General features: G+C 69.6%; 47 protein-coding genes, 2 tRNA genes, 1 rRNA gene and 1 pseudogene (1 of these 51 running past the window's edge). 32 read left to right on the forward strand and 19 right to left on the reverse strand.

The window, feature by feature from the left end:
* Window position 1 precedes the first annotated feature (1 nt).
* Together rrf and glsA are read left to right on the forward strand one after the other, a co-directional pair.
* Window positions 2-118 (forward strand): 5S ribosomal RNA (gene rrf, locus TU34_RS07745).
* A gap of 67 nt (window positions 119-185) precedes the next feature.
* Window positions 186-1598: a glutaminase A gene (gene glsA / locus TU34_RS07750; RefSeq protein WP_045822308.1), complete on the forward strand. Its 1413-nt coding sequence runs from the start codon at window positions 186-188 to the stop codon at window positions 1596-1598.
* 12 nt (window positions 1599-1610) lie between these two features.
* On the opposite strand, the gene TU34_RS07755 is transcribed toward glsA, so the two are convergent.
* Entirely contained in the window at window positions 1611-2186 is a 576-nt protein-coding gene (locus TU34_RS07755; protein ID WP_045822360.1) for an NUDIX domain-containing protein, read from the reverse strand.
* An 86-nt stretch (window positions 2187-2272) separates the two neighbouring features.
* Here TU34_RS07755 and nucS point away from each other — a divergent pair, with 86 nt between their 5' ends.
* Window positions 2273-2956 (forward strand): endonuclease NucS, encoded by a 684-nt coding sequence (nucS, locus tag TU34_RS07760; protein ID WP_045822361.1) that lies wholly within the window; start codon window positions 2273-2275, stop codon window positions 2954-2956.
* 3 nt (window positions 2957-2959) lie between these two features.
* Complete coding sequence (locus tag TU34_RS07765; protein WP_045822309.1) at window positions 2960-3247, forward strand: hypothetical protein; 288 nt, start codon at window positions 2960-2962, stop codon at window positions 3245-3247.
* A 49-nt stretch (window positions 3248-3296) separates the two neighbouring features.
* Here TU34_RS07765 and TU34_RS07770 read toward each other — a convergent pair whose 3' ends face one another.
* Window positions 3297-4376 carry a coiled-coil domain-containing protein gene (locus TU34_RS07770; RefSeq protein WP_052688816.1) on the reverse strand — a complete coding sequence of 360 codons (1080 nt, stop codon included), beginning with the start codon at window positions 4374-4376 and terminating at the stop codon, window positions 3297-3299.
* Between the two features lie 141 nt (window positions 4377-4517).
* Window positions 4518-4997 carry a methylmalonyl-CoA epimerase gene (gene mce, locus TU34_RS07775; protein ID WP_045822310.1) on the reverse strand — a complete coding sequence of 160 codons (480 nt, stop codon included), beginning with the start codon at window positions 4995-4997 and terminating at the stop codon, window positions 4518-4520.
* Window positions 4998-5099: 102 nt separating this feature from the next.
* Here mce and TU34_RS07780 point away from each other — a divergent pair, with 102 nt between their 5' ends.
* The 5 genes from TU34_RS07780 (at window position 5100) to TU34_RS07800 (ending at window position 9290) form a co-directional block, all read left to right on the forward strand.
* Entirely contained in the window at window positions 5100-6287 is a 1188-nt protein-coding gene (locus TU34_RS07780; protein ID WP_045822311.1) for an acetyl-CoA C-acetyltransferase, read from the forward strand.
* A 71-nt stretch (window positions 6288-6358) separates the two neighbouring features.
* On the forward strand, window positions 6359-6718 hold the full coding sequence (locus tag TU34_RS07785) for a DUF3817 domain-containing protein (protein WP_045822312.1): 360 nt from the start codon (window positions 6359-6361) through the stop codon (window positions 6716-6718).
* 48 nt (window positions 6719-6766) lie between these two features.
* The gene (locus TU34_RS07790) at window positions 6767-7072 is read left to right on the forward strand and encodes a thiamine-binding protein (RefSeq protein WP_045822313.1); all 306 of its coding nucleotides are present in this window, start codon (window positions 6767-6769) and stop codon (window positions 7070-7072) included.
* Window positions 7069-8322, forward strand: coding sequence for an MFS transporter (locus TU34_RS07795; protein ID WP_045822314.1), 1254 nt, complete (start codon window positions 7069-7071; stop codon window positions 8320-8322). The genes TU34_RS07790 and TU34_RS07795 overlap by 4 nt, the downstream gene beginning before the upstream one ends.
* 50 nt (window positions 8323-8372) lie before the next feature.
* On the forward strand, window positions 8373-9290 hold the full coding sequence (locus TU34_RS07800) for a tetratricopeptide repeat protein (protein ID WP_045822363.1): 918 nt from the start codon (window positions 8373-8375) through the stop codon (window positions 9288-9290).
* Between the two features lie 14 nt (window positions 9291-9304).
* Here TU34_RS07800 and glgB read toward each other — a convergent pair whose 3' ends face one another.
* From glgB to TU34_RS07820, 4 genes are all read right to left on the reverse strand, one after another.
* Window positions 9305-11482, reverse strand: coding sequence for a 1,4-alpha-glucan branching protein GlgB (gene glgB, locus TU34_RS07805; protein WP_045822364.1), 2178 nt, complete (start codon window positions 11480-11482; stop codon window positions 9305-9307).
* 62 nt (window positions 11483-11544) lie between these two features.
* Window positions 11545-13563, reverse strand: a complete 2019-nt coding sequence (locus tag TU34_RS07810) for a maltotransferase domain-containing protein (protein WP_045822315.1) — start codon at window positions 13561-13563, stop codon at window positions 11545-11547.
* A 152-nt stretch (window positions 13564-13715) separates the two neighbouring features.
* Complete coding sequence (locus TU34_RS07815; RefSeq protein WP_045822316.1) at window positions 13716-15776, reverse strand: ATP-dependent DNA helicase; 2061 nt, start codon at window positions 15774-15776, stop codon at window positions 13716-13718.
* Window positions 15773-17086, reverse strand: a complete 1314-nt coding sequence (locus tag TU34_RS07820; protein WP_045822317.1) for a nicotinate phosphoribosyltransferase — start codon at window positions 17084-17086, stop codon at window positions 15773-15775. The genes TU34_RS07815 and TU34_RS07820 overlap by 4 nt, the downstream gene beginning before the upstream one ends.
* Before the next feature lie 89 nt (window positions 17087-17175).
* Here TU34_RS07820 and clpS point away from each other — a divergent pair, with 89 nt between their 5' ends.
* From clpS to TU34_RS07860, 8 genes are all read left to right on the forward strand, one after another.
* Entirely contained in the window at window positions 17176-17493 is a 318-nt protein-coding gene (gene clpS / locus TU34_RS07825; protein WP_045822318.1) for an ATP-dependent Clp protease adapter ClpS, read from the forward strand.
* Window positions 17494-17497: 4 nt separating this feature from the next.
* The gene (aosR, locus tag TU34_RS07830) at window positions 17498-18079 is read left to right on the forward strand and encodes an oxidative stress transcriptional regulator AosR (RefSeq protein WP_045822319.1); all 582 of its coding nucleotides are present in this window, start codon (window positions 17498-17500) and stop codon (window positions 18077-18079) included.
* A gap of 11 nt (window positions 18080-18090) precedes the next feature.
* Entirely contained in the window at window positions 18091-19200 is a 1110-nt protein-coding gene (locus tag TU34_RS07835; protein WP_045822365.1) for a P1 family peptidase, read from the forward strand.
* An 80-nt stretch (window positions 19201-19280) separates the two neighbouring features.
* Window positions 19281-19952, forward strand: a complete 672-nt coding sequence (locus tag TU34_RS07840; RefSeq protein WP_045822320.1) for a rhomboid family intramembrane serine protease — start codon at window positions 19281-19283, stop codon at window positions 19950-19952.
* A complete protein-coding gene (gene murI / locus TU34_RS07845; protein WP_045822321.1) occupies window positions 19949-20773 on the forward strand; it encodes a glutamate racemase in 825 nt (274 codons plus the stop codon). The genes TU34_RS07840 and murI overlap by 4 nt, the downstream gene beginning before the upstream one ends.
* A 49-nt stretch (window positions 20774-20822) precedes the next feature.
* On the forward strand, window positions 20823-21587 hold the full coding sequence (locus TU34_RS07850) for a cyclic nucleotide-degrading phosphodiesterase (protein WP_045822366.1): 765 nt from the start codon (window positions 20823-20825) through the stop codon (window positions 21585-21587).
* Between the two features lie 88 nt (window positions 21588-21675).
* A complete protein-coding gene (gene rph, locus TU34_RS07855) occupies window positions 21676-22419 on the forward strand; it encodes a ribonuclease PH (protein ID WP_045822322.1) in 744 nt (247 codons plus the stop codon).
* Between the two features lie 11 nt (window positions 22420-22430).
* On the forward strand, window positions 22431-23066 hold the full coding sequence (locus TU34_RS07860) for a non-canonical purine NTP pyrophosphatase (protein ID WP_045822323.1): 636 nt from the start codon (window positions 22431-22433) through the stop codon (window positions 23064-23066).
* 6 nt (window positions 23067-23072) lie between these two features.
* Here the strand turns inward: TU34_RS07860 and TU34_RS07865 are convergent, their stop codons facing one another.
* Complete coding sequence (locus TU34_RS07865; RefSeq protein ID WP_045822324.1) at window positions 23073-23426, reverse strand: DUF3817 domain-containing protein; 354 nt, start codon at window positions 23424-23426, stop codon at window positions 23073-23075.
* Window positions 23423-23818: a glucitol operon activator gene (locus TU34_RS07870; protein ID WP_045822367.1), complete on the reverse strand. Its 396-nt coding sequence runs from the start codon at window positions 23816-23818 to the stop codon at window positions 23423-23425. Before TU34_RS07870 ends, TU34_RS07865 begins: the two co-directional genes overlap by 4 nt.
* A 78-nt stretch (window positions 23819-23896) precedes the next feature.
* On the opposite strand from TU34_RS07870, the gene TU34_RS07875 reads away from it, so the two are divergent.
* Window positions 23897-23978: transfer RNA gene (locus TU34_RS07875), tRNA-Leu, on the forward strand.
* 26 nt (window positions 23979-24004) lie between these two features.
* Window positions 24005-25390, forward strand: a complete 1386-nt coding sequence (locus tag TU34_RS07880) for an NAD(P)/FAD-dependent oxidoreductase (RefSeq protein WP_045822325.1) — start codon at window positions 24005-24007, stop codon at window positions 25388-25390.
* Between the two features lie 21 nt (window positions 25391-25411).
* Here TU34_RS07880 and TU34_RS07885 read toward each other — a convergent pair whose 3' ends face one another.
* Window positions 25412-26233 carry a helix-turn-helix transcriptional regulator gene (locus TU34_RS07885; protein ID WP_045822326.1) on the reverse strand — a complete coding sequence of 274 codons (822 nt, stop codon included), beginning with the start codon at window positions 26231-26233 and terminating at the stop codon, window positions 25412-25414.
* Window positions 26234-26334: 101 nt separating this feature from the next.
* Here TU34_RS07885 and TU34_RS24480 point away from each other — a divergent pair.
* Window positions 26335-26559 (forward strand): annotated as a pseudogene (locus TU34_RS24480) (SDR family NAD(P)-dependent oxidoreductase); the annotation flags it as partial.
* A gap of 94 nt (window positions 26560-26653) precedes the next feature.
* Window positions 26654-27130, forward strand: a complete 477-nt coding sequence (locus TU34_RS24485; protein WP_275041740.1) for an SDR family oxidoreductase — start codon at window positions 26654-26656, stop codon at window positions 27128-27130.
* A 21-nt stretch (window positions 27131-27151) separates the two neighbouring features.
* On the opposite strand, the gene TU34_RS07895 is transcribed toward TU34_RS24485, so the two are convergent.
* The 4 genes from TU34_RS07895 to TU34_RS07910 form a co-directional block, all read right to left on the reverse strand.
* On the reverse strand, window positions 27152-27472 hold the full coding sequence (locus TU34_RS07895) for a putative quinol monooxygenase (protein ID WP_045822327.1): 321 nt from the start codon (window positions 27470-27472) through the stop codon (window positions 27152-27154).
* A 73-nt stretch (window positions 27473-27545) separates the two neighbouring features.
* Window positions 27546-28571: an NAD(P)-dependent alcohol dehydrogenase gene (locus TU34_RS07900; protein WP_045822368.1), complete on the reverse strand. Its 1026-nt coding sequence runs from the start codon at window positions 28569-28571 to the stop codon at window positions 27546-27548.
* A 34-nt stretch (window positions 28572-28605) separates the two neighbouring features.
* The gene (locus TU34_RS07905) at window positions 28606-29361 is read right to left on the reverse strand and encodes an iron-sulfur cluster assembly protein (RefSeq protein WP_238981217.1); all 756 of its coding nucleotides are present in this window, start codon (window positions 29359-29361) and stop codon (window positions 28606-28608) included.
* Complete coding sequence (locus tag TU34_RS07910; protein ID WP_045822328.1) at window positions 29358-30395, reverse strand: amidohydrolase family protein; 1038 nt, start codon at window positions 30393-30395, stop codon at window positions 29358-29360. The genes TU34_RS07905 and TU34_RS07910 overlap by 4 nt, the downstream gene beginning before the upstream one ends.
* 278 nt (window positions 30396-30673) lie before the next feature.
* Between TU34_RS07910 and TU34_RS07915 the strand changes: the two genes are divergently transcribed.
* The 3 genes from TU34_RS07915 to TU34_RS07925 all read left to right on the forward strand — a co-directional run bounded on the left by TU34_RS07915 (window position 30674) and on the right by TU34_RS07925 (window position 34694).
* A complete protein-coding gene (locus TU34_RS07915; RefSeq protein ID WP_238981218.1) occupies window positions 30674-32074 on the forward strand; it encodes an AAA-type ATPase lid domain-containing protein in 1401 nt (466 codons plus the stop codon).
* A gap of 144 nt (window positions 32075-32218) precedes the next feature.
* The gene (locus TU34_RS07920; RefSeq protein WP_045822330.1) at window positions 32219-33730 is read left to right on the forward strand and encodes a flavin-containing monooxygenase; all 1512 of its coding nucleotides are present in this window, start codon (window positions 32219-32221) and stop codon (window positions 33728-33730) included.
* 67 nt (window positions 33731-33797) lie between these two features.
* A complete protein-coding gene (locus TU34_RS07925; protein ID WP_045822370.1) occupies window positions 33798-34694 on the forward strand; it encodes an alpha/beta hydrolase in 897 nt (298 codons plus the stop codon).
* 46 nt (window positions 34695-34740) lie between these two features.
* On the opposite strand, the gene TU34_RS07930 is transcribed toward TU34_RS07925, so the two are convergent.
* Window positions 34741-36534: an AMP-dependent synthetase/ligase gene (locus TU34_RS07930; protein ID WP_045822371.1), complete on the reverse strand. Its 1794-nt coding sequence runs from the start codon at window positions 36532-36534 to the stop codon at window positions 34741-34743.
* A gap of 239 nt (window positions 36535-36773) precedes the next feature.
* Between TU34_RS07930 and TU34_RS07935 the strand changes: the two genes are divergently transcribed.
* The 3 genes from TU34_RS07935 (at window position 36774) to TU34_RS07945 (ending at window position 43446) form a co-directional block, all read left to right on the forward strand.
* Window positions 36774-38531 (forward strand): DEAD/DEAH box helicase, encoded by a 1758-nt coding sequence (locus TU34_RS07935; RefSeq protein WP_420835166.1) that lies wholly within the window; start codon window positions 36774-36776, stop codon window positions 38529-38531.
* 171 nt (window positions 38532-38702) lie between these two features.
* On the forward strand, window positions 38703-39038 hold the full coding sequence (locus TU34_RS07940) for a rhodanese-like domain-containing protein (protein ID WP_045822332.1): 336 nt from the start codon (window positions 38703-38705) through the stop codon (window positions 39036-39038).
* A gap of 205 nt (window positions 39039-39243) precedes the next feature.
* Window positions 39244-43446: an AAA domain-containing protein gene (locus tag TU34_RS07945; RefSeq protein WP_045822333.1), complete on the forward strand. Its 4203-nt coding sequence runs from the start codon at window positions 39244-39246 to the stop codon at window positions 43444-43446.
* Window positions 43447-43466: 20 nt separating this feature from the next.
* On the opposite strand, the gene TU34_RS07950 is transcribed toward TU34_RS07945, so the two are convergent.
* Complete coding sequence (locus tag TU34_RS07950) at window positions 43467-43892, reverse strand: HIT family protein (RefSeq protein ID WP_045822372.1); 426 nt, start codon at window positions 43890-43892, stop codon at window positions 43467-43469.
* Between the two features lie 517 nt (window positions 43893-44409).
* Between TU34_RS07950 and TU34_RS07955 the strand changes: the two genes are divergently transcribed.
* Window positions 44410-53685, forward strand: coding sequence for a type I polyketide synthase (locus TU34_RS07955; RefSeq protein WP_045822334.1), 9276 nt, complete (start codon window positions 44410-44412; stop codon window positions 53683-53685).
* Entirely contained in the window at window positions 53682-54083 is a 402-nt protein-coding gene (gene acpS / locus TU34_RS07960; protein WP_045822335.1) for a holo-ACP synthase AcpS, read from the forward strand. Before TU34_RS07955 ends, acpS begins: the two co-directional genes overlap by 4 nt.
* A gap of 10 nt (window positions 54084-54093) precedes the next feature.
* Here acpS and TU34_RS07965 read toward each other — a convergent pair whose 3' ends face one another.
* Together TU34_RS07965 and bcp are read right to left on the reverse strand one after the other, a co-directional pair.
* On the reverse strand, window positions 54094-54750 hold the full coding sequence (locus tag TU34_RS07965) for a TetR/AcrR family transcriptional regulator (RefSeq protein WP_045822336.1): 657 nt from the start codon (window positions 54748-54750) through the stop codon (window positions 54094-54096).
* Between the two features lie 20 nt (window positions 54751-54770).
* A complete protein-coding gene (gene bcp, locus TU34_RS07970) occupies window positions 54771-55244 on the reverse strand; it encodes a thioredoxin-dependent thiol peroxidase (protein WP_045822337.1) in 474 nt (157 codons plus the stop codon).
* Window positions 55245-55362: 118 nt separating this feature from the next.
* Here bcp and TU34_RS07975 point away from each other — a divergent pair, with 118 nt between their 5' ends.
* Window positions 55363-55584 carry a DUF3618 domain-containing protein gene (locus tag TU34_RS07975; RefSeq protein ID WP_045822338.1) on the forward strand — a complete coding sequence of 74 codons (222 nt, stop codon included), beginning with the start codon at window positions 55363-55365 and terminating at the stop codon, window positions 55582-55584.
* A gap of 71 nt (window positions 55585-55655) precedes the next feature.
* Here TU34_RS07975 and TU34_RS07980 read toward each other — a convergent pair.
* Window positions 55656-55728 (reverse strand) — tRNA-Lys (locus tag TU34_RS07980).
* A 354-nt stretch (window positions 55729-56082) separates the two neighbouring features.
* Between TU34_RS07980 and TU34_RS07985 the strand changes: the two genes are divergently transcribed.
* Complete coding sequence (locus tag TU34_RS07985) at window positions 56083-57315, forward strand: L,D-transpeptidase (protein ID WP_045822339.1); 1233 nt, start codon at window positions 56083-56085, stop codon at window positions 57313-57315.
* Between the two features lie 84 nt (window positions 57316-57399).
* Window positions 57400-57671, forward strand: the 5' end (the start) of a protein-coding gene (locus TU34_RS07990) for an acyl-CoA dehydrogenase family protein (protein ID WP_045822340.1). The gene runs 871 nt beyond the window's last position; only the first 272 of its 1143 coding nucleotides appear in the window; its start codon is at window positions 57400-57402; the stop codon falls past the right edge of the window.

Consider the following 57671-nt stretch of genomic DNA (forward strand, 5'->3'; position numbering starts at 1 on the left):
TTACGGCGGCTATAGCGGAGGGGAAACGCCCGGCCCCATTCCGAACCCGGAAGCTAAGCCCTCCAGCGCCAATGGTACTGCACCCTAATCAGTGTGGGAGAGTAGGACACCGCCGAACACAACTTGTATCGAGGCCCCGAAGACATCGTCTTCGGGGCCTCGGTCATTTCTGCTTGGATGGCCCCATGGCGTCCGTGGTCGAGACCTATCTGCACCGCATCCAGTCCGCGTGCACCCCGATGGACGCCGGCACACTCGCCGATTACATCCCTCAGCTCGCGGCGGTGGACCCGGACCGATTCGGTGTGTCGGTGGTCGTGCACGACGGTCACGTCTACTCGGTAGGCGACAGCACCATCGAGTTCACCATCCAGTCGATATCAAAGGCGCTCACCTACGCATTGGCACTCCGCGAACGTGGATTCGACGACGTCGACGCGCAGATCGGTGTCGAACCCTCTGGTGAGGCGTTCAACGAGATCAGCGTCGACCACCGGACGCGTCGTCCCCGCAACCCCATGATCAATGCCGGCGCCATCACCGCGACAGCACTGCTCCTGCAGCGCCCGCACGACGACGAGGGCACTCCCGAGGACTTCGGCACAGCGGTGGACGAGGCGTTCGCGCTCATCCTCGAGTTCTATTCCGGCTGCGCCGGGCGACACCTGACCATGGACGACGAGGTGTATCGGTCCGAGATGGCGACCGGTTCCCGGAACCGGGCAATCGCCTACATGTTGGAGAGCTTCGGGGTGTTCCCCTCTGATCCCGAGGCGGCGGTCGACCTCTACGTACGGCAGTGTTCGGTGACGGTGACCTCCGACGACCTCGCCGCCATCGGGTCCACTCTCGCCAACGGTGGGGTGAACCCTCGAACGGGTCGTCGGATGCTCGACACCGCGGTCACGCGGCGTGTGTTGAGCGTGATGACCACATGCGGGATGTACGACGGAGCCGGCGACTGGGTCACGACCGTGGGATTACCGGCCAAGAGCGGGGTCGGCGGTGGGATCCTCGCGGTGCTACCCGGTCAACTGGGTATCGGCGTGTATTCGCCCCGGCTCGACGAGCACGGCAACAGCGTTCGCGGCGTCGAGGCGTGTCGACACCTCTCCGACGATCTGGGCCTGCACATGTTCAACGTCGCACGCGAGAGCCGTGTGACGATTCGTTCGACCTACGACGGGCACGAGCTCGACCTCGGTGCCGGTCGGTCGGAGGTCGAGCGCGCCTACCTCCGGGCCCATCGGCATCGTGTTCGGGTGTTGGAACTCCAGGGCGACCTGACGTTCTCCGGCGCGGAGAGTGTCGTCCGCCGTGTGGAGTCGTTGCGCCCCGACGCCGACGTCATCCTGATCGACCTCACCCGGGTCGGGGTGATCGATGACGTGTCGCGCCGGTTCATCGTGGGCCTGCGCGCCACGTTGTTGGCCGACGACACCGAATGGGTGATCGTCGACCCCGACGGTGTGGTGGACGCCGGGGCCCAGCAGACCGCCCGATCCGCCGCGGCCGACGCCCCGGTCTCGTCGATGGCCGAGGCCATCGAGCGTGCCGAGGACATCCTCCTCAAGAGGGCCGCCGACCGCACCGCCTGACCGACCGCAGCATCAGGCGTCGTACACCGACAGGCAGGCCCAGGCGGCGAGGGTCTGCGCATCGACGACGCCGCCTGTCCGGATCGCCTCGACGATCTCGTCTCGTGTCCACCAGCGGCCGAGCAGGTCCTGCTCCTCGTGTTCGAGGCGTGCGGTCCCCGGTCGGGGATCGTCGGCGAGCACCACGGCCGAACGCTGGGAGGTGAAGCCCGGTGCGACGTCGATGACCGACAGGACCCTGAGGTCGTCGGACTCCAATCCGGTCTCCTCGAGCAGTTCTCGCCGCGCAACAGTGAGTGCGTCGTCGCTGTCGGGGGAGGTCCCGGCGGGGAACTCCCAGCGTCGCGCCGACACCGGATAGCGGAACTGCTCGACGAGGTAGAACTGCACGACGCCGTCGCGCGTGCGACGTGCGATCACCACCGCGCCGAGTGGTCGGTCGACCACACCGAAGATCCCGGCGGTGCCGTCACGCCGACATATCTCGTCCTCACGCACCGACATCCACGCATTGCGGTAGACCTCCCGCGAGGTCACGGTCGTGACATCTGCAGCGGTCGGGTCTGGGGACTGGCGGTCGATCGGCATGTCCACAGCATCACCTCCGACGCGCGCCGCCCACAAGCGGAGAGCCGGTGCGGTGACCGGCGGGGCACGCACCCTAAGGTGAGGTGGTGCGTCTGGTGATCGCTGAGTGCCAAGTGGACTACGTGGGTCGGCTGACGGCCCATCTGCCCATGGCGCGTCGGTTGCTGTTGATCAAGAACGACGGTTCGGTCAGCGTGCACGCCGACGACCGTGCCTACAAGCCGCTGAACTGGATGAGTCCACCATGCTGGCTCGTCGAACACCCGGCGCCTGCCGAGAGCGACGCCTCGGCGTTGTGGGTGGTGACCAACAAGGCCGGCGAGGAACTACGGATCCTGCTCGGACAGATCCATCACGACTCCGTCCACGAGCTCGGCGTCGATCCGGGATTGATCAAGGACGGCGTGGAGGCGCACCTACAGGAACTGCTCGCCGAACACGTCGGGACCCTGGGCCCGGGCTACACCCTCATCCGTCGCGAGTACATGACCGCCATCGGCCCGGTCGACCTGCTGTGTCGCGACGCCGCCGGTCGCACGGTGGCCGTGGAGATCAAGCGTCGCGGCGAGATCGACGGCGTCGAGCAACTCACCCGCTACCTGGAGCTGCTCAACCGCGACACGACCCTGGCCCCCGTCGCGGGGGTCTATGCCGCGCAGCTGATCAAGCCGCAGGCACGCACGCTCGCCGAGGACCGCGGCATCCGCTGCCTGGTGCTCGACTACGACGCGCTCCGGGGAACCGAGAGCACCGAGTTCCGTCTCTTCTGAGCCGTGCCCAGACACAACAGGCGCGATCGGGGAACGCCACCGACACCACCGTCCGGCGCCCTGCACCGGGTGGAGCGCGGTCCGGCCGGCCTCGACATCGACCACCACGTCCGTCCGATCCCGGGGTCGCGCGCCACGAAGCCCTACCTGTGCCCTGGGTGCCGTCAGACGATCGCCCCGGGAACCGCCCATGTGGTGGCCTGGCCGGTCGACGACCCCGACGGCGAGGACCGGCGCCACTGGCACACCGGCTGCTGGAACGGCCGCATCACGCGCACCGGATACCGCTGACCCAGGACCAGCGCCGCCTACCGGGAGCGAAGGCCGACAGAATGGGGTGTCAGCGCGTCGATTCGCTGAGATCGGCCTGCGCCCCGGCCGTGTCGCCGCCCCGACCGTCGTCGGTGGAGCGCACGACCTTGGCGTCGTCGGACAGGCCCCGGTTGAGCAGATCGGTGCTGTCGGTGTCGATGACATCCTTCTCGTCCTCGAGCTCGGAGAGCAGTCGCGGCAGGTCGTCGAGATGCGTGCGGACCTCGGTGAGCTGGGCCAGCATGCGCGAGCGGAGTTGACGGGCGCTCTCGACGAGTTCGCCGGACCGGGTGACGCGCTCGGTCGCGACCGAACGTGACTGTGCGAGAAGGCGTTCGGATTCCGCGTTCGCGTTGTCGATGAGTTCGCGCGCGGTGGTCTCGGAGCTGATCTCGAGTTCCTTGATGGCCTGCACGGCCTTATCGCGGCGGGCGGCCATCGTGACGTCGAAGTCCTCCTGGACCCGCTCGCGCTCGCGGCGGGCCTGCACGTCGATCTCCTCGGCCTCGGCGCGGGCGTTCGCGACGATCCGCTCGGCCTCGAGACGCGCGGCCTTCATGGTCCGCTTGTGCTCGGCCTCCATCGCTGCGGTGCGTTCGGCGATGAATGTCGCGTTGGCCTCGCCGGCCGCACGGGCCTCGGCCTCGAGGCGCGTCGCGTCGCCGCGCAGGCGCTGCGCCTCGACCTTCGCCGACGCGAGCTGGGAATTGGCCTCCTCGGAGGCGTCCTCACGCAGCTGCGCGGCCTCTTGTCGGGCCACCGACAGGAGTTCTGCGGACTCCGACTGGGCGTCGGCCCGCATCTCCGACGCCTCGTCGGCGGCGAGCTGCAGCATCCGCGAGATGCGGTCGCTCATGCCCTGGGCGGTGGTGACCGGGACCGACAACGAGTCGACCTCGCGCCGCAGTTGCTCGACCTCGTCGCGCGCGTCGTCGAGGTGCTCGGCGAGTTCACGGGCGTTGGCGGCCGCGGCGTCCCGATCGGCGGCGATGACGCGCATCTCGGCGTCGGTGCGGGCGAAGAACTCACCGACCTGTTCGCGGTCGTACCCGCGCATCGCGATGGCGAACGGCAATCCGGACGACGAGGTGTGGGTCTGATCGGACATGCGGAGGAGTTTACGCGGAGCGGGTCGCGCTCAGACGTCCAGTGCGGCTGAACCAGACGATCGGCCGACCACCGTCGGAGGTCGTCCCATGAGGTCGCGCGCCCGCGGTGACGGGTCCCCGGCGCGGCAGCGGGTACGTCGTCAGTGCGCGGCCGGTTCGACCAGCTCGAGCAGCACCCCGCCGGCGTCCTTGGGGTGGACGAAGTTGATACGCGACCCGGCCGTGCCCCGACGCGGTTGCGGGTAGAGCACACGCAGGCCGGCGTCGGTTAGTCGTCGCACCACCTCGTCGAGATCGGTGACCCGCACGGCGAGTTGCTGCAGTCCCGGACCGTTGCGGTCGATGAACTTCGCGATCGTCGACGACTCGTCGATCGGGGACAGGAGTTGGATCTGGGTGCCGCCGGTCGCCGGTGCGTCGGCCGGACCGACCATGGCCTCCACGACTCCCTGTTCGGTGTTCTCCTCCTGATGCAGACACCCGAAACCGAGGTGGTCGGCGTACCAGGTCTTGGCCGCCTCGAGGTCGGGTACCGCGATGCCCACATGGTCGACCGCGGTGACGAGATCGCCGATCAGGGCGGTGGGACCTGAGGCGGGGTTCGGTGCTGGTGAGACCATCGGACAACGGTAGCGTTGGAGTGTCGGTGACACCACACGCACCACATCGCCCTGCCATCGGCCGGCCCGCCCCGGGTCGCCACATCTTCTCGAGAGGTCGCCATGACATCGGTCATCGTCGCCGGAGCGCGCACACCCGTCGGACGCCTGATGGGCTCGCTTAAGGACTTCAGTGCCGTCGATCTCGGCGCCATCGCCATCCGCGGTGCCCTCGAGAAGGCGAAGGTGCCGGCGTCGGCCGTCGAGTACGTGATCATGGGCCAGGTCCTGACCGCCGGCGCAGGCCAGATGCCGGCCCGTCAGACGGCGGTCAAGGCGGGCATCGGGTGGGACGTCGCCGCGCTGACCATCAACAAGATGTGTCTGTCCGGCATCGACGCCATCGCACTCGCCGACCAGCTCATCCGTGCGGGCGAGTTCGACTGCATCATCGCCGGTGGCCAGGAGTCGATGACCCAGGCGCCGCATCTGCTCCCGGGGAGTCGCGGCGGGTTCAAGTACGGCAACACCGAACTCGTGGACCACATGGCCTTCGACGGCCTCTTCGATCCGTTCACCGACCAGCCGATGGGCGCGTTGACCGAGCAGGAGAACGACCGCGTCACCTACACCCGTGAGCAGCAGGACGAGTTCGCCGCGCGGTCGCATCAGCGCGCCGCGACCGCCTGGAAGAACGGTCTGTTCGCCGACGAGGTCGTTCCCGTCTCCATCCCGCAGCGCAAGGGCGACCCGATCGAGTTCGCCGAGGACGAGGGCATCCGCGCCGATACCACCGCCGACTCGCTGGGGCGGCTGAAGCCGGCGTTCCGCAGGGACGGCACCATCACCGCGGGCAACGCCTCACAGATCTCCGACGGTGCAGCCGCCGTGGTCGTGATGAGCAAGGAGAAGGCGACCGAGCTGGGGCTGGAGTGGCTGGCCGAGATCGGGCCGCACGGCGTGGTGGCCGGACCGGACTCGACGCTGCAGGCGCAGCCGGCCAACGCCATCGCCAAGGCCTGTGCGCGTGCGGGCATCAGCCCGACCGACCTGGATCTCATCGAGATCAACGAGGCGTTCTCCGCGGTCGGACTCGCCTCGACCGATCAGCTCGGCGTGGACCCGGAGATCGTCAACGTCAACGGCGGCGCGATCGCCATCGGGCATCCCATCGGCATCTCCGGCGCCCGGATCACGTTGCACCTGGCCCTGGAACTGGCGCGACGTGGCGGCGGCACCGGTGCCGCGGCGCTGTGTGGGGCGGGTGGCCAGGGCGACGCCCTCATCCTCACCGTGCCGAAGGCGCGATAGGGCGACCGTGCCGAAGCGCGACTGAGGTCTGTACTACACGCGGTAGTAAATCGCGGGTGCGTTCGGGCACAATGGTGGGCATGGAATCCTTCTTCGACCTGCGGACCACCGCCAAGCGTTTCCGATTCGTGGCCGTGCTCGAGGCCATCACCTGGTTGGCGCTGCTCATCGCGATGTTCTTCAAGTGGGTCCTGGGGCACACCGAGGCGGTCGCCGTTCCCGGCATGGTGCACGGCATCGTCTTCGTGGTGTTCGTGATCGTGTCGCTGCTGACGGCGATGTCGTTGAAGTGGACGGGGAAGGTGACGCTCCTCGCGCTGATCTCCAGCATCCCGCCGTTCGGCACGATCGTGTTCGAGCGCTGGGCCGTCCGCAACGGTCACCTCGCCGAGCTGTCGAACACCGGCACGACCACTGCGCGCGTCGCCTGAGCGCACACCCGGTTGCGGCGGCGGTCGGACCCGTGTGACCGTGGGGTCATGATCGTCGCCTTCAGTGTCTCCCCGTCCGGTGCCGACTCGGTGGACGCCGACGGTGGCATGAGTGAGGCGGTGGCCGCCGCGGTCCGCGTGGTCCGTGCGTCCGGCGTGACGCACCAGACCACGGCGATGTTCACCTATCTCGAGGGCGAGTGGGACGAGGTGATGGCCGTCGTGCGCGATGCCACCGACGCCGTCGCCGCCCTGGCACCGCGGGTGTCGCTCGTCCTCAAGGCCGACATCCGGCCGGGTTTCGACGGTCAACTGGCCGCGAAGGTCGAACGGATCGAGAGTCACCTGCGATGACGGTCGCCCCCGGCGACACCCTCACGAGGACCCTGCGTCGGCGCCGCATCGCGGTGTCCGCGGTGTTCGGCATCAACGGGTTGCTCGCCTCGATGTGGGTGTCGCACATCCCGGTCATCTCCGACCGGACCGGCGTCGACCACAACACCCTCGGCGGGCTGCTCCTCATCCTCGGCGGGGCCGCGTTCCTGGGCATGCAACTGTGCGGTCCGATCGTCGACCGATGGGGGTCGCGTGGTCTGATCGTCACCGCCGCCGTCGTGCTCGCCGTCGCCACTCTCGGCCCGATCCTGTCGCACTCGGCATGGCAGCTCGCTTTGTCGCTGGCCGTGTTCGGACTCGCCAACGGATCGATCGACGTCGCGATGAACTCCCAGGCCGTCGTCGTCGAGCAGTCCTACCGGCGTCCGATCATGTCGTCGTTCCACGCCTATTTCTCGCTCGGAGGCGTGATCGGCTCCGGTATCGCCGCGGCCGCCCTGTTCGCCGACGTCCCGGTGATCCTCACCGTGAGCGTAGTCGCGGTGCTGTCCGTCGTCGCGATCCTCGGCGTGCGGCCCTCCCTCGTCGTCGGATCGGCGCGGACCGACGACGGTCCGGCCGACGCGGGCGCCAACAAGCGCTTCCCGCCGGGACGTCGACTGCGTATCGCGCTCATGGCGGTCGTCGCGTTCGCGCTCATGCTGGCCGAGGGCACCGCCTACGACTGGAGTGCGCTGCACCTCGTCGAACGATTCGGCACCACCGACGCCGCCGGGGCGGTCGCCTTCGGCGCGTTCAGCGCGACGATGCTCATCGGTCGCTTCGCCGCGGACTCCGTCACCGCCCGGTTCGGTCCGGTCGCGGTGGTGCGCGCCGGCGCCGCGACCGCTGCGGTCGGCATGGCCGTCGTGATCTGTGCGCCCGTTCCCGCTGTGGCAATCCTGGGGTGGGCGGTCTTCGGCGTCGGCGTGGCGGGCGGTGTCCCGCAGCTGTTCACCGCCGCGGGCAACGTCACCGACCAACCCAGTGGACGGGTCATCTCGACCGTCGTGGGCAGCGGGTACCTGGGGATGCTCGCGGGGCCGGCACTCATCGGGTTCATCAGCCACGAGACCACCCTCGGCTCGGCGCTGTGGCTCGCGGCGGCAGCGATGCTGTTCGCGTGTCTCGCCGGTTCGGTGGTGCGTCGACCGGCGTCGGCGTCGGCGGAGGGGACCGCACGACGGGATGGAACACCGTCGGCGGGGCGTGCCAAAATGGACGTGTGACCCGACCCCAACCACGTCAGCAGGCCGCGGCCGTCGCGCGCGCCGCCGCCATGACCGGAGCCGTCGACCTGTCGGTTCTCAAGGAGCGCGCCGACGCCGCCCGGAACCGCCCCGCGACACCGCAGGCCCCGCGCCCGCCCGCCGGCAACGACGGTGCAGGGACCGTGGCCGCGGTACCCGCCGTCGTCGAGGTCACCGAGGCCACGTTCGAGGCCGAGGTCATCGCGCGTTCCGACCAGGTGCTCGTGCTGGTCGATCTGTGGGCCACCTGGTGCGAGCCCTGCAAGCAGCTCTCCCCGTTGCTCGACCGTCTCGCCGAGGAGGCGAGCGGGCAGTGGATCCTCGCGACCATCGACATCGACGCCAACCCCCGTATCGCGCAGGCCTTCGGCGTGCAGTCGGTACCCACAGTCGTCGCGATCGCGCAGGGGCAGCCCGTCGCCGCGTTCCAGGGTGTCCAGCCCGCCGCCCAGATCACCGCGTGGGTCGACGAGATCCTCGCCAAGGTCGGTGACCGCCTGACCGGTCTGCCCGCCGCCGATGGTGCCGAGGCGCCCGATCCGATCGACCCACGGATGGCCGAGGCGGAGTCCAAGCTCGACGAGGGTGACTTCGACGGCGCGCTCGCCGCGTATCAGGCACTGGCCCAGGCCGAACCGGGCAACGTCGAGGCCGCCTCGGCCGCCCGCAACATCGAGTTCGTCATCCGGGCGCAGGCCGCCGACCCCTCCGTGGTCGACACCGCCGCACCCGACGACATCGAGGGTCAGTTCGCAGCGGCCGACGTCCTGCTGCTCAACCAGCGACCCGACGACGCGTTCGACCGGCTCATCGCGCTGGTGCGCGCGACCTCCGGCGACGACCGCTCGGCGGTCCGCACACGCCTGCTGTCCCTCTTCGAGCTCTTCGATCCGTCGGAGCCGTTCGTCGTGTCCGCCCGTCGCAAGCTCGCCAGCGCCCTCTACTGAGACCGATCGGTGGGTCAGCCGGCGGGCTGGATCCAGATGGCGCCGTTGGCGGGCAACGTCATCCGCGCCGAGGTGGGACGCCCGTGCCACGGGTCGCCGTCGGCGACGATCGAGCCCATGTTGCCCTCGCCGGTCCCGCTGTAGTGCGGGGAATCGGTGTTGAGCACCTCGGTCCATCGGCCCGCCGTGGGCAACCCGACCCGGTAGTCGGTCTGGGTGACGCCGGAGAAGTTGAACACGCAGGCCAGCACGCTACCGTCGGACCCGAAGCGTAGGAAGCTGATGATGTTGTTCGCGGTGTCGTTGGCGTCGATCCACGAGTAGCCGTTGGGTGTGGTGTCCTGCGTGTAGAGCGCCGGGGTCGCGCGGTAGACGCGGTTGAGGTCGGCGACCAACGACTCGATCCCGGAGTGCAGTTCGCCCTCCCAGCCGGTGCGCTGGTCCCAGTCGAGGCTGCGCTCCTCCGACCACTCGGCCACCTGCCCGAAATCCTGGCCCATGAACAGCAGTTGCTTACCCGGGTGAGCCCACATGTACGCCAACGTGACCCGGACGCCGGCGGCCTTGGCGTGCGAATCGCCGGGCATGCGGGTCCACAGCGTCCCCTTGCCGTGCACCACCTCGTCGTGGCTGATCGGCAGCACGAAGTTCTCGCTCCACGCGTACATGAGCGAGAACGTGATCTCGTGATGGTGGTGGCTGCGATGGATCTGATCGCGCCCGAGGTATCCGAGCGTGTCGTGCATCCAGCCCATGTTCCACTTCATCGTGAACCCGAGTCCGCCCAGATTGGTGGCGCGGGTGACACCGGGCCACGACGTCGACTCCTCGGCGATGGTCACCACGCCCGGATGATGTTTGTGGACGGTGGCGTTCATCTCCTGGAGGAACTGCACGGCCTCGAGGTTCTCGCGTCCGCCGTAGATGTTCGGACTCCACCCGCCGTCGGGGCGCGAGTAGTCGAGGTAGAGCATCGAGGCGACGGCGTCGACACGGAGACCGTCGATGTGGAACTCCTCGAACCAGTACAGCGCGTTCGCGACGAGGAAGTTGCGGACCTCGTTTCGCCCGAAGTCGAAGACGTATGTGCCCCAGTCGAGTTGCTCACCACGCTTGGGGTCGCTGTGCTCGTAGAGCGGCAGACCGTCGAACCGCGCCAGCGCCCAGTCGTCCTTGGGGAAGTGGGCAGGCACCCAGTCGACGAGGACGCCGATGCCCAGTGTGTGCAGATGGTCGACGAACGCCCGGAAGTCGTCGGGGCTGCCGAAGCGCGACGTCGGCGCGTAGTACGACGTGACCTGGTAGCCCCACGAGCCGCCGAACGGGTGCTCGGCGACGGGGAGCAACTCGACGTGCGTGTAGCCCATGCGAGAGACGAATTCGCCGAGCTCGGTGGCCAGTTCGCGATAGTCGAGGCCGACACGCCATGATCCGAGGTGCACCTCGTAGACGCTCATCGGCTCGTCGGTCGGGGTCGAGGACGCGCGCCGCGCGGTCCACGCGTCATCGGTCCACCGGTGATCGCTCTCGGCGACGACCGACGCCGTCGACGGTGGCACCTCGGTGCACCGCGCCATCGGGTCGGCCTTCTCGCGGGTGACGCCATCGCTGCCGACGATCCGGAACTTGTAGCGGGTCCCCGGGCCGATGTCGGGGACGAAGACCTCCCACACACCACTCGACCCCAGCGACCGCATCGGGGTCGAGCGACCGACCCAGCCGTCGAACGACCCGATGACGGTGATCCCGCGGGCGTTGGGAGCCCACACCGAGAACGCCGTGCCGGTGACGGTGCCGTCGGGGGTGTCGTAGCTGCGCCCGATCGCACCGAGGATGTCCCAGAGTCGTTCGTGACGCCCCTCGGCGAAGAGGTGCAGATCGAGCTCACCGAGGCTGGGGAGGAAGCGGTATCCGTCGGCGACGACGAAATCCGTTGTCCCACCGGCAGCCTCGGGGTAGCTGACGCGGTAGCGGTAGTCGATGAGATCGACGATGGGCACCGCGGTGACGAACAGTCCCTCGGACTGGTGGCGGAGAGGGAACTCCTCGCCACCGATGATCGCGACCACTGCCGATGCGTCGGGACGCAGGGTGCGCAGGATGGTGTGTCCGGGCGCGGGATGCGCGCCGAGCACCGAGTGCGGATCGTGGTGGATCCCCGTGCGCAACAGGTGCAGATCCTGCGCGGACATCGCCGGGTCCACGGGGTCGGCCGCCGCGGTCGGTCGGTGGGGGGTGGGAGGATCGACTGTGCTCACGAGGTGATGTCCTTCGGGGGGAGACGAAACGCCAGGCGCGCCGCGACGTCGGCGGGCAGCGGTGGCAGGGCGACGATGTGGGCGACCGCGCGCCACGGCTCGAGCCGGACGTAATTCGCCTGCCCCCAGTGGAAATGCTCACCGCTGACCTCGTCGACACCGGAGAAGCGGTCGTTCCAATCGTGTCCGAGGGACGGCATGTCGAGCCACACCGTCGACTCCTCGGCGCCGAACGGGTTGAGGTTGACGACGATCACGACGCGGTCGCCGGTGGTCGGGTCGACCTTCGAGTAGGCGATCAGTGCGTCGTTGTCGACGTGATGGAAGGTGATGTTCCGCAGTTGCTGCAGGGCGGGGTGGCGCCGTCGGATCTCGTTGAGCGAGGTGATCCACGGTTCCAGCGAGTCACCCCGCGACGATGCCGCCTTGAAATCGCGCGGCCGCAACTCGTACTTCTCAGAGTCGAGGTACTCCTCGCTGCCGGGGCGCACGGCCTGTCCCTCGAACAACTCGTACCCGCTGTAGACGCCCCACGTGGGCGCGAGAGTCGCTGCGAGCGCTGCCCGCAACGCGAACATCCCCGGCCCGCCGTGCTGCAGGCTCTCGTGCAGGATGTCGGGGGTGTTGACGAAGAGGTTCGGGCGCGCCTCGTCGGCATGCGCGGCGATCTCGGTGCCGAACTCGGTGAGCTCCCACTTCGCCGTCCGCCACGTGAAGTAGGTGTACGACTGCGTGAAGCCGAGCTTGGCCAGCCCGTAGAGCCGCGCCGGACGGGTGAAGGCCTCGGACAGGAACAACACGTCCGGATCGCGTTTCTTGACCTCGGAGATCAGCCACTCCCAGAAGTCCGGCGGCTTGGTGTGCGGGTTGTCGACCCGGAAGATCTTGACCCCCACCGACACCCAGTAGAGGACGACGGCGAGCACCGCCCGGTAGATGCCTGCCCGGTCGTCGTCGAAGTTGAGGGGATAGATGTCCTGGTACTTCTTCGGCGGGTTCTCGGCGAACGCGATCGTCCCGTCGGGCTGCACGTAGAACCACTCGGGGTGCTCGGCGGCCCACGGGTGGTCGGGCGCGCACTGCAATGCGAGGTCGATCGCGACCTCCATCCCGAGTTCGGAGCTGCGCGTCAGGAAGTACCGGAAGTCGTCGACGCTGCCCAGTGCCGGGTGGATCGCGTCGTGGCCGCCGTCGGCCGAACCGATCGCCCACGGCGATCCGACGTCCTCGGGGCCGGGGGTCAGAGTGTTGTTCGGGCCCTTCCGGTTCATCAGACCGATGGGGTGGATGGGCGGTAGGTAGACCACGTCGAACCCCATGTCGGCGATTCTCGGCAGGTCCTCGGCCGCGGTGAGGAAGGTCCCGTGGACCGGTCGGCCCTCGTTGTCCCACCCACCGGTCGAGCGCGGGAACAGCTCGTACCAGGCGCCGAACAGGGCGCGCGTCCGATCGACCCACACGCGGTATGAGCGGCTCTTGGTCACGAGGTCGCGGACCGGGTACTCGTCGAGCACGGCGACGACCTCGGGCGACAGTGCGGGGCGGACACGGACGGCCACCTCGTGGTCCGAGCGCAGGGCGTCGACGGCATCGGCGATGAGGGTGTGGTGGTCGGGGCCGACCAGTTCGAGGGCGCGGTCGAGGAGTCGGGCCCCGACCTCGAGATCGTTGGCGAGCTCCTCGGGGCCCTGACCGGCCGCGAGCTTCTTGGTGACCGCCGAGTTCCAGGTGGTGTAGGGGTCGCTCCACGCGTCGATCCGGAAGCTCCAGTAGCCGACCTCGGTGGGTGTGAACGCCGCGTTGTAGGTGTCGGGTTCGTGCGCGGCGGACATGCGGCGTTCGATCACCATCCCGCGGCGGGGGCCCTCGGCGTGCAGTGTCGCCGCGACCGCGTCGTGTCCCTCGCGCCACACGGTCGCGCTGACCGGGAAGAACTCTCCCACAACCGCTTTGGCAGGAAACTGTCCGGCGTCGATCACCGGCGCGATGTCGTCGATGCCGATGCGCCCGATCACCCGTTGGCCACCCTTCGTGCTCTTCGGTCGCGCCGCGACAGGTGTCGGACGCGCTCACGCTCGCTCTCGCGTGGGTCGCCTCCAACCGTAGGGGATCGGCGGGCGTTTGGCGCCAGGACTCCCCACCGGGTCGGCGACACGCGCCGTTCGCATCAGCCGGCGGTGGTGGGCTCGCTCTGCAATCGGGTCAGCGCCGCGCGGACCACGGCGGGATCGGTGGTCTGCCAGAACGGCGGGAGCGATGCGCGCAGGTAACCGCCGTAGCGCGCGGTCACCAGTCGGGGGTCGAGGATCGCCACGACCCCCCGGTCGTCGGTCGCGCGCAGCAGCCGTCCCGCGCCCTGGGCGAGCAGCAGGGCGGCGTGGTTCGCCGCGACCGCCAGGAACCCGTTGCCGCCGCGGGCTGCGACCGCGCTCTGGCGGGCGATGAGCAGGGGATCGTCGGGTCGAGGGAACGGGACGCGGTCGATCAGCACCAATGACAGCGACGGGCCCGGTACATCGACGCCCTGCCACAGCGACAGCGTGCCGAACAGACAGGTGGCCTCGTCCGCGGCGAACTGCTCGATCAGCGTGCCGGTGGCGTTCTCGCCCTGGCACAGGATCGGGGTGTCGATGCGCGTCCGGACCGCGGCCGCGGCCTCCTTCGCCGCACGCATGGAGGAGAACAGGCCGAGGGTGCGTCCGCCGGCGGCGGTGATGAGCTGCACCATCTCGTCGAGGGTCGCCTCGGCGATCGACGCGCGACCCGGCGGGTCGAGATGGGCGGCGACGTAGAGGATCGCGCAGCGGCGGTAGTCGAACGGCGACCCGACGTCGAGGCCCTGCCACCGGATGGTGTCGCCGTCGGCCGGTGTCGGGCTGCCGGTGGCCGTGAGGTCGGAGAGGACGGCCGCCGACGCGTCGGCGCCGCGGCCGGAGATCGGCAGCCCCCAGTTGGCGGCGAGGCTGTCGAAGGTGCCGCCGACGGTCAGCGTCGCCGACGTCAGCACCGCGGTCGCCTCGGCGAACAGCGACGACCGCAGCAGTCCACCCACCGACAGCGGCGCGATCCGCAGGGTCCGCCGGCGTTCGTCGCGCACCAGGTCCTCGGCGATCCACACGACGTCGCGACGCTTCGACTCGTCGGGTTCGTCGAAGGCACCGAGCAGTCGGACGGCGTTGTCGTGCAGGTCGTCGAGTGCGGTGATCGCCGCCGAGCGTGCAGCGGCACCGGTCGAATCGGTGCCGTCCCGCGCCGGGCCGATCGCCGAGCGTGCCCGCCACAAGCGGTCGCGCAGGCCGGCGAACGTGGCCCCGGCGCCGTCGGGCAACGACGTCCAGCGTCCCGGTGCGGTCGACTCGAGCAGCGCGGCGACGAGTTCCCCGGCGCCGTGGATGTCGTCGACCAACTCCTCGTCGATCAACTTCGAGCACCGCCTCGCGACGCCGGCGACCGTCGACGAGGCGATCTCCGCGGTCGCGACCGAGGTGATCCGGTCGACGAGTTCGTGCGCCTCGTCGACGATCACGACATCGTGTTCGGGCAGGACGTTGAACCCGCTCATCGCGTCGATCGCGAGCATGGCGTGGTTGGTCACCACGACGTCGGCGGCCGACGATCGACCGCGGGCGAGCTCGGCGAAGCAATCGGTGCCGTAGGAGCAGTTGGCCGCACCGAGGCACTCCCGCGCGGTCACGCTGACCTGCCGCCACGACCGGTCCATCACCGCGGTCGGGAGGTCGTCGCGGTCACCGGACTCGGTGTCGCTGACCCATTCGCGCAGACGCACCACCTCGCGGCCCACCCGGGAGGTGGTGAACGGGTCGAACAGTTCCTCGGTCTGCTCCTCGGCCTCGCCGGAGTGGATCTTGTTGAGGCATATGTAGTTCGCGCGGCCCTTGAGGATCGCGAAGCTCGGTTCGCGGCCCAGCGGCATTCGGAGCGCGGTGGCCAGGCGGGGCAGGTCGCGGTCGATCAGCTGTCGCTGCAGCGCGATCGTCGCCGTCGACACCACCACGGTCGAACCGGACTCGACGGCGTGCCGCAGTGCCGGCACGAGGTAGGCGAGTGACTTACCGGTACCCGTACCGGCCTGGACGGCCAGGTGCTCGCCGGTGTCGATGGCGTTCGCGACCGCCGACGCCATGGCGAGTTGCCCGTCGCGGTGGCGACCGCCGAGGGCCGACACCGCCGAGGCGAGCAGTTCGGTGACCGGGGGGAGTGCGGTCACGGAAGGGCGAAGCGGGTCGGGACCGCGGGCTCACCCGACGACAGGCTCAACCCCTCCCACGGCAGGCTGACGAGTGCGGACGCGAGATGCTCTCGGCTGTCGGTGATCGACGGCAGGTCGTCGACCGGTTCTCCGCCCCGCACCAGCGGGATCTGGAGAGCGGTGGTGGTGAGTCCGTCGGTGTGGGGGACCGGTGACCCCGCCGGGTGGATGATCTCCTCGACGATGGTGCCGGTGTCGCGCGCGGCGCGCGAGGCGGACTTGGCCCCTCCGCGGGACTCCTTGTGGCTGGACCGTTTCGCCACACCCACGCCGTCGACCTCGACCAGCTTGTAGACCATGCCCGCGGTCGGGGCGCCGCTGCCGGTGACCAGTTGCGTCCCCACGCCGTACGCGTCGACCGGCTCGGCGCGCAGCGCGGCGATCGCGTACTCGTCGAGATCGCCGGAGACCACGATGCGTGTGTTCGCCGCGCCGAGGTCGTCGAGTTGGGCGCGCACCTGACGGGCGAGCACGCCGAGGTCACCGGAGTCGATGCGCACGCCTCCCAGTCCGGTGCCGGCCACCTCGACCGCGGTCGCGACCCCGCGGGTGATGTCGTAGGTGTCGACGAGCAGCGTGGTGCCCACCCCCAGCGCCGCGATCTGGGCGGCGAAAGCGGCCCGTTCCCCGTCGCCCGTGCCCCCGCCGAGCCCGACATGGGCCAGGGTGAAGGAGTGCGCGCTGGTCCCCGCGCCGGGGACCCCGTACCGGCGGGTCGCCTCGAGATTCGACGTCGACACCATGCCTGCGATGAACGCCGCGCGGGCGCACGCGACGGCCGCCGACTCGTGGGTGCGGCGCGATCCCATCTCGATGATCGGGCGGGAACCCGCGGCGGTCACCATCCGGGCCGCGGCGGAGGCGATCGCGCTGTCGTGGTTGAGGATCGACAGCGCCAGAGTCTCGAGCACGACCGCGTCGGCGAAGGTGCCCCGCACCGACAGGATCGGTGACCCGGGGAAGAACAACTCGCCCTCGCGGTATCCGTCGATTTCGCCGGAGAAGCGGTAGGAGCGCAGCCAGTCGAGGGTCGCGTCGTCGACGACGTCGGCGAGGCTGCGCAGCTGCTCCTCACCGAACCGGAAACCGGCCAGCGCCTCGATCAGCCGTCCGGTCCCGGCGACGACCCCGTAACGACGGCCGTCGGGTAGGCGCCGTGCGAACACCTCGAACGTGCAACGACGCCGCGCCGTACCGTCGCGCAGAGCTGCCGAGACCATGGTCAGCTCGTAGCGATCGGTGAACATGGCTGTGTTGTCGATGCTCACAATCACCTACCCTGGGGGCCATGCGCGGACTGATGACGACCGCACGATTCCGAGGAGTTCGGACTCCGAGGCGGGATCGGCGAGCGCCGATGCCGACTTTCGGTTCTGACGAGGCTACCCCGGCCGGTACCGCGGTCGCCGACCCCGACACGGCCGAGACGGACACCGAGATCGACCGTCCCTGGGTCACCATCGTGTGGGACGACCCGGTCAATCTGATGCGCTACGTCACCTACGTGTTCCAGAAGTTGTTCGGCTACTCCGAGACCAAGGCGTCGGAGCTGATGATGCAGGTGCACAACGAGGGTCGGGCCGTGGTGTCGAGCGGCGACCGCGACTCGATGGAGCTCGACGTGCGCAAACTGCACGCCGCGGGGCTGTGGGCGACCATGCAGCGCGACAGCTGATCGGGTGCAGAACTGGAGACGCCGGGGACGTGGTGGTTCACAGCGCATCACCGCCCGGCTCGACGCACACGAGAGTGAGCTGATCGCCTCGCTCGTCGGGTCGATGACCGAACTGCTCGACGAGCGATCGCAGAGCGCGCCGACCGATGACCTGTCGGCCCTCACCGGCATCGAGACCGGACATTCCGCACCTCCCGACGACGCCACGCTGGGTCGCCTGCTGCCCGATTTCCACCGGCCCGATCAGGATCGAGAACTGGTCGCCGACACCGTGACCGGCGATCTCAACGGCGCGCTGCGCAGCGTGCACGAACCGCACATCATCGCCACCAAGATGTCGGCGGCGCAGGTCGTGCTCGACACGTTGCCGCCCGGAGGAGGCGACGTGTCGCTGACCCCGGCCCAGGCCGAGCAGTGGCTCACCGCGGTCAACGACGTGCGACTCGCCCTCGGCGCCATGCTCGGTGTCACCGAACACACCCCTGATCAGCTGCCACCCGACGATCCCCAGGCCGCTCATCTCGACGTCTATCACTGGCTCACGGTGGTCCAGGAGCTGCTCGTCGTCGCCCTGATGGGGAAGTGACGGGTGCGGCGATGACCGGGGCGGACGAGCGACGCCGACGGTGGGTGCCCGGGCCGCGTGACGCCCTCGGCGATGTCGCCGGAGTCACGGTCGGCCAGGCTCACCGGATCGACGACGACGTGACGGTCGCGACCGACGAGACACCGGGCGCGGGGTGGGCGACGGGGACCACGGTCGTCGGGCTCCCCGTCGGTGCGGTGGCCGCCGTCGACGTCCGCGGGGGCGGTCCCGGCACACGCGAGACCGATCTGCTCGACCCGGCCAACACGGTGCAGACCGCGCACGCGATCGTCCTGTCGGGTGGCAGTGCCTACGGACTGGCCGCCGCCGACGGCGTGATGACCGCACTCGGCGAGGCCGGGGCGGGGCTGCCGATGAACGGCTTCGGCGACGTCGTGCCGATCGTGTCCGCGGCGGTCGTCTTCGACCTGCCGGTCGGGGGCTGGACCTGCCGACCCGATGCGGCCATGGGTGCCGCGGCGGTCGCGGCGGCGAGCGCCGACATCGTGTCGGGTTCCGTCGGTGGCGGTGCGGGTGCCCGGGCCGGGGTGCTCAAGGGCGGGGTCGGTACGGCGTCGGTGGTGCTCGACCACCCGGCCGCACCCGGTGTCACGATCGCGGCGCTGATGGTCGCCAACCCGGTCGGCGACGTCATCGACCCCGACACCGGTCTGCCGTGGGGGTGCGGACCGGCCGATCTCGACTACTTCGGGTTGGGGCCGGCGTCCCCGGAGGATCTCAAGGCCTATCGGGCACTGCACGCGAAGGCGACGGTGCTCAACACGACCATCGGCGTGGTGGCCACCGACGCCCGCCTCGACCCGGCGTCGACGCGACGGATCGCGATGGCCGCGCACGACGGCATCGCCCACGCGGTCCGTCCGGCTCACTCACCCCTCGACGGCGACACCGTCTTCGCGGTGTCCACCGGGACGGTCGAGACCGTGCGCGCCGCGGCGGTGCCGACCGGGATGAACCCCGACGTCGCGGCGGTGGCCGTGCTGTCCGAGGCCGCCGCGGTCGTGGTGCGTCGGGCGATCGTCAACGCGGTGCTCGCGGCGACGGCGGTGGCGACGATCCCCACCTTCGCCGACACGTTGCCCTCGACGTCGCGTCGGTGACATCTCCTCCGGGGACATCTCCTCGGGGGACATCTCCTCCGGGGCACGAACGCCGGTAACCTCGGCTGGGTGATCGCCTCATGAGCGCGCCGACGCCGGTCCCACCGCTCGGGACGCCGGACCCCCGCCGAACGGGTCCGCTGCACGATCGCGCCCTCTGGGTCCGTTCGGCGGTGGTGATGATCGTGATCATCGGGGTGCTCTACCTCGTCGAGGCCATCGACGCGGCCACGAACATGCGACTCGACGACGACGGGATCGTGCCGCGAGAGTCCGACGGGCTCGCCGGCATCGTGTGGTCGCCGTTCCTGCACGCGGGGTTCGACCACCTCACCTCGAACGCCACGGTGGGGGCGGTGCTCGGTTTCCTGCTGCTGCTCGCACGGCGGTTCGTCATCACCACCGCGATCGTCTGGATCGTCTCCGGCTTCGGTGTGTGGTTGTTCGGCCCCGCCCACGTCTCGACCATCGGGGCCTCGGGCATCATCTTCGGCTGGCTCGCGTTCCTCCTCGTCCGCGGATTGTTCAACCGATCGCCGCTGCAGATCGTGCTCGGCGTCGTGCTCGCGCTGATCTACGGGTCGGTGCTGTGGGGCGTGCTCCCGACCCAACCGCAGATCTCCTGGCAGGCACACCTGTTCGGCGCCGTCGGCGGGGTGTTGGCCGCGTCGGTGCTCGCCGGACGTGACCGCCGCCGCGCCCGGTCGGCGCCCGCCACGCCGCCGATGTACGGCGGGAACACATCTCGGTGACACAGCCCGATCCGAGTGCCGCGACCTCCTCGCAGACCGCGCCGATCGGCATCTTCGACTCCGGGGTCGGCGGACTCACGGTGGCGCGTGCCATCGTCGATCAGCTCCCCGACGAGGACATCCTCTACGTCGGCGACACCGGCAACGGTCCCTACGGACCGCTGCGGATCCCCGACATCCGCGCCCACGCCCTCGCGATCGCCGACGACCTCGTCGACCACGGCGTGAAGGCGCTCGTCATCGCCTGCAACACCGCGTCCTCGGCGTGCCTCCGCGATGCCCGCGAGCGCTACCCGATCCCGGTGATCGAGGTGATCCTGCCGGCGGTACGTCGTGCGGTGAACACCACGCGCTCGGGACGGATCGGGGTCATCGGCACCTCGGCGACGGTCACCTCACGTGCCTACGACGACGCGTTCGCCGCGGCCACCGATCTCGAGATCACCTCGGTGGCCTGCCCGCGGTTCGTCGACTTCGTCGAACGCGGGATCACCTCGGGACGTCAGATCCTCGGTCTCGCCGAGGGATACCTCGAACCGCTGCAGCAGGCGCGTGTCGACACCGTCGTCCTCGGCTGCACGCACTACCCGTTGCTCTCGGGGGTCATCCAGCTCGCGATGGGCGACGACGTCACGCTCGTCTCCAGCGCCGAGGAGACCGCCAAGGACGTGCTGCGGGTGCTGACCCAGCGCGACCTGCTGCACCCGCACACCGATCGCACCGCGCAGCGGGTGTTCCGCGCCACCGGCGACCCGGTGTCGTTCGCACGACTGTCCACGCGGTTCCTCGGTCCCGCGATCGGCGCCATCCAACACGCGTAAAACACCATCGTCGATGCTGTGTGCCGCATCACGTGGCACAGTGGGCGACATGCGTTTGACCGTCCTGGGGAGCTCGGGCAGTGTGGTCGGGCCCGGTGCTCCGGCGTCCGGTTATCTGCTGACGGTGCCCGATCAACAGCCCGTCGTCCTCGACTTCGGACCGGGGGTTCTCGGAGCGCTCCAGGAGCGGGTCGATCCCAACGAGGTGGCGGTGATGCTCAGTCATCTCCACGCCGACCACTGTCTCGATCTGCCCGGGATGTTGGTCTGGCGGCGCTACCACCCGGTGCCCGCCACGGTGCGCGCGCCGCTCTACGGTCCCACCGGCACGGCCACCCGGATCGGTGCGGCCTCCTCGGAGTACCCCGGACAGATCGACGACATCACCGACACCTTCGAGACCCACGACTGGGTCGAGGGCGAGCCGGTGAAGATCGGCGGGATGACGGTGATCCCCACCCGTGTGTCCCATCCGCCCGAGACCTACGGGCTGCGGATCAGTGAGCCCGGGGGACGGGTGCTGGCGTTCAGCGGCGACACCGCCGTGTGCGACGAGCTGGTCGAGCTCGCCCGCGACGCCGATGTGTTCCTCTGCGAGGCGTCGTGGACCCATGCACCCGCGCAACGGCCGCCGGGTCTGCACCTGTCGGGGACCGAGGCGGGCGAGATGGCCACCCGGGCCGGCGTGAAATCGCTGATCCTGACCCACATCCCACCGTGGACGCCGGTCGAGGATGTCCTCGACGAGGCTCGCGCGGCGTACTCCGGCCCGATCAGCGTCGCCCACCCCGGACTCGTCGTCGACATCGAGTGACGGTGCCGCGCACCCGCGGCGCCGACCGGCAGGGGAACGTTTGCGCGGTCGGCGTTCTCACCGGTGGCCGGGTCGTTAGAGTTGGTCCGTGAGCAGACGCGCAGACGGCAGAGCAGACGACGAGATGCGCCCCGTGCGCATCACCCGCGGCTTCACCGACCATCCGGCCGGTTCGGTGCTGGTGGAGTTCGGGCAGACCCGGGTGATGTGTACCGCCAGTGTCGAGGAGGGCGTTCCGCGGTGGCGCCGCGGTTCGGGACTGGGATGGCTCACCGCCGAGTACGCGATGCTGCCCGCCGCGACCCACACCCGGTCGCAGCGTGAATCGGTCAAGGGCAAGGTCGGCGGACGCACCCAGGAGATCAGCCGGCTCATCGGTCGCTCGCTCCGGGCGTGCATCGACCTGGCGGCATTGGGCGAGAACACGATCGCGCTCGACTGCGACGTGCTGCAGGCCGACGGCGGTACCCGGACCGCAGCCATCACCGGAGCCTATGTCGCACTCGTCGACGCCGTCGCGTTCCTGAACGAACGCGGCAAGCTCGCCGACCCCCAACCGATCTCGTGCGCCATCGCCGCGGTCAGCGTCGGCGTCGTCGACGGCCGCGTCCGCCTCGATCTCCCCTACGAGGAGGACTCGCGCGCCGAGGTCGACATGAACGTCGTCGCGACCGACGCCGGCCCGCTGGTCGAGATCCAGGGCACCGGCGAGGGTGCGACGTTCGCCCGCCCGACCCTGGACAAGATGCTCGATCTGGCCGCCCTGGGCACGACGCGACTCTTCGAGGCCCAGCGCGAGGCGCTCGACACGCCGCTGCGCGCGGCCGACTGAGCGCGAGCGCCATGCCGATCACCCTCCTGCTCGCGAGCCGCAACGCGAAGAAGCTGACCGAATTGCGCCGGTTGGTCGCGACCGAGGGGATCGACGGCGTCACCGTCGTCGGTCTCGACGAGGTGCCGTCGTTCCCCGAAGCTCCCGAGATCGGTGCGACCTTCGAGGAGAACGCCCTGGCGAAGGCGGTCGACGGGTGCGCGGCAACGGGTCTGGCGTGTCTCGCCGACGACTCCGGACTCGAGGTCGACGCGCTCAACGGCATGCCCGGTGTGCTCTCGGCTCGCTGGGCCGGTCGTCACGGCGACGACGACGCGAACCTGCAGCTGCTGCTCGGGCAGATGGGCGACGTCCCCGACGGTCGTCGCGGAGGGGCCTTCGTCTCGGCGTGTGCGCTGGTCACCCCGCAGGGTGCGCAGACCGTGGTCCGAGGCGAGTGGCGGGGGCGTGTCGTGCGAGCCCCACTGGGCGACAACGGGTTCGGCTACGACCCGATCTTCGTTCCCGATGAGGACGACCTCACCCCGCCGGGTTCGGTGGCCGGGCGCACGGCGGCACAGCTGTCTCCCGCCGAAAAGGACGGGTTGAGTCACCGGTCGCGTGCGCTCGCGCGGCTGCTGCCGACGCTGCGCTCGCTCGACGGCTGAGACCGCTCAGGCCGCGAGGACGGCGCGGACCTCACGGGTGCGGATGTGCTCGAAGTAGAACGACAGGAACGGGATGGTCCCGGCGATCAGTGTCAGCACCGTCTTGCCCACCGGCCATCGCACCTTGATGGCGAGGTCGATCGCCATCGCGAGGTAGACGACGTAGACCCACCCGTGCACGACGGGGACGAAATCGAGCGAGTCCACCCCGAAGGCGTACTTGAGGATCAGCTCGACGACGAGCAGCAACAACCACAGGCCCGTGACCCACGCCATCACCCGGTACCGCAGCAGCGCGCTGGAGATGCGTGCCGGTTCGGCGGTCGGCTTCGCCGAGACGGACTGCTGCGGTGAGGTCACTTCTTCTCCTGCTGTGCGAGTGCGGACAGATAACGGTTGTACTCGGCGAGCTCGCGATCCTCGGGCGGCAGATCGTCGTCGGGGATCACGCGGATCGGCGCCGAGGGACGCTCGGGCAGCAGATCCGCCGGGACCTCGGTCGCGCCCTTCGCTCCGGGCGCGAGCTTCGCGACCTCGTCGGGATCGGCCTCCAGCATCACGAAGCGTCGGTAGGCGTAGACGACGAACGCCGCGAACGCCGGCCACTGCAACGCGTAGCCGAGGTTCTGGCCGGAGCCCGAACCGGACTCGAAACGGGTCCACTGCCACCACGCGAGTCCGAGGCAGGCGAGTGCCGCGAGAACGACCAGCGCGATGAGCGCGGGTCGGTGCCGTCGCTTCACCTGTGCCATGGCATCGACGGTACCCGGGACCGGAATCGGGCAGGTCAACCGGTATCGTGACGCTCGCAACACGAGTGAGTGCAGCACGCGCGAGTGGCGGAATTGGCAGACGCGCTGGATTTAGGTTCCAGTGTCCGAGGACGTGGGGGTTCAAGTCCCCCCTCGCGCACCGTATGAGGCATTAGCGTGGCAGAGATGACATCTGATGGCGTCGAGGTCGACTACCTGGTGGTGGGTGCGGGGGCCATGGGTCTGGCCTTCGTCGACGTACTGCTGACCGAGACCGACGCCACGGTCGCGCTCGTCGACCGCTACGACCGACCCGGTGGTCACTGGACCCGCGCCTACCCGTTCGTCCGTCTGCACCAACCCTCGGCGTTCTACGGCGTGAACTCCGAGAAGCTCGGCCTCGATCGTGTCGACACCGAGGGGTCCAACGCAGGTCACCACGAACTCGCATCGGGACCGGAGGTCGTCGCCTATTTCGACCACGTCGTCACGCGGCGGTTCGTACCCACCGGACGGTTCCACCATCTCCCCATGACCGAGTTCGCCGACGGGGTCGTCACCTCGGTCCTCACCGGGGAGCGGCACGACATCAGCGCACGCACCGTCGTCGACGCGACCTACAGCAACGTGACGGTCCCCTCGATGCGGGCGCCGGCCTTCCCGGTCGCGCCCGGTCTGCGTTGGATGGCGCCGAACGAGATGCCCGAGATCGTCACCCCGGCCGACGGGTACGTGGTGGTCGGTGGCGGCAAGACGGGTGTCGACGCGTGCCTGTGGTTGCTCGGCCGCGGAGTCGAGCCCGACGCCATCCGATGGATCGTGCCGCGCGACGCCTGGTTGCTCGACCGTCTGAACATCCAGCCGGTCGAGGCGTTCTTCGACAGCACCGTCGGCGGCTACGCACTCCAGCTCGAGGCCTCGGCCGACGCCGAGACCGTCGACGACCTCTTCGACCGCCTCGAGCGCACCGGCCAGCTGCTGCGGCTCGATCCCGCGGTCCGGCCGACCATGTACCGCTGTGCCACGGTGTCGCGGGCCGAGCTCGACGAGCTGCGCCGCATCCGCGGTGTGGTCCGCCTCGGCCGCGTGCGGTCGGTGGAGCACGACACCATCACCCTCGACGACGGCGCGATCCCGACCACGCCGAACACCGTGCACATCGATTGCACCGCCGACGGTCTCGAGCGCCGGCCGCAGGTGCCTGTGTTCACCGACGGCCGCATCACGCTGCAGAGCGTGCGCACCTGCCAGCAGGTGTTCAGCGCGTCATTGATCGCCCACGTCGAGGCGACCGTGTCCGACATCGACCACAGGAACGAACTGTGCGAGGTCATCGCCCACCCGGACACCGACATCGACTGGCTGCGAACCACTCTCGCGAACACACGCAGCGTGGCGCGGTGGGCACGGGAGCCCGGACTGGGGGAGTGGCTCGAGGCCTCGCGCCTCAACTCCATGCGTATCGGCGACGCCAGTGCGCTCACCGAGGAGCAGATGGCGGTGTCGATGCGGGTGCTGCGGTCGATGGGCCGTGCCATCCGGAACCTCGACCGCCTCCTGCAGACCGTCTGATCCCGGGTCGCCTGCGTGGAGTCACCGGCGCGCGCTGCGCGGTGACGTCGCGGGGTCACCGAGGGCGGCGAGGACGCGCTCGGATTCCGACCCCGCCTCGGCGCTGTAGGTCACGATCATCTCGCCCGGGGCGCCGGCGACGTGCAGTGTCGACCATCTCAGGTCGAGACGTCCGTGTTCGGGGTGGGCGATGACCTTGACGCCGTCGGACTTGCCGCGGACCTCGCCCTGAGCCCACAGGCGTGCGAAGTGGTCGCTGGCCACCGACAGCTCGCCGACGAGCGCGGTCAGCTCGGGATGTCGGCCCGAACTGGCCGACATCGAACGGAGGTTCCCGACGACCTCGAGGGCGACGTCGTCGAATCCGAGGTAGATCTCGCGGGCGCCGGGCTCGAGGAACAATGCGCGGGCCATGTTGTCGCCGATCTGCAGACCGATGTCGCGATGCAGTCGTTCGCCGGCGTTGTTCGCCCCGATGAGGTCGAGGACGCCGTTGGTGACGATCGTCGGGTTCGGCCAGGAGTCGATGAGGACGCGAATCGGTTCCGACGCGGTGGCGACGAGCGGAACGCCCTGGCCGGCACGGGGGTCGGCGAGGTCGGCGAGGTGGGCCCGTCCGTCGGCGTCGAGACCGAGGGCGTCGACGACCGCCGGTGACGGATGTCGGTCACGCCCACGCTCGAGCCGGATCAGGTAGTCGATGCTGATGCCCGCCCCTGCGGCGACCTCCTCGCGGCGGAGCCCGGGGGTGCGGCGATGGCCGATGGCCAGCAGTCCGACCGCCGCCGGCGACACCCGTTCGCGACGGGCCCGCAGGAACTCACCGAGCTGGTTGTCGGTCATGCGGTGATGCTAGCGACCCATCTCACGCCGAGACAGGTAGTGCGACTACCCGGTAGTGCCACGGTCTACCTCGTGCGATCGGACTCCTCGACGATCGGGACATGACCACACCGAACACATCCACGCTCCCACCGCAGACACTCACCGGACGGGTCGCGCTCGTCACCGGCGCCGGATCCGGGATCGGCGCCGCCACCGCCCTCGCGCTGGCCGAGGCCGGCGCTCGCGTCGCACTCGTCGGCCGCCGTCGCGACCGACTCGTCGACGTGGCCGAACAGATCGCACACACCGTGCCCGAGGCCCCGCCCGCCACCCTGATCGTCGGCGATGTCGCCGACATGCGGGGCCTCATCGAAGCGGTCCGGCACGCTCGCACCGAGATGGGGGTGCCGTTCGATCTCGTGTGCCAACGCCGGGTCGATGCTCGCCGCGCCGATCGACTCCGCCGACACCGCCGAGTGGGACACGATGATCTCGACGAACGTCGCCGGGGTGCTCGCGACCGTGCGCGCCACCGTCGACGACCTGACCGAGGCGGGCGCCGCGGGCCGGGCCGCGGATCTGGTGGTGACGAGCTCCATCGGAGCGCATCTCGTGTTTCCCGGGTACGCGGTGTACACCGCCACCAAGGCGGCGGTGTCCCACCTCGGCACCAACCTCCGCGCCGAACTCGGGCCGCGCGGGGTGCGGGTCCGCGTGGTGGAACCGGGCATGACCGAGAGTGAGCTCGGTGATCACATGTCCGATCCGGGCGCCCGAGAATGGTTGGCACGCTTCGCGATCGAGAACCCGCCCATGCCGGCGTCGGCGATCGCCGAGTCGATCCGGTGGAGCGCGGCCCTACCTGTCGGGGTCAACGTCGCCTCGATGGTCGTGCTCCCCACCGGCCAGGGCTGAGGAGGGTGTGGGCCGAGGGGGTCAGTCGACCTGCATCTCGCCCATCGGGCCCCAGCAGTCGGCACCGATCTTCTCGCTGATGATCTTCGGGGTGTGGGCGAGGTACTGCGGCAGATCGGCAACGGCGGCCTTGAAGTGATCGCTGTTGACGTGCGCCTCGGCGCCGTCGTCGGCGAAACCCTCGGTCAGCACGTACTCGTTCGGGTCGTCGAGGCTGCGCGCCCAGTCGAAGAACAGGTTGCCCTCCTCGCCGCGGGTGCCCGCGGTGAAGTCGGCGACCAACTCGGGCCACGCGTCGGCGTGCTCGGGCTTCACGGGGAACTTGACGACGATGAAGATCACGGATTCTCTCCTGCACTGGTGGTGGACGGTTCTCTGCCACGGTACGTGGCGGGCTCGCTGGTGATCGGGGTCCTCACGGGGTGAGGATGGCCCGGCCGCGGACGTTGCCGGCGTCGAGATCGTCGACGGCACTCTGGAAGTCGTCGAGGGAGTACTTCGCGGTGTGCAGGGTCACCGCCCCGCGCGCGGCCAGCTGCATCAGGTCGCACAGGTCGTTGTACGACCCGACGAGGTTGCCCACGATGTTCTTCTCGGCCGAGATGAGATCGATCGACGGGACGTCGATGTTCTCGCCGTATCCGACGATGTGGTAATCGCCGGCGCGACGTGTCATCGCCAGTCCCTCTGCGGTGGTGCCGTTCTCGCCGACGAAATCGATCACGACCTCCGCCCCGTGGCCCCCGGTCAACTCCAGCACCTGCTCGACCTGGGTCCCGTCGGCGACGATGCCGCGGTCGGCGCCGATGGACTCGGCGAGCTTGAGGGCCTGTTCGTTGCGGTCGACGACCACCAGTTCGGCGGGGGTCAGGGCCTTGAGGACCTGGATCCCGATGTGCCCCAGTCCACCCGCCCCGATCACGACGCAGCGGTCGCGCGGTGTCAGGCGCTGCGCGGCCTTGGCCGCTGCGTGATACGCGGTGAGGCCCGCGTCGGCGAGGGCCGCGACGTCGGCGGGCTCGAGCGAGTCGTCGATCGTCACCACGCTGCGCGCGGAGGTCTTGATGTAGTCCGCGTAGCCACCGTTCGTGTCGATACCGGGGAACGCGTTGACCTCGCAGTGCACGTCGTCGCCGGACCGGCAGGCGCGACACAGGCCGCAGGTGATCAGCGGGTGCAGGATCACCTTGTCGCCCTCGGCGACATGGGTGACCGCGGCACCGACCGCGTGGACCCAGCCGGCGTTCTCGTGGCCGATCGTGTACGGCAGTGTGACGCCTGACTTCTCGGCCCACTGGCCCTCGAGGATGTGGAGGTCGGTGCGGCACACGCCGGCGCCGCCGATCTTCACGACGACGTCGAACGGACCCGTGGGTTCGGGGATCGGGAGCTCGGTCATCTCGAGTTTCTGGTGGTAGCCGACCACCTGGACGGCGCGCATCGTGGACATGGTCTCTCCGGTTCTGTGGGGTGGGTCAGGACGCACGCACGGTGAGCGCGGTCAGCGGGACGAACGTCGGGTCGGCGGGTTCGTCGGCGTAGCGGGTACCGAGAAGGCCCTTGCACCAGTGCGCGTTCCCCTCGATGGAGATGCGGGTGGAACGCGCCCGACGCAGGGCACGAGTCACCGCGTCGGGCGCGTAGCTCATCCCGTCGGCGTCGACGAGGACGAGATCGTCCGCGTCGGTGCCGAGACCGATGGCGCGACGACGGCGCCGCAGCGAGCGAGCGGCGTCGTCATCGGGGAGATCGGCCAGGCGCACCGCACCGAGTCGGGCCTCGGTGCGCTCGGGATCGGCGCGCAGCAGTCCGGTCAGCGCGCGTTCCATCGCCGCGGTGTGCGCCTTGCGCGCGAACGTGGCACGCAGCTCGTCGAGATCGGAGTCCGCCTCGTGTCGGAATGTCCCGCGATACCCGGCGTCGGCGGCCAACCCGCTGTTGATGATCTCCGAGTCGTGGTGGTCGTCGAGTTCGACGACCACCACCGACGTCCACGGCAACGCGGTGAGTGCGTCCTTGGCGTCGGATGCCATGAGGTAGGCGAAGTTCGGTGCGCAGAACGAGGTGGGCAGGCGCAGATGGACCTCCACCGCGCCGTCGGCGCCGGCGTCGATCGACCGCACGAAGCCGAGGTCGGTGATCGGTTCGTCGAGTTCGGGGTCGATCACCGCGTCGAGGGCGAGCCGGATCTCGGCGTGCCGGGTGGTGTCGAGGGTGGGAGCCGACATCATGCACCGACCATCTCGTCGGCGCCGCGGGGGCCGGTGGCCGTCTCGTCGGCGTTGGGCAGCTGCAGTTCGGCGGGCACCGGGATGTCGTAGAGCTTGGCCGCGTTGAGCCCGAGGACCTTCTTCTTCTGGTCGGTGGTGATCTTCGGGTACTCGCTGAGCTCGTCGGGGATCTGGAAGTCGACGAAACTCTCCACCAACCACTTCGGGGTCCACAGGGCGTAGTCGGAGGAGAAGAAGATGCGGTCCTCGCCCAGCCAGTAGAGGAGCTCGCCCATGATCTGCGCGAAGTACTTGGGGCGGGTGTGCATGAAGGGGATGGCCACGGCGAGACCCGCGTAGACGTTGGGCTCCTGGGTGGCGATCCAGCAGAAGTCCTCGAGGCGGGGGAGTCCGCAGTGCTCGACGACGAAGTTGAGGTCGGTGAAGTCCGATGCCACGTGGTCGACATCGGCGACGTCGAACGCGTCGCGGTCGAGCGGTCGGATGGTGGGACCCTTGTGGACGTGGATGTTCTTGATGCCGAGCTCACGGCACGCCTCGAAGTACCGGTAGGCCCATGGGTCGTCGAGCTTGTAGCCCCGCGACTCCCCGTGCCATTCGGCCGTGTAGAGCTTGACTCCCTTCAGGTTGTACTTCTCGGCGTCGAGCCGCAGCTGGTCCAGTCCCTGCTCGCCGTTGCGCGGGTCGAAATGGTGGTTGTAGGTCAGTTTGTCCGGGTGCGCGGCCGCCAGCTCCGACGCCTCGTCGGTCTGGCCGAACCCCTTGTAGTAGAACTCGCCGAGATGGGCGGGCTGGAAGATCGCATGGTCGACGTGGCCGACCTCGAACAGGTCGTGCATCAGACGGTCGCCGCCCTGGTAGAGGTACTCCTCGTAGCTCCACAGCTCCGACTCCGGCGACAGGTTCCGGTGGTAGTCGTAGAAGCAGTCGATGAACTGCTTGCCGTGGATGTTGCGCTGGTTCTCCACCCGTGCGTCCCACAGTGCGACGTGGGCGTCGACGATGAAGTAGCTGGTGTCGTCCTTGCGATACATGGCTGTTCTCCCTCTCGTGTGACTGCTGTCACAACGTGTGAGGCCGACAGTAGGAGCGGTACGCGACGTTGCCGACGCCGTTGCAGTCTCACTTTGAGACACGTGCGCATCCCTGCATCCGCCGGCGTCGGGTGACACTGTGTGTAACCGGCGTCACACTGGAGGGCGCTGTCGATGTCGGCGGGGATGTCGGAGGGATGACGGTGGACGAGGGCGTACCGGAACGGAACCGGGTGCATGCCGAACTGGCGCATGCGACTCCGGTGTCGAGCCGGGTCATGGCCTCGTGGCAGCGCAGCGAGGACTACGGGATCCCGTTGGATGCGGTCGAGCCTGTGTTCACGGGCACCGAGGACCTCGGCTCGCTGTTCTTCCAGTGCGGCAACGAGGTGCTGACCGATCTGCACCGGACCCTCGCCGACGAACCCGTCAGCCTCATGCTCACCGACGCCGACGGGGTGGTCCTGAGCCGACTCAGCGGTGATCGCGGACTGCTCCGCGCCCTCGACGACGTCCATCTCGCACCGGGGTTCGCCTACTCCGAGCGCATGGTCGGCACCAACGGACTGGGGCTCGCACTCGCCGACCGCGTCCCCACACTCGTCCGCGCCGACCAGCACTACGCGCAGAGCCTCTGCTCGTTCACCTGTGCCGCGGTCCCGATCCTCGAACCCGAGTCGGGCCGCCTCGAGGGCAGCGTCAATCTCACGACCTGGTCGCGGACCTCGAGCGAACTGCTGCTCGCGTTGGCGCGTTCGGCCGCCAGCAACACCACCGCCCTGATGATGGCCCGCTCACACGGACGACACCCGCGACGGACCCCGAGGGGACAGATCTTCCGGGTGGAGGTGCCACGACTGGAACCCGGATCGGGGACGATGCACGATCTCTCACCGGAATGGAACGGCGCCGTCCGCACCGCGCAGACCGCGATGTCGTCGGCGCGGGTGGTCGCCGCGATCGGCGAACCCGGGTCGGGACGGGCCACCGCCCTCGCACAGGCCGCCCGCCACGCGTTCCCGCGCGACCGCATCCTGTCCGCCGCGGCGCCGGCGCCCACCGACGTCAGCACCTGGCTGGGACTGTGGACCCCCGAGGTCGGCAAAGACCACACCGCGGTCATCGTGCGCGACGTCGACATGTTGCCCGGTTGGGTCGCCGAACGTCTGCGCGACCTCGTCGCCCGCGACCCGCATCCGGACGCCTTCCCGTTCGCGGTGACCGCGGAGCGGTTCGCCGACATCCCGCCCGCGCTCGCCGAACTCGTCGACACGGTGGTCTCCGTCCCCACGCTCCGCGACCGTCCCGACGACATCACCGCGCTCGCGCGCCACATCGCGCGACGGGTGCGTGGTCGCGACGTGGAGTTCACGCCGGCGGCGAGGCGCGCGCTGCGCGGTTTCGACTGGCCCGGCAACGTCGACCAGCTGACCCGGGTCGTGGGCGACTGCGCCGGTCGGGCCGACGTCATCGACATCGGTGCCCTGCCCCCGGAGATCCTGGCCGGCAGCACCCGGCATCTGTCCCGCATCGAGGCCTTCGAACGCGGCGAGATCGTCCGTGTGCTCTCCGACGGCACCCCCACGATGGCGCAGGCCGCCCGGGAACTGGGGATGAGCCGCGCGACCCTGTATCGCAAGGTCTCCCAGTACGACATCGATCTCGCGCGGGGACGCTGACCTGCGTCGACCGCGCCCCGTGCCAGCGGGACCGGCGGCTCGTTGTGTGTTCTCACCATTGCGGGCCGCGTGTGACCGCCCACACACTGGGAGCGCGTGCGTCGGTGACCTCCGTCGGCGGCACGCGGAAAGGGCGGGGCGCGTGTGACCACAGCGAACGAGACCGATGTCGACGTCATCATCGTCGGGGCCGGCCTGTCCGGTGTGGGTGCGGCACACCATGTCCGGGAGGCGATGCCGAACGGCAGGCTTCTCGTCCTCGAGGCCCGCGATCGCATCGGCGGGACCTGGGATCTCTTCCGCTACCCCGGAGTGCGCTGTGACTCCGACATGCAGAGCCTCAGCTACCGGTTCAACCAGTGGACCGACTCGGACTCCATCGTCTCCGGGGCCACCATCCGCGACTACATCGAGAAGACCGCGGTCGCCGACGGCACCGACGAACGGATCCGGTTCTCCCACCGCGTGACCCGCGTCGAGTTCGACAGCGAGACGACCACCTGGACGGTCACGGCCCGGCATCTTGACCAGACTGTCGTCGTCACCGGTCGCTTCGTCTACCTCTGCACGGGGTACTACAGCTACGACGCCGGCCACACCCCCGACATCCCGGGGCTCGGCGACTTCGCCGGTCCGGTGGTGCATCCCCAGCAGTGGCCCGCCGACCTCGACTACACCGGCAAGCGTGTGGTGGTGATCGGCAGTGGGGCCACGGCCATCACCCTGGTGCCCGCCCTCACCGAGAAGGCCGCGCACGTGGTGATGCTGCAACGCTCGCCGACGTACGTCATGGCGTTCCCGCGGCACGACGACCTCGACGAGAAGATCGCGCGACGGATCGGGGCGCGTCGGTCGGCGGTGCTGACGCGGTGGAAGAACGTCCTGATCGACACCGTCCTCTTCCAGATGTGTCAGCGGTGGCCGCGATACATGCGGTCGGTCATCCGCAAGGAGAACGCCGCGCAACTCCCCGCCGACTTCGACCTCGAGAAGCACTTCACGCCGAAGTACGACCCGTGGGATCAGCGGATGTGTCTCGCGCCTGACGGCGACATCTTCTCCGTTCTCGCCGAGGGCAGCGCGTCGATCGTCACCGACACGATCGACCGCGTGACGCCGGATGCCATCACGACACGGTCGGGCGAGACCATCCCCGCCGACGTCGTCGTCACGGCCACCGGACTGCAGATGCTCGCGTTCGGCGGTATCGAGATCGTGGTCGACGGACGCGACGTCGCCCCCTCGGACACGTTGTCCTACAAGGGGATGATGCTCAGTGGGGTGCCGAACCTGGTCTTCACCATCGGGTACACGAACGCGTCGTGGACGCTGAAGGCCGATCTGGTCGGCGAGCACTTCGGCCGCATGCTCTCCCACATGCGCAAGTACGGCCACGACCAGTTCGTGCCGGTGCGGCCCAGCACCGTCGACGAGCGACCGTTGCTCGACTGCGAGGCCAACTACATCGTGCGGTCGATCGACACCTTCCCGCGCGCGGGTTCCCGGTCGCCGTGGCAGCTCGGGATGAGCTATTACCACGACGTGCTCACGTTGCGGCACCGTCGTGTGGCCGACCCCGCGATGCGGTTCACCGGTCCCGGCGATCGACGTCGCGCCGGTGCCGATCTCCCCGACCGTGTCGACGCGGTGGGCTGACACCGTCGGTCGATCGTTGTCGCGCCGCGCGCCGGCACACCCGCGGCACGCGAATACACTCGCGCACGTGCACGCCGATCCGTCCACCCTCTCCGTCGAGCTCCCCGAGCTGACCGTGTCGGCCCTGACATGGGGCCCCACCGACGGTCCGCTGGCCCTGCTGCTCCACGGCTACCCCGATTCGGCCTGGTCGTGGCGGCATCTCGGTCCCGCCCTCGCCGAACGCGGATTCCGCGTGGTCGCGCCGTTCAGCCGGGGATACGCCCCGACCGGCATCCCCGCCGACGACGACTTCCACATCGGCGCGCTGATGCACGACGTGATCGGCATCCACCGCGTTCTCGGCGGCGACGGTCAGGCCGTGGTCGTCGGCCACGACTGGGGTGCACTCACCGCGAACGCCCTCGGCGCCTACCGCCGGTCGCCGTTCCGGGCGGTCGTGTCGATGTCGGTGCCCCCGGTTCCGGCCATGGTGCGCACCGACTCGCCGCCGGCGGTCGTGGCACGTCGACTCCTGCGTCAGGCGCGGATGAGCTGGTACATGCTGTTCAACCAGATCCCCGGGGTCGCCGAACGCTCACTCGACCGACTCATCCCACGGCTGTGGCACGACTGGTCGCCCGGCCACGACGCCGCCGAGGACCTCGTCCACGTGTTCGACGCGCTGCCCACCGCGGCGCACCGCCGTGCGGTCCTGAGGTACTACCGCGCCCTCGCGCGTCCGACCCGCCCGCTCGCGCGGTATCGGGAGATGCACGACGCGTGGCGTCACGCGCCGACGGTGCCGACGCTCTACCTGCACGGTGTCGACGACGGATGTATGCAGGTCGGCTACGCCGGGTCGGTGCGCGACGTGCTGCCCGACGACAGCCGGGTCGAACTGATCGACGGCGCAGGCCATTTCCTGCAGGTCGAGCAGCCGGAGGCCGTCAACCGTCTCGTGGTGGAGTTCCTGACACGCTGACGGCGCTCAGGGGCGCGGGGGAGCACCCCCGCGCCCCGCGACGGCGTCAGCGCTTGGCGTAGAGCTCCTCGATCGCGTCACCGTGGGCCTGGTGGATCACGTTGCGCTTGAGCTTCATGGTCGGCGTGATCTCGCCCGACTCGATGGTGAAATCGGTGTCGAGGATGGTGAACTTCTTGATCGCCTCGGCCTTCGACACCTTCGCGTTGGCCTGCTTCACCGCTCCGTCGATCTCGGCGCGCAGCGTCTCGTTGGTCGCCAGGTCGGCGATCGGTGTGTCGGCCGAGAGCCCGTTGCGCTCGAGCCAGCCGGGGACCGCCTCGGCGTCGAGGGTGATCAGCGCGGCGATGAACGGCTTGTTGTCACCGACGACCAGGCACTGGCTCACCAGCGGGTGGGCGCGGATCGAATCCTCGAGCGGGGCGGGGGACACGTTCTTGCCACCGGCGGTGACGATGAGTTCCTTCTTACGGCCCGTGATCGCGAGGTATCCGTCGGTGAGGGTTCCGATGTCGCCGGTGCGGAACCACTCGCCGTCGAACGAGTCGCGGGTCGCGTCCTCGTTGTGCCAGTAACCCGCGAACACCATGGGGCCCTTGAGGAGCACCTCGCCGTCGTCGGCGATGCGCACCGAGGCGCCGGCGACGGGGCGGCCGACGGTGCCGACGCGCTGTGCGCCCGGTGCGTTGACCGTCACCGCCGCGGCGGTCTCCGACAGGCCGTAGCCCTCGTAGACCGGGATCCCGATGCCGCGGAAGAAGTGCCCGAGTCGGTCGCCGAGCGGCGCGCCACCGGCGATGGCGTCGGTGCACTTGCCGCCGAGTGCGGCACGCAGCTTGGCGTAGACCAGCGCGTCGAACACCTTGTGCTTGGCGCGCAGGGCCAGACCGGGCGAGCCCTTGTCGAGGGCGCGGCTGTACTCGATGGCGGTGTCGGCCGCGCGGTCGAAGATCTTGCCCTTGCCGCCGTCGTAGGCCTTCTGCTTCGCGCTGTTGTAGACCTTCTCGAACACGCGCGGCACCGAGAGGATGTAGCTCGGCTGGAACTTCTCGAAGTCGGAGATCAGGTTCGCGATGTCGTTGGTGTGGCCCAACAGGACCCCGCTCTCCACCGAACCGACCGCGACCACCCGGGCGAAGATGTGCGCCAGCGGGAGGAACAGCAGGGTCGAGCGCCCCTCGGACATGATGTCGCCGAGCGTCTCGCGCACGCTCGCGCACTCGCCGAGGAAGTTGCCGTGGGTCAGCGCCACGCCCTTCGGGTTGCCGGTGGTGCCCGAGGTGTAGACCAGGGTCGCGATGCTGTCGGAGGTCAGCGTCGACCGACGTCGGTCGAGCTCGTCGTCGCCGATGTCGGCGCCCTTGCCCGCGAGGGTGCCGAGGATGTCGTCTTCGATCACGAGGGTCTCGCGCAGCGTCGACGAGGCGGCGTCGACGACGTCGGCGTGCGTGATGCGCATCGCCTCGTTCTCCACGATCAGCAGGGAGGTGCCCGAGTCGGAGAGGATGTACTTCACCTGATCCGACGCCGACGTCTCGTAGATCGCGACCGTGGCGGCCCCCGCGCGCCAGATCGCGTAGTCGAGCACGGTCCACTCGTAGCGGGTGGACGACAGGATCCCGACCCGGTCGCCGGGCTCGACGCCGGCCGCGATGAGGCCCTTGGCGGTCGCATCGATCTGGTCGGCGAACTCGCCGGCGGTCACGATGGTCCACTTCTCTCCGCTGCGGCGGCGGAAGAGCGGCAGGTCGGGGCGTTCGCTGCGGTAGCGCAGCGGTGCGTCGACGATGGCGGCGTCGTCGGCGACGGTGGTGGTCGAGGGGGTGGTCACTGCGGGCACGAGGGTCTCCAATTCGATCGTTCGACGCAGCCCGAAAACGGACAATCCCGACCTGCGGCAGCACTGTGGCACAGATTACCTGGTCTGTTCCTAGGGCAAACCGCGGCTGCACAACCGCTCGGATGAGTCCCTGCGCCGCAGGTCACGAATAACGGATCGGCCCCCGGGCGGTTAGAGTGCTCGCGTAGACATCTCATCCGGCCGGCAGTGAGGCCGCCGAAAATCAACGATCGGCTCAGGTGCCGGGAATCGGCGGGCAAGCAGTGGACGGCAACGGGTCGCAGGCCCAATCGGTGACATTCGCCGATCTCGACATCGAACCCCGGGTGCTGCAGGCACTCAACGACGTGGGGTACGAGAGTCCCTCGCCGATCCAGGCCGAGACGATCCCGCCGCTGATGGCCGGTCGTGACGTCGTCGGTCTCGCCCAGACGGGCACCGGCAAGACCGCCGCGTTCGCGATCCCGGTGCTGTCGAAGATCTCCGGCGGCGGCCGCAAGCCGCGTGCCCTGGTGCTCGCCCCGACCCGCGAGCTCGCGCTCCAGGTCGCCGAGGCGTTCGGCAAGTACGCCGCGCACCTGCCCGACATCAAGGTCCTCCCGATCTACGGCGGCCAGAGCTACGGCGTCCAGCTGTCGGGTCTGCGTCGCGGTGCCCAGATCGTCGTCGGGACGCCCGGTCGCGTGATCGACCACCTCGACAAGGGCACCCTCGACATCTCGGAGCTGGATTTCCTCGTCCTCGACGAGGCCGACGAGATGCTCACCATGGGGTTCGCCGAGGACGTCGAGCGCATCCTGCGCGACACCCCCGACTCCAAGCAGGTCGCCCTGTTCTCCGCGACCATGCCCAAGGCCATCGGTCGGCTGGCGCAGAAGTACCTGAAGAGCCCGGTGGAGATCACCGTCAAGGCGAAGACGCAGACCGCGCAGAACACCACGCAGCGCTATCTGCAGGTGTCGCACCAGCGCAAACTCGACGCCCTCACGCGCGTGCTCGAGGTCGAGACCTTCGACGCGATGATCATCTTCGTCCGCACGAAGTCGGCGACCGAGGAACTCGCCGAGAAGCTGCGGTCGCGGGGCTTCTCCGCGGCGGCCATAAACGGCGACATCGTGCAGGCCCAACGTGAGCGCACCATCGCCTCGCTCAAGGCCGGATCGCTCGACATCCTCGTGGCCACCGACGTCGCCGCCCGTGGCCTCGACGTCGACCGCATCTCCCATGTCGTCAACTACGACATCCCCCACGACACCGAGTCGTACGTGCACCGCATCGGCCGCACCGGGCGTGCGGGTCGTTCCGGTGACGCGCTGCTGTTCATCACCCCGCGCGAACGTCACCTGCTGAGGTCGATCGAGAAGGCGACCCGTCAGCCCATCACCGAGATCGGTCTGCCCAGCGTCGACGACGTCAACGCCCAGCGTGTCGCCAAGTTCGGCGAGTCGATCACCGAGAACCTGGGGTCGGAGAACATCGCCATGTTCCGGCGGCTCATCGAGAACTACGCGCAGGAGAACGATGTGGCCATGGCCGACATCGCCGCCGCGCTGGCCCTCGAGACCCGCGACGGCGGATTCCTGCTGAGCCCCGACCCCCCGGCGAGCGAGCGCAAGGCCGGGGCGGAGCGTCCCGAGCGCCGCCCGCGCGAGGGTGGCACCAACTTCGCCACCTACCGCATCGCGGTGGGCAAGAAGAACAACGTCACCCCCGGCGCGATCGTCGGTGCGATCGCCAACGAGGGCGGGCTCAGTCGCGGCGACTTCGGGCACATCAGCATCCGCGCCGACTACAGCCTCGTCGAACTCCCCGAGGATCTCGGTCGCGAGACGCTGACCGCGCTGCGCAGCACCCGCATCATGAACGTGCCCATCAACCTGAGCAAGGATCAGGGTCCACCGCGCCAGCGCTCGTCGGCGCGCCAGGGCGGCGGTCGCGGCGGCGACTTCGGCGGCCGACGCGGTGCTCCGCGCGTGGCCGGTCGCGGTCGGAACTGATCCGTACGGCCGGCTCCACCGCGGGTCCTCACCGCCTTCAGGAAACTTTCCCGTAACATCGGCCCGGCTGCGTCCGATGTCACATCCACGGGCTACGACATCGTCGTCGTACCCGACCGGACGTCAGCGTCAGAAATTCTCCTGCAGTAACAAGGATCGGTGAGTTCCCCGGTGTCAGTGGTGGATCCAATCTCGGTGACAGAAGCGGCCGAGCACACACAACAGGGTGCGGCCGTCGTGGTGGACATGCGTCCCCAGGTGGTTCGTCATCAAGGAAGTCTCCCCGGGGCGGTGATCGTGGAGTCGGCCGATCTGACCGCCGCTTTCGAGCCGACCTCCCCCCGTCGGATGCCCTGCGTGTGCGACCTGGACGTCGAGATCGCCGTGGTGTCGGTGCGTGCGCAGGCCCGCCGCATCGCCGAGCAGATCGCCGCGCTGGGCTACACCAACGTGCGCTACGTCGACGGCGACTTCCCGGCCTTCCGCTCGGCGCTGCTCGCCGGCTGATCGAGCTCGGCGGTCCGTCACGGCCGCGCGTCCGTTCTGCGCGTCACCGCACTGAGCGCGGTCATCGAATATCGTGGGCACCCATGAATGCGAAGGTCAGGGCCCGAGCAGGTAGCGTTCTCTCTGCCTCGGTCCATAGACCTGAGGTTCACCTCGAGGTGACCCGACGACCTCGACCGCTGATGGTGCGGGCGAAGAGGACCTGATGACCGAATCGATGTCCGTCGACGATCGACGCGCACGGGTGTTACGGCTGTTGCAGTTCCTGCACGAGCTCATCCGTGCGAAGTCCGACGTCGTCCGCAACGTCGACGACCACGAGGCCCTCGTCTGGCTCGGCGACGACCACGGTCTGCCGATGCGTGGCAAGGCCGCACCCGGTGAACGCTTCCTCGAACTGCGCTCCACCGGTGCGGGCGCCGACGGATTCGCGAGCGTCGCGGCCATGCTCGACGAACTCGCCGAACGTCCCGAGTCGCTCGAACTCGTGGTCGCGACCGGTCTTCTGACCATCGGATCCGACGCCTCCGCCGACGGCGATGTCCCGGCGGTCAACCAGCACCTGCTCACCCAGGCCGTCGTCGCCGAACACGACCACACCGCCGACACCATCTCGATCAGCCTGGCCGGCGACTCGGTCCCCGAACTGCAGGACAGTCACCTCCTCACCGGGGTCGACGGATTCGACCTCGGCCGGTCGGGGGAGGTCGCCGATCTGCTGGCCGCGCAGCCGTCGGTGCTCGCACCCGCCATCGCGGACATCGTCGAGACCTGGCGCACCACCGTGCCGACGGGTTCGGTGCCCGTGACCGTCACCGCGACACCGGCTCTCGTGCTGCGCAACCGCGGTTCGGGCGCGATCCTCGGCTACTACGAGGCCATGATGGCGTCGCTGCGCGACGCCGACGGCGACGCCTCGATCCCCATCGGACTCGCCCAGCTCGTCGAACCGATCGAGTCCGAGGAACGCGTCGCGAGGCTGGCGGAGGCCGGCGCGATGTCGGCGGGCGAACTCGTGGAGGACGCGCTCTACCCGTTGGCGTCGAACGTCGAACAGCGCGACATCCTCGCCCAGCTCGGACTCGACAGTGGCGTCGTGGTGGAGGGTCCGCCCGGTACCGGCAAGACGCACACCATCGCCAACCTCATGGCCGCCCTGCTGGCCAAGGGGCAGCGCGTGCTGGTCGTGAGCGAGAAGGCCCAGGCGCTGCAGGTGCTGCGCGACAAGCTGCCGCCGGAACTGCGCGAGCTCGCCGTCGCCATCACCGACGTCACCAAGGACGGTTCGTCGTCGCTGGTGGAGAGCGTCGAGGCGATCGCCGGCCGCAAGGGGTCGTTCCAGTCGCGGGTGGTGACGTCCGAAATCAAGAACCTGCGGTCCAAGCGCGACCAGGCGCGCGCCAAGCGCGAGCAGATCCTGCGTGAGATCTGGCAGCTGCGCGAGTCGGAGACCGAGAAGCACGAGTGGGTGGCCGCGGGCTACAGCGGAACCGCAGCGCACATCGTGCGGACCTGCCAGGAGGTCGCCGACCGGTACGACTGGCTGCCCGGGCCCCTCGAATCGGCGCTGCCGCCCCTCGACACCGACGAGATGGACCGTCTGCTGACGTTGCTGCGCGAGCGCGACGACACCTGGGCGAGCCGGCTCGCCCAGCGTCTGCCCGATCTGGAGGCGTTCCTGCCCGGGTCGGTCGAGCTGGACTCGATCTGCGCGCGCATCGCCGAGCACCCCGGCGAGAAGATGGTCGGGAGCGGCTCGCTGCTCGCCATCCTCTCCGACGTCGACAGCGGTCGGCTCCTCGTCATCAAGAACCAGTGCGACCACCTCGGCGCCGCCGTCCGCGAGGTGCGGACGTTCCCCGAGCACCTCCAGCAGATGGCCGAGCGCCTGCTCTCCGGTGAGGCCGCCTACCTGTGGAATCGCGTCACCCAGATCTCGGCCGTCATCGACGAGGCCACCCGGCGCGACCGTGACATCGGCACCCACGAGGTGTCGGTTCCGTCCGGTGACGGCACCGTGGGGGCTCCCGCCGGTGCGGCGTCGGTGTTCGACGACGTCGCGCAGTACCTCCGATCGGGTGGTGTGTGGCGCTCGCGCTTCCGCAAGTCGCCGCAGCAGCGGGCCGTCGACGCACTCGGTGTCGTGGCCACGGTCGACGGACGTGCGCCCGCCGACGCCGACACCATGCAACTCGTCGCCGATCACCTCGCTGTGCTCGAGGGCGTCGGTCGCGTGCAGACCGTTCTCGCCGACGTCGACGTCCCCGTCGACACCACCGGGTCGCGGTCGTCGCAACTGGGGCAGCTCGTCCGGCTCGACGAGCAGCTGGGCTGGATCTCGGAGCTCCTCACCGGCCGTGACGCACTCGTCCGTCAGCTCGAGTCGATCAGCCCCGGCGGACCCCGCCCGAAGAGCATCGACGAGGTCGCCGAGGTGGCACGCCAGACCGGTGCGATCGCGGCGACCAACGACGCCGTGCTGGCCCGGCGCGAACTGGACGAGCACGCGCGGGCGCTCAGCGCCGAGGTCGACCAGGGGCCGTCCGACGAGGGCGAGGCCCTCGTGTCGGCCATCGTCGCCGCCGACGCCGACGCCATCAAGGAGTCGCGCCGGGCGTTCAACTCCGCACGCGCACAACGTGATCGCCAGGGCGCCTTGGACCTGCTCGAACTCCGTCTGAAGCAGAAGGCGCCCGAGCTGCACCGCCTGTTGCGGGAGACCGCCGACGACCGCGTATGGGACGCGCGCCTGCGCGAGCTGACCGACGCCTGGTCGTGGCGACGTGCCTATTCGTGGGCGGCGGACCGCAGCGACCCGAACCGCGAGTCACGCCTCGAGTCAGATCTCGATGCCGTCGAGGCCGACATCGGACACTTCACCGCCGGGCTGGCTGCGGCGTGCGCATGGCGCGAATGCCTCGAGCAGATGTCCGTCGCACAGGTGCAGGCGCTGCAGTCCTACCGCGACCACATCACCAACCTGGGCAAGGGATCGGGCAAGCACGCCGAACGGTTCCGTCGTGCCGCGCGGTCGGCGATGACGCAGGCCCAGGGAGCGGTCCCGGCGTGGATCATGCCGATCTCGCAGGTCCTCTCGTCGATCACCCCGGAGCAGAACTCGTTCGATGTCGTGATCGTCGACGAGGCGAGCCAGGCCGACATCACCAGCCTGTTCCTGCTGTGGCTCGCGCCCCGGGTGATCGTCGTGGGCGACGACAGGCAGTGTGCGCCGGGGACATCCGGTGCCGCAGGGCTCGACGACGTCTTCGCCAAACTCGACACGTACCTCCCCGACATTCCGCAGTACATGCGTGACAGCCTCACCCCGCGGTCGAGCCTGTTCTCCATGCTGCGCACACGATTCGGTCACGTCGTGCGGCTGCGCGAGCACTTCCGGTCGATGCCGGAGATCATCGAGTACTCCTCGCGGCAGTTCTACCCGGACTCGCCGCTGGTGCCGGTGCGCCAGTTCGGCGCCGACCGACTGCCCCCGTTGCGCACGGTCTTCGTGCCCGAGGCGGTCGCCACCGGCGACAGCTCGGCGCTGACCAACAGCATCGAGGCCGACGCACTCGTCGAGGCGCTCGTGGCCTGTGCCGACGACGAGCGCTACGCCGGCCTCACGTTCGGTGTGGTGGTGTTGCAGGGCCAACGTCAGGTCGACCTCATCACCCAGCGGCTCCGCGCCGCGCTCACCCCCGAGCAGTGGCACGAGCGGTCGCTGCGCATCGGGACGCCGCCGGACTTCCAGGGCGACGAACGCCATGTGGTGTTCCTGTCGATGGTGGTCTCGGTCGACCGGAACCCGGTGTCGCTCACCAGGAGTGAATCGCAGCGCCGGTTCAACGTGGCGGCGTCGCGCGCGATGGAGCAGCTGTGGTTGTTCCACTCGGTCGCCTCGGCCGACCTCAAGCCGAACGACCTGCGTTACTCGCTGCTGTCGTACATGGAACGCACCGAGGGTGCGCTGGTCGATCCGATGCCGTCGGTGGTGACCGTCGACGAGCGGTGCGAGCCGTTCGAGAGCCTCTTCGAGCAGCAGATCTTCCTCGACCTGACCGCTCGGGGATATCACGTCAACCCGAAGGTGTCGGTGAACAACCGCGTGATCGATCTCGTGGTCACCGGCGCCGATGCCCGCCTGGCGGTGGAGTGCGACGGTGACGAGTTCACCAGCACGCCCGAGCAGGCCCGCGCCGACATGGAGCGCGAACGCGAGCTACGGCGCTGCGGCTGGCGGTTCTGGCGCGTCCGCGAGTCGGAGTACCTCCTCGATCCCGAGCGCGCCCTGGCCGGACTGTGGACCGAACTCCGCGCGCGCGGTGTCGCCGCGCACTCGGTTCCCGACAGCGACGTGGCGCGGGCGGCGGAGGGTTGGGAACCGATCGATCTCACCGGCGGCGACTGACCGCATCCCTCTCGCGGCGCTCAGGTCCCCTCGGGCATCGCCGCGCGCACCGCGGCCACAGTTCCGTCCGGGTCGGGATCGCGGCGCATCACCAGACCACGGGCGAACGACAAGCGGTCGCCGTGGTGGCGGGGGACCACGTGCACGTGGGTGTGGAACACCGTCTGGAACGCCGCACGCCCGTCGTTGATCATCACGTTGACCCCGTCGGCGGCGATCGACGACGACCGCAGGGCGGCGCCGATCATCCGGGCGGCGTCGAACAGCCGTGTGCCCATCTCGCTGGTGATGCCGGCGAGATCGGGATGGTGTTCGCGGGGGATGACCAGCGTATGGCCCGGTCGTACAGGGCGGATGTCGAGAAAGCCCATCACGTGATCGTCGGAGTAGACCATCCGTGCCGGGGCGGTGCCGGCCACGATCGCGCAGAACACGCACTCACTCATGACCGCCACCCTAAGGTGCGCGTCGCCACCGCCGACGACACGTGGTGATCGCCCACCACACGGGACGACACGATGACGCCCGCCACTGCCTCATAACGATTCGGTAACGAACTGTTCTGCGCCTCGGATCGGCCGCCGACGGGGCGCCTCGACGCCGTCACGTGGGGGTTCGTCGGGAGTCGCGGGAGGGTACGACCGGCCCTGCGAAGTTACCCGCGGGGTTACTCGCGGGTATACCCGGCGGTCACCCCAAAACATGAGGGATCCCTCATTTTCGTGTGCGACGATGGTTCTCGTGCCGCACCGGGTGGACGGCGAGTACACCCCGGAGCGCCGTTCTGCACCGCGGAATCGGGACTCCACCGACTCGACCCATACCCGTTGCGCACCAGGCCCTTTCGACCGCCTCGACGATGAGCCAGCGGTCAGCCGAACCGATACTTCCCGCCCGCTCCGACGATCCGCTTCGCGGTTCGTCGATGCCGTGGCACGCACCACCACATCGAGGAGATCATCAGTGACCGTTCACCAGTTCCGCAGCGGCCCCGGGGATTCGGCAGCATCGTTCCGACCCGACGAGACCTTGATCAGCCGACTGCGGGCCGGTGACCGGTACGCGGTCAGCTTCGGCGGCCAGGGCATCGCGTGGCTCCCGGCGCTGGCCGAACTGATCATCGACGCCGAGCTCGACCGCTCGGTCGGGCAGATCGTCGACGCCGCCGAGCAGCTGCTGGCTCCCGTTGCCGACGAACTCGCCGCGCAGCGGCCCGACGGCTTCCATCCGCTCAGTTGGGTCCATGCGCTCGGCGCCGACGAGCCCGTCCCCGCCGAGGCGATCCTGTCGGGCGCCGCGCTGTCGGTGCCCGGCATCCTGCTGTCCCAGCTCGCCGCGGTCGCCGCGCTGCGCAAGCAGGGTCTCGACACCGCCGAGATCCCGGCACACGCCGTCGTCGGTCACTCGCAGGGCGTCCTGGCCGTCGAATCGCTCACCGACGACACCCACACCACCACCGGCGGAACGGGTGCGCTCCTCGCCCTCGCCCATCTCATCGGTGCCGCCGGGGCCACCGTCGCCCGGCGAGTCGGCCTGGCCCCCACCGCCGACGGCACGCCGATGATGTCGATCACCAACGTCGTCCCCGACCGCGTCGAGGAACTCCTCACCCGCTACCGCGCCACCATCGCCGACGCCGACCTGCACAACGCGCCCGCACTCGCGACCCGCAACGGTCGTCGCTCGGTCGTGGTGTCGGGGTCGCCGCGTCACCTCACCGCCTTCGAGGCGATGTGCGACATCGTCGCCGCCGGCGAGGCCGCCGATCGCAAGCGCAAGGTGATGGGCGGAGCGCCCTTCGCGCCCGTCTTCGACCGCCTCACCGTCGGCATCGCCTTCCACCACGCCGCGCTGGCACCCGCCCGCGACCTGGTGGTCGCGTGGGCGCAGCGCTGCGGACTCGACACCGACTGGGCCGCACGCCTGGCCGACGCCGTGCTCGTCGACCCGGTCGACTGGGTGTCGACACTCGACGGCGTCGCGGACTCGGGTGTGTCGTGGGTCCTCGACATGGGACCGTCCGACGTCGCGACCCGCCTGTCGGTACCCGTCCTGCGCGGCCGGGGTATCGGCTGCATCGCGGTCGGACTGCGCGGCGGCCAGCGGAACCTGTTCGCCCCCGGCGGTATCCCCGAGGTCGCGCCGCCGTGGTCGTCGTTCGCGCCGACCCTGGCCGAGCTCCCCGACGGTCGACGCGTGGTCGAGACGTCCTTCACCCGCCTCACCGGCCGGTCGCCGATGCTGCTCGCCGGCATGACCCCCACCACGGTCGACCCCGCCATCGTCGCCGCGGCGGCCAACGCCGGGCACTGGGCGGAGCTCGCCGGTGGTGGTCAGGTCACCGAGGCGATCTTCGCCGACAACGTCGCCCGCCTGACCGACCTCCTCGAGCCCGGACGCCAGGCCCAGTTCAACGCCCTGTTCCTCGATCCCTACCTGTGGAAGCTGCAGCTCGGCGGCAAGCGCCTCGTCCAGAAGGCCCGCGCCGCCGGCGCACCCATCGACGGTGTCGTGGTCTCGGCGGGGATCCCCGAACTCGACGACGCCGTGGCGCTGGTCGCCGAACTGGCCGAGGCCGGCATCCCGCACATCGCCTTCAAGCCCGGCACCGTCGAGCAGATCCGCGCGGTGGTGCGCATCGCCGCCGAGGTGCCCTCGCACCCGATCATCGTTCACATCGAAGGCGGTCGCGCGGGTGGTCACCACTCGTGGGAAGACCTCGACGACCTGCTACTGGCGACCTACGCCGAGCTGCGCTCGCGCACCAACGCGGTGATCTGCGTCGGCGGCGGCATCGGTACACCGGCGCGGGCGGGGGACTACCTCACCGGCGCGTGGTCGCAGGCGCACGGCTACCCGGCCATGCCGGTCGACGGCATCCTGCTGGGCACCGTCACCATGGCCGCCCTCGAGGCGACCACCTCGCCCGCGGTGAAGCAGCTGCTCGTCGACACCCCCGGATGCGACACCTGGATCGGAGCCGGCCACGCCGACGCGGGCATGGCGTCGGGCCGCAGCCAGCTCGGTGCCGACATCCACGAGGTCGACAACTCCGCCTCGGCGTGCGGTCGCCTCCTCGACGAGGTCGCCGGCGACGCCGACGCCGTCGCCGATCGGCGCGACGAGATCGTCACCGCGCTCGACCGCACCGCCAAGCCCTACATCGGCGACCTCGCCGCGATGACGTACCGGCAGTGGCTGACCCGATACGCCGACCTCGCCGTCGGCACCGATCCCGGACCGTCGCCGGTGTGGGCCGACATCACCTGGCGGCAGCGCTTCGCCGAGATGCTGCAGCGGGCCGAGGCGCGCATGCACCCGACCGACCGCGGCGAGTTCGCCTCCGCGTTCGGCGACGAGCGCGCCACCGACGCGCCGCACGCCGCGATCGACGTCCTCGGCAGCCTGTACCCGGCCATCGACGCCGACGTGTTGCACCCCGCCGACGTCGCGTTCTTCCTCGGTCTGTGCCGCACGCCCGGCAAGCCGGTCAACTTCGTCCCCGTCATCGACAAGGACGTGCGCCGCTGGTGGCGCAGCGACTCGCTGTGGCAGGCCCACGACCCCCGCTACGGCGCCGACGAGGTCTGCATCATCCCCGGTCCCGTCGCGGTCGCCGGCATCACGACCGTCGACGAACCGATCGGCGCCCTGCTCGACCGGTTCGAGGCACACGTGGCCGGCGACATCGCCGCCACCGGCGCCCAGCCGACCTCCGTCAGCAGCCGCCTGCGCCGCGGGATCGTCGACGGAGCGGGTGTGCTGGTCGATGTCATCGAGACCGACACCGTGCTGTGGGCCGGACGCATCGTCGCCAATCCCATCGCGCTGCTCGGCGACCGCGCGGCATGGACCCTGCTCGATGGTGACGGTTTCGACGCCACCGGTTCGCGTCGCGCCGAGCACGAGCCCACCGGCTCGGTGCTCGAGCGCACCGACGACGGCGTGACCCTCACCGTTCCCGTCGCGACGACACGGGTCAGCATCGCGATGACCGTCGACGCCTCCCTCGCCGACGGCGGCAGCCCCGAGGTGTCGCTCGACGCCGCGGCCGCGGCCATGGGCGCCATCCTCGGTGTCGCTGCGGGCCACGCACTGCCCGAGGTCGTCGACGGTGCCGCGACGACGACCGTCCGGTGGACCGCCGACCTCCCGGCCGACCACTCGGCGGTCACCGCGCACACCCTGCCCGCCCATCTCTCGGCATCGGTGCCCACGGGCAGTGCGGGATTCGCCGTCCCCGACGCGCTCGTCGGACTGACGTGGCCGAGCGTCTTCGCCGCGATCGGCGCCGCCCGGACCTCGGCGGGGACGCCGGTCGTCGAAGGCCTGCTCGATCTCGTGCACCTCGATCACGCGGTCTCCACCGCCGCCGTGCTTCCCCGGGTCGACACCGACCTCGTCGTCGTCGCCCGTACCGGTGAGGTCGTCGACACCGACCTCGGTCGTGTCGTGGAGGTGTCGGTCGACATCACGAGCGACGCCGGTCCGGTCGCGTCGATGATCGAGCGGTTCGCGATCCGCGGTCGCCTCGGCGACGGTGTGCTCGCCGAGCCCGTCCGCGCCGGCGGAGCGATCGACACCGAGACCACCGCCACGCGCAAGCTCGTGCGCTCGGCGACCGTCACCGCGCCCGCACGGATGCACGGCTTCGCCGCTGTCTCCGGTGACCGCAACCCGATCCACACCGACTCCAACGCGGCCCGCCTCGCCGGGCTGGGGGAGCCGATCGTGCACGGGATGTGGCTGTCGGCCGCCGCCCAACACGTCGCCACCGCAACCGATTCCGCCGAACCTGTGCCGGCCGCACGCCCCCTGCTGGGCTGGACGGCCCGCTACATGGGCATGGTCCGCACCGGCGACCGGGTCGCGATCCGCGTCGACCGGGTGGCCATCGACCACGGCTGCGAGATCGTGGAGGTCACCTGCAAGGTCGACGACGCGCTCGTCATGACCGCCACCGGTCGGCTCGCCGCGCCGCGCACCGTCTACGCGTTCCCGGGTCAGGGCATCCAGAGCGCGGGCATGGGGCTCGACGCCCGCAGCCGCTCGAAGGCCGCCCGCGAGGTCTGGGACCGGGCCGACGCCCACACCCGCGCCGCGCTGGGCTTCTCGATCCTCGCGGTGGTCCGCGACAACCCGACGACCCTCGTCGCGAACGGCACCACCTACAACCACCCCGACGGCGTCCTGTTCCTCACCCAGTTCACCCAGGTCGCCATGGCCACCCTCGGCGTGGCACAGATCGCCGAGCTGACCGAGTCGGGTGGATTCGTCACCGACGCCATCACCTGCGGCCACTCCGTCGGCGAGTACAACGCCCTCGCGGCGTGCGCCGGTGTGTTGCCCCTCGAGGCCGTCCTCGAGGTCGTCTTCCAGCGCGGCGAGGCCATGCACCACCTCGTGCCCCGCGACGCCGACGGTCGCAGCGACTACCGTCTCGCGGCCATCCGCCCGAGTCAGATCGGGCTCGTCGACGACGACGTCGTCGCCTTCGTCACCGAGATCGGCGCGCAATGCGGCGAGTTCCTCGAGGTGGTCAACCTCAATCTGCTCGGATCGCAGTACGCGATCGCCGGCACGGTCCGGGGACTCGAACACCTCGAGGCCGAGATCGACCGTCGCCGTGCGCAGTTCGGCGGCAAGCGGGCGTTCATCCTCATCCCGGGTATCGACGTACCGTTCCACTCCACGGTGCTGCGTGCCGGCGTCCCCGAGTTCCGTCGTCGCCTGCAGGAACTGCTGCCGGAGTCGTTCGACCCCGACGTCCTCATCGGCCGGTACGTGCCGAACCTGGTGCCCCGTCTGTTCACCCTCGACCGCGACTTCGTCGCCGAGATCGCCGCGCTGGTGCCGTCGGACCCGCTCGAGGAGGTCCTCGCCGACTGGGACGTGGTTAGTGCCGACCGCACCGCCCTGGCCCGCACGGTGCTGATCGAGCTGCTCGCATGGCAGTTCGCGAGCCCCGTCCGGTGGATCGAGACCCAGGACCTGCTGTTCTCCCCGCGGGAGACCGGTGGTCTGGGTGTCGAGCGTTTCGTCGAGGTCGGTGTGAAGTCCGCGCCGACCCTCGCCGGACTCGCCGCCAACACCCTCAAGCTCGACGACTACGCCGGGGCCACGGTGCAGGTCCTCAACCTCGAGCGCGACGACCAGGTCGTCCTGGCCCTCGACGCCGATCCCGAGCCCGAACCCGAGGCCGAGGAATCCGATGCCCCCGGCGCCGACGCACCGGCCGAGTCCGCACCCGCCGCCGTCGCGGTGGCACCGGCTCCCGCCGCGGCCGCCGGTGGTCCGCGTCCCGACGACATCACGTTCGTCCCCGCCGACGCGGTCGCGGCCGTCATCGCCCTGTGGACCAAGATGCGTCCCGATCAGATCGGTGCCGCCGACACCATCGAGGCGCTGTGCGACGGTGTCTCGTCACGACGCAACCAGCTGCTGCTCGACATCGGCGGCGAGCTGGGTCTCGGAGCCATCGACGGTGCGGCCGAGGCCGACATGGCGGCGCTGGCCTCCGCCGTCAACAGCCTCGCCCGCGGCTACAAGCCGTTCGGTGCGGTCCTCGGTGACGCGATCACCGATCAGCTGCGCAAGGTGGTCGGCCCGCTCAACAAGCGGCCGTCGTACGTCTCCGACCGCGTGTCCTCGGTCTGGCAGCTCGGCCCCGGGTGGGCGTTGCACGCCACGGTCGCGGTCGCGCTCGGCAGCCGCGAGGGTGTCAGCGTCCGCGGCGGCGACCTCGGCGGGTTGTCGTCGGGTCCGATCGGCGGTGTCGACGCTCTCGACGCCGTCATCGACGCCGCGGTCGCCGAGGTCGGTGCGCGACGCGGCGTCAGCGTCGCCAAGCCGTCCGCCGAGGGTGGTGCCGGGGGCACGGTCGATCTCGCCGCACTCGGCGATCTCACCGAACAGTTCACCGGCCGCACCGGGGCACTGGCGAGTGCCGCCTACGCGATCCTCGACAAGCTCGGTCTCCACACCGTCGTCCCCGCCGAGATCGACGACGAGGCCGATCGCACCCAGGCGGTCGTCGACCGCGTGAGCGCCGAGCTCGGCGCGGACTGGATGCGCACCGTCGCACCGACGTTCGACGAACGCACCACCGTGCTCATCGACGACCGGTGGGCCTCGGCCCGCGAGGATCTCGCGCGCCTGTGGGTGACCGACGAGCACGAGCTCGACACCGACTTCGAGCGCATCACCGGTCGCTTCGCCGGTGCCGGCGACGCGGTGGCCCACCACGCGACGTGGTGGCAGGGCAAGGCGCTGCACGCCGCCTACCCGGTGCACGCCCGGACCTACTCCCACATCGCCCACGCCGCACAGGATCCCGCGCCCGGCCGCTGGACCGACGAGATCGCGGTCGTCACCGGTGCCAGCGCCGGATCGATCGCCGCGGCCGTCGTCGCCAAGCTGCTCGGTGGCGGCGCGACGGTCATCGCGACGAGTTCGCGACTGGATTCCGAGCGCATCGCGTTCTTCCGGAAGCTGTACCGCGACAACGCGCGTGACGGCGCGGCGCTCTGGCTGGCCTCGGCCAACATGAGCTCCTACACCGACGTCGACGACCTGATCGCCTGGATCGGTGCGGAGCAGACCGAGAACCTCGGTGGCACCACCGGCGTGGTGAAGCCGGCCATGAAGCCGACACTGCTGTTCCCGTTCGCCGCGCCGCGCGTGGCCGGTGACCTCACCGACGCGGGCGGTCGCGCCGAGCTCGAGATGAAGGTGCTGCTCTGGTCGGTGGAACGTCTCATCGCCGGACTCGGCGCGCTCGGGGCCGATCACGATCTGGCCGCACGCCTGCACGTGGTGCTCCCGGGGTCGCCCAACCGCGGGATGTTCGGCGGCGACGGCGCCTACGGCGAGAGCAAGGCCGCCCTCGATGCCCTCGTGACCCGATGGGGTGCCGAGGAATCGTGGAACTCCACGGTCACCCTCGCCCACGCGTTGATCGGCTGGGTCCGCGGAACGGGGCTCATGGGCCACAACGACGGCATGGTCGCCGCCGTGGAGGCTGCCGGTGTCCGTACCTGGGCCACCGAGGAGATGGCCGACGAGTTGCTGGGTCTGTGTGTGCCGCAGGCGCGTACGGCAGCCCGGGAGAAGCCCGTCGTCGCCGACTTCACCGCCGGACTCGATCCCGCGTCGATCGATCTGAAGGCGCTCGCAGCGGCTACGGCCGAGGCCGCTGACGCGGAGCCGACCGACGAGGTCGCCGACACCACCTCGACGGTGGCGGCACTTCCGGCGCCCGCACGTGCCGCGGTGGGCACCACCCCGGCGTGGCCGACGCTCGACGTCGCACCGGAGGACCTGGTCGTCATCGTCGGCGCCGGGGAACTCGGCCCCTTCGGCAGTGCCCGCACCCGCTTCGAGATGGAGGTCGACGAGGAGCTCTCGGCGGCCGGCGTCCTCGAGTTGGCCTGGAACACCGGGCTCATCGTGTGGGAGGAGACCCCGAAGCCGGGGTGGTACGACACCGAATCCGGTGATCCGGTCGCCGAGAGCGAGATCGCCGATCGCTATCACGACGCGGTCGTCGAACGCTGCGGCATCCGCCGGTACGCCGACGAGGGCGCGATGGTCGACAACACCTCGCCGCTGCTGACGTCGGTCTTCCTCGACGAGGACCTCACCTTCGGTGTCGCCTCGGAGGAGGAGGCGCGCGCCTTCGCCGCATCCGATCCCGAGAAGACCTCGGTCGCCCACGACGGTGAGACCGGGGAGTGGACGGTGACCCGACGGGCCGGCACCGAGATCCGCGTCCCGCGCCGGTTCTCGCTCAGCCGCACCGTGGGCGGGCAGATCCCGACCGGGTTCGACCCGACCCGCTGGGGTATCTCACCGGACATGGCCGAATCGGTCGACCGGGTCGCGCTGTGGAACCTCGTCGCGACCGTCGACGCGTTCCTCGGCTCGGGCTTCGAGCCGTCGGAGCTGATGCGCTGGGTCCACCCCGGCCTCGTCGCCAACACCCAGGGCACCGGCATGGGTGGCATGGAGTCGATGCGTTCGCTGTACATCGACACCCTGCTCGGCGAGTCGAAGGCCAACGACATCCTGCAGGAGGCGCTGCCCAACGTCGTCGCCGCACACGTGGTGCAGTCCTACATCGGCAGCTACGGCGCGATGATCCACCCGGTCGCGGCCTGCGCGACCGCGGCGGTCTCGGTCGAGGAGGGCGTCGACAAGATCCGTCTCGGCAAGGCCCTGTTCGCGGTCGCCGGCGGATTCGACGACCTCGGCATCGAGGGCATCGTCGGATTCGGTGACATGTCGGCCACCGCCGACTCCGCGAAGATGGCCGCCCGCGGGATCGACCCGCGACGGTTCTCGCGCGCCAACGATCGCCGGCGTGGAGGATTCGTCGAATCGCAGGGCGGCGGAACGGTTCTGCTCGCCCGGGGCGACGTCGCCGCGGAGATGGGTCTCCCGGTCCTCGGTGTGGTCGCGTGGGCGCAGAGCTTCGGCGACGGCGTGCACACGTCGATCCCGGCCCCCGGCATCGGAGCCCTGGGCGCTGCACGTGGGCGCAGCGGTTCACCGATGGCGAAGGCGCTCACCGCACTCGGCGTCAGCGCCGACGACGTCGCCTTGGTGTCCAAGCACGACACCTCCACCAAGGCCAACGACCCGAACGAGGCCGATCTGCACGAGCGTCTCGCCGGAGCACTGGGCCGCAACGACGGCGCCCCACTGTTCGTGGTGTCGCAGAAGTCGCTGACCGGACACGCCAAGGGCGGCGCGGCGGCATTCCAGCTGATCGGGCTGTGCCAGATGCTGCGCGACGGGGTCATCCCGCCGAACCGGAGTCTGGACTGTGTGGACGAGACCATGCGCCGCCACGATCACCTCGTGTGGGTCACCGAACCCCTGCGACTGGGGGAGCGGTTCCCGCTCAAGGCGGGTCTGCTGACGAGCCTCGGCTTCGGTCACGTCTCCGGCCTCATCGCCGTCGTGCACCCGGAAGCGTTCGTGGCGAGCCTCGATCCCGCTGCGCGCGAGGACTATCGACGTCGCGCGGCCGAACGTGCCCGCTCCGGTGCGCAGCGGATGCTGGAGGCGATGTGCGGCGGTGACGCCCTCTACCGTCGTCCACCGAACCGCCGGCTCGGCGACGCGGGTGTCGACGCCGAGCGGGAGGCGTCCCTGCTGCTCGACGAGTCCACGCGGCTCGACGCCGACGGCAACTACCCCTCGGTGTCCGGCGCGTCGGTGGTCGGCGCCTCGTGACGGTGGTCGGGATCGGGATCGACGTGGTGTCGATCCCGGAGTTCGCCGAACAACTCGCGCAGCCGGGGACGACGTTCGCCGATAGGTTCACCGTCGGCGAGCGTCGCGACTCGGCGGCGGGTACCGCGGAGGACGCCCGGCACCTCGCGGGTCGGTGGGCGGCAAAAGAGGCGGTGATCAAGGCGTGGTCGGTGAGCCGGTTCGCCCGGTCGCCGGTCATGCCCGAGATCCGGCACAGCGACATCGAGGTCGTGACCGACACCTGGGGTCGCCCGGCGATCCGACTCGGCGGGGAGATCGGACGGCATCTCGAGGGGTCGACGGTCCACATCTCGCTGACCCACGACGGCTCGATCGCGGCCGCCGTGGCCGTCCTGGAGGACGAACCGGCCGGCTGAGAGGCCAGGGTCAGCCCGCGGGGCCGTCCTCGAGGAGCAGGTATCCGCCCAGCATGCGTTTGAGTTCGGCGACGGTGCGCGCGTGGTCGTGGCCGTCCTGCACCGAGAAGCTCAACAGCGAATACGCCGTGTGCACCAGCACCTCCGACATCATCACCCGCCGTATGCGTTGGCTGGGGGTCAGCGGGGCGATGATCCGCGCCACCTGGTCGGCGATCGCCCGCTCGTGGATCGTCGCCGTCGCCCGGGTGGCCGGTGTCGACTGCACGGCGAGCCACACGGCCCGTCGCGACGGGTCGTCGCGCCACAGCGCGGCGAGGTGGTCGATGAACTTGTCCAGCAGGCGGATCCAGTCCAACGAGGGGATCTCGGCGGCGAACGCGGCGAGTTCGTGCTGGACGCCGACGGCGTCCTGACGATCGAGTTCGCACACGATCACGTACTTGTTCGCGAAGTACTGGTAGAGCGTGCCGATCGGGACATCCGCGCGGGACGCGATCTCCTCGCAGGTGAGGGATTCGAACCCGACCTCGATCAGCAGCGAACGCGCCTCGACGAGCATGGACTCGAACCGACGGCGACTGCGCTCCTGCGTGGGGCGTTTGCGCGGCACCAGCGGCTCGGGCGGTGAGGTACCGCGCTGCGTGGTGCCTCTCGCCTCGGGCATCTGAAGGGTCGTCCGTGCGCTCAGACCGACAGGTCGCGGCGGAGCTTGGCGACGTGTCCGGTGGCGCGCACGTTGTACTGCGCGACCGCGATGGTGCCGTCGGGATCGACGAGGAACGTCGAGCGGATGACGCCGGTGACCGTCTTGCCGTACATCGTCTTCTCGCCGAACGCACCCCACTCGGTCAGCACCGTCTTGTCGGGGTCCGACAGCAGCGGGAACGTGAGCGACTCCGTGTCGCGGAACTTCGCGAGCTTCTCCGGTTTGTCGGGGGAGATGCCCAGCACCGTGATGCCGGCGCCCTCGAGTTCGGCGAGGTTGTCGCGGAAATCGCAGGCCTGCTTGGTGCAGCCGGGTGTCGACGCGGCGGGGTAGAAGTAGACGATGACCTGCCGGCCGAGGTGGTCGGACAGGGAGACGGGGTTCCCGTCGGCATCGGGCAGGGTGAACGCGGGGGCCGGGTCGCCGGCCTGCAGGCGCTTGCTGGTGGTCACGTCGAGTCACGGTAGTCGACCGTTTGGGAGACGACCCCGGCTCGGTCGCCGTGCCGTGAACTACCGTGAGGGGGCAAACGACTCGAACCCTGAGTACATCGACCCAGATGGAGGACCTGTGGCACGGGATACCGACAGCATCGAACGTGACATCGCCCGTGCGCGCGAGGAGCTCGCATCGACCCTCGACACCCTTGCGGTGCGAGCGAACCCGCAGCGACTCGCCGAGGACGCGAAGAACGGCGTGCTGGCCACGCTCAACGCGCCGGCCATCAAGTTCCCGCTCATCGGCGTGGGCGTGATCGTGGTGGCGCTGACCCTGAAGAAGCTCGTCAGCTGATCGTCGGTATCACCACCGACACAACGACACACGGCACCGCATCCGTTTCGGATGCGGTGCCGTGTGTGTTGTGCGCCATCAGGGACTCGAACCCCGAACCCGCTGATTAAGAGTCAGCTGCTCTGCCAATTGAGCTAATGGCGCGTGCTTCGTGCGAGAAGGAACATTAACAGGTAGACCGCGTCGGACGAAAATCGTCCCCCGTCGGTCACGGACAGGCATCGATGACGTGGCCGGAGCTCGCCTGGCTCGCCCCCCGGCGGACGTCTCGTACACTGAGGTCACCGAGCCGACATCCCGTCCGTGAGGCCTGCGTTACCCCGTGAGGGACCGTGGTGTCGCACGTGTCGTCCACGAGGTGTGGATCCCACGGGGTCGATGGCATCGGCGAGTCGTGACATCGAGGTCAGGCCGCGTCGGTTCGGCGAGGGACCGTGACGACCACATGCGCGTCTGTGCGACACAGTGCAAGCGCGCGAGATGATTTCGGGAGTAGACATGCAGTTCGGTTGGGGCGACCGCGGGCGTTCACGATGGGTGGCCGCATCGCTGGGGGTGTGCGCGGTGGGCGTGTTGGGCGCCTGCTCGGCCGGAACCGCCGCCCCGACCTACAGCAACGCCGTCGGTGCGTCGGCCGGGATCGACGACATGCTGCGTCCGCAGATCTCCGTCACCGGGATCTCGGGTCAGCCGCTCCTCGACCGCGCGGTCGGCGTCCAGCCCGGTGCTCCGGTGCGCGTGACGTCCCGTTCGGGCCAGCTCACCGACGTCCGGATCCCCAAGGCCGACGGCGGCATGGTCGCCGGCGCCTACAACGCCGACCGCACGGTGTGGACCAGCACCGAGCCGTTCGGCTACGACAAGACCTACACACTGTCGGCCGATGTCGCCGGCATCGCCGGGACGAACTCCACCAAGCTCTCGTTCACGACCCGCGCTCCGAACAACCTGACCCAGGCCTACGTGCTGCCGGACAACAACTCGACGGTCGGGATCGGTCAGCCGGTCGCCGTCCGCTTCGACGAGCCGATCACCGACCGCAAGGCCGCGCAGAATGCGATCACCGTCACCACCAACCCGCCGGTGGAGGGCGCCTTCTACTGGCTCAGCGACTCCGAGGTGCGGTGGCGTCCGCAGAACTACTGGCAGCCCGGCACCAAGGTCAACGTCAAGGTGAACACCTACGGGATCGACCTGGGCAACGGACTGTTCGGCCAGGAGAACCAGAACCTGAACTTCACGATCGGGCGGTCGCTCGTGGCGACGGCCGATGATCGCACCAAGCAGGTGTCGGTGGCCATCAACGGCAAGGTGGTCCGCACCATCCCCACCTCCATGGGCAAGGACAGCACACCCACCAACCGTGGCGTCTACATCGTCGGTGACCGGCTGCCGTCGATCATCATGGACTCGTCCACCTACGGCGTGCCGGTCAACTCTCCCGCGGGGTACCGCGAGACCGTCTACTTCGACACGCAGATGTCCTACAGCGGCATCTACCTGCACGCGGCGCCGTGGTCGATCTACGCGCAGGGCAACTCCAACGTCAGCAACGGGTGTCTCAACGTCTCACCGGAGAACGCGGAGTGGTTCATGAACACCGCACTGCGCGGCGACATCGTCGAGGTCAAGAACACCGTCGGTGACGTCCTGCCCGGTACCGACGGGCTCGGCGACTGGAACATCCCGTGGGACGTGTGGAAGCGCGGCAACGCCGGAGACCAGTCCTAGCGACCCTTCCCGTCACTGCCATTCCTCAGTGTTACGCTCTGCGTTGACACTGTTGCGGCCGACCGGCCGCGGGAAGGGCACCTGATGACCGAGCGTTCCCCCTGGGCCACCGACGATCTCGACGACCTGCGTTCCATGACGAGGTCGTTCATGGAGCGCAACGTCGCGCCCAACGTCGACAAGTACATCGAGCAGCACCATGTCGATCGCGACCTGTGGAACCAGGCCGGCGAGCTGGGCCTGCTGTGCATGTCGATCCCGGAGGAGTTCGGCGGTGGCGGTGGAACGTTCGCCCACGAGTCGGTCCTGATCGAGGAGCAGGCGCGGATCGGCGACTCGTCGTGGGGCGTCAGCCT

The sequence above is a fragment of the Williamsia herbipolensis genome (assembly GCF_000964005.1).
Classification (GTDB): domain Bacteria; phylum Actinomycetota; class Actinomycetes; order Mycobacteriales; family Mycobacteriaceae; genus Williamsia_A; species Williamsia_A herbipolensis.

Coding starts and splice junctions, on each gene's coding strand:
- glsA (WP_045822308.1), top strand. CDS start 186: ATGGCGTCCGTGGTCGAGACCTATCTGCACCGCATCCAGTCCGCGTGC.
- TU34_RS07755 (WP_045822360.1), bottom strand. CDS start 2,186: ATGCCGATCGACCGCCAGTCCCCAGACCCGACCGCTGCAGATGTCACG.
- TU34_RS07770 (WP_052688816.1), bottom strand. CDS start 4,376: ATGTCCGATCAGACCCACACCTCGTCGTCCGGATTGCCGTTCGCCATC.
- mce (WP_045822310.1), bottom strand. CDS start 4,997: ATGGTCTCACCAGCACCGAACCCCGCCTCAGGTCCCACCGCCCTGATC.
- TU34_RS07780 (WP_045822311.1), top strand. CDS start 5,100: ATGACATCGGTCATCGTCGCCGGAGCGCGCACACCCGTCGGACGCCTG.
- TU34_RS07785 (WP_045822312.1), top strand. CDS start 6,359: ATGGTGGGCATGGAATCCTTCTTCGACCTGCGGACCACCGCCAAGCGT.
- TU34_RS07790 (WP_045822313.1), top strand. CDS start 6,767: ATGATCGTCGCCTTCAGTGTCTCCCCGTCCGGTGCCGACTCGGTGGAC.
- TU34_RS07795 (WP_045822314.1), top strand. CDS start 7,069: ATGACGGTCGCCCCCGGCGACACCCTCACGAGGACCCTGCGTCGGCGC.
- TU34_RS07800 (WP_045822363.1), top strand. CDS start 8,373: ATGACCGGAGCCGTCGACCTGTCGGTTCTCAAGGAGCGCGCCGACGCC.
- glgB (WP_045822364.1), bottom strand. CDS start 11,482: ATGTCCGCGCAGGATCTGCACCTGTTGCGCACGGGGATCCACCACGAT.
- clpS (WP_045822318.1), top strand. CDS start 17,176: ATGCCGACTTTCGGTTCTGACGAGGCTACCCCGGCCGGTACCGCGGTC.
- TU34_RS07835 (WP_045822365.1), top strand. CDS start 18,091: ATGACCGGGGCGGACGAGCGACGCCGACGGTGGGTGCCCGGGCCGCGT.
- TU34_RS07840 (WP_045822320.1), top strand. CDS start 19,281: ATGAGCGCGCCGACGCCGGTCCCACCGCTCGGGACGCCGGACCCCCGC.
- TU34_RS07850 (WP_045822366.1), top strand. CDS start 20,823: ATGCGTTTGACCGTCCTGGGGAGCTCGGGCAGTGTGGTCGGGCCCGGT.
- TU34_RS07860 (WP_045822323.1), top strand. CDS start 22,431: ATGCCGATCACCCTCCTGCTCGCGAGCCGCAACGCGAAGAAGCTGACC.
- TU34_RS07870 (WP_045822367.1), bottom strand. CDS start 23,818: ATGGCACAGGTGAAGCGACGGCACCGACCCGCGCTCATCGCGCTGGTC.
- TU34_RS07880 (WP_045822325.1), top strand. CDS start 24,005: ATGACATCTGATGGCGTCGAGGTCGACTACCTGGTGGTGGGTGCGGGG.
- TU34_RS07885 (WP_045822326.1), bottom strand. CDS start 26,233: ATGACCGACAACCAGCTCGGTGAGTTCCTGCGGGCCCGTCGCGAACGG.
- TU34_RS24485 (WP_275041740.1), top strand. CDS start 26,654: ATGCTCGCCGCGCCGATCGACTCCGCCGACACCGCCGAGTGGGACACG.
- TU34_RS07900 (WP_045822368.1), bottom strand. CDS start 28,571: ATGCGCGCCGTCCAGGTGGTCGGCTACCACCAGAAACTCGAGATGACC.
- TU34_RS07905 (WP_238981217.1), bottom strand. CDS start 29,361: ATGATGTCGGCTCCCACCCTCGACACCACCCGGCACGCCGAGATCCGG.
- TU34_RS07910 (WP_045822328.1), bottom strand. CDS start 30,395: ATGTATCGCAAGGACGACACCAGCTACTTCATCGTCGACGCCCACGTC.
- TU34_RS07915 (WP_238981218.1), top strand. CDS start 30,674: ATGGCCTCGTGGCAGCGCAGCGAGGACTACGGGATCCCGTTGGATGCG.
- TU34_RS07945 (WP_045822333.1), top strand. CDS start 39,244: ATGACCGAATCGATGTCCGTCGACGATCGACGCGCACGGGTGTTACGG.
- TU34_RS07950 (WP_045822372.1), bottom strand. CDS start 43,892: ATGAGTGAGTGCGTGTTCTGCGCGATCGTGGCCGGCACCGCCCCGGCA.
- TU34_RS07965 (WP_045822336.1), bottom strand. CDS start 54,750: ATGCCCGAGGCGAGAGGCACCACGCAGCGCGGTACCTCACCGCCCGAG.
- TU34_RS07985 (WP_045822339.1), top strand. CDS start 56,083: ATGCAGTTCGGTTGGGGCGACCGCGGGCGTTCACGATGGGTGGCCGCA.